Annotated in this window: 56 protein-coding genes (2 of these 56 running past the window's edge); 31 read left to right on the top strand and 25 right to left on the bottom strand. The window is 44.4% G+C overall.

Going from position 1 to position 57,671, the window contains the following annotated elements; genetic code table 11:
- On the top strand, positions 1 to 1,479 hold the 3' portion of the coding sequence (locus tag AC1DU2_RS10010; RefSeq protein WP_477384051.1) for a 2-oxo acid dehydrogenase subunit E2. The gene continues 174 nt to the left of window position 1, outside the view; the window shows 1,479 of its 1,653 coding nt (coding positions 175-1,653); the start codon falls outside the window, past its left edge; its stop codon occupies positions 1,477 to 1,479.
- Positions 1,480 to 1,582: 103 nt separating this feature from the next.
- Here AC1DU2_RS10010 and AC1DU2_RS10005 read toward each other — a convergent pair whose 3' ends face one another.
- From AC1DU2_RS10005 to pepT, 3 genes are all read right to left on the bottom strand, one after another.
- Complete coding sequence (locus AC1DU2_RS10005) at positions 1,583 to 2,134, bottom strand: DinB family protein (protein WP_477384049.1); 552 nt, start codon at positions 2,132 to 2,134, stop codon at positions 1,583 to 1,585.
- A gap of 234 nt (positions 2,135 to 2,368) precedes the next feature.
- The gene (locus tag AC1DU2_RS10000) at positions 2,369 to 2,863 is read right to left on the bottom strand and encodes an N-acetyltransferase family protein (protein ID WP_477356471.1); all 495 of its coding nucleotides are present in this window, start codon (positions 2,861 to 2,863) and stop codon (positions 2,369 to 2,371) included.
- A gap of 70 nt (positions 2,864 to 2,933) precedes the next feature.
- Entirely contained in the window at positions 2,934 to 4,184 is a 1,251-nt protein-coding gene (gene pepT / locus AC1DU2_RS09995) for a peptidase T (protein WP_477384047.1), read from the bottom strand.
- Positions 4,185 to 4,258: 74 nt separating this feature from the next.
- Between pepT and AC1DU2_RS09990 the strand changes: the two genes are divergently transcribed.
- The 4 genes from AC1DU2_RS09990 to AC1DU2_RS09975 all read left to right on the top strand — a co-directional run bounded on the left by AC1DU2_RS09990 (position 4,259) and on the right by AC1DU2_RS09975 (position 7,827).
- Entirely contained in the window at positions 4,259 to 5,017 is a 759-nt protein-coding gene (locus tag AC1DU2_RS09990; protein WP_477356475.1) for a hypothetical protein, read from the top strand.
- The gene (locus AC1DU2_RS09985; RefSeq protein WP_477384045.1) at positions 5,014 to 5,370 is read left to right on the top strand and encodes an MmcQ/YjbR family DNA-binding protein; all 357 of its coding nucleotides are present in this window, start codon (positions 5,014 to 5,016) and stop codon (positions 5,368 to 5,370) included. The genes AC1DU2_RS09990 and AC1DU2_RS09985 overlap by 4 nt, the downstream gene beginning before the upstream one ends.
- 81 nt (positions 5,371 to 5,451) lie before the next feature.
- The gene (locus AC1DU2_RS09980) at positions 5,452 to 7,197 is read left to right on the top strand and encodes a M14 family zinc carboxypeptidase (protein WP_477384043.1); all 1,746 of its coding nucleotides are present in this window, start codon (positions 5,452 to 5,454) and stop codon (positions 7,195 to 7,197) included.
- Positions 7,198 to 7,827, top strand: a complete 630-nt coding sequence (locus AC1DU2_RS09975; protein WP_477384041.1) for a rhomboid family intramembrane serine protease — start codon at positions 7,198 to 7,200, stop codon at positions 7,825 to 7,827. It begins immediately after the preceding gene.
- On the opposite strand, the gene AC1DU2_RS09970 is transcribed toward AC1DU2_RS09975, so the two are convergent.
- Positions 7,796 to 8,812 carry a hypothetical protein gene (locus AC1DU2_RS09970; RefSeq protein WP_477384039.1) on the bottom strand — a complete coding sequence of 339 codons (1,017 nt, stop codon included), beginning with the start codon at positions 8,810 to 8,812 and terminating at the stop codon, positions 7,796 to 7,798. The genes AC1DU2_RS09975 and AC1DU2_RS09970 overlap by 32 nt on opposite strands.
- 27 nt (positions 8,813 to 8,839) lie before the next feature.
- On the opposite strand from AC1DU2_RS09970, the gene AC1DU2_RS09965 reads away from it, so the two are divergent.
- From AC1DU2_RS09965 to AC1DU2_RS09950, 4 genes are all read left to right on the top strand, one after another.
- Positions 8,840 to 9,853, top strand: a complete 1,014-nt coding sequence (locus AC1DU2_RS09965; protein WP_477384037.1) for a dipeptide epimerase — start codon at positions 8,840 to 8,842, stop codon at positions 9,851 to 9,853.
- On the top strand, positions 9,846 to 11,333 hold the full coding sequence (gene crtD / locus AC1DU2_RS09960; RefSeq protein ID WP_477384035.1) for a 1-hydroxycarotenoid 3,4-desaturase CrtD: 1,488 nt from the start codon (positions 9,846 to 9,848) through the stop codon (positions 11,331 to 11,333). Before AC1DU2_RS09965 ends, crtD begins: the two co-directional genes overlap by 8 nt.
- Before the next feature lie 196 nt (positions 11,334 to 11,529).
- Entirely contained in the window at positions 11,530 to 12,933 is a 1,404-nt protein-coding gene (locus AC1DU2_RS09955; RefSeq protein ID WP_477384033.1) for an aminopeptidase P family protein, read from the top strand.
- A 435-nt stretch (positions 12,934 to 13,368) separates the two neighbouring features.
- Positions 13,369 to 13,767, top strand: coding sequence for a DoxX family protein (locus tag AC1DU2_RS09950; RefSeq protein ID WP_477356491.1), 399 nt, complete (start codon positions 13,369 to 13,371; stop codon positions 13,765 to 13,767).
- A 395-nt stretch (positions 13,768 to 14,162) separates the two neighbouring features.
- On the opposite strand, the gene AC1DU2_RS09945 is transcribed toward AC1DU2_RS09950, so the two are convergent.
- Entirely contained in the window at positions 14,163 to 15,311 is a 1,149-nt protein-coding gene (locus AC1DU2_RS09945; protein WP_477384031.1) for an AI-2E family transporter, read from the bottom strand.
- A gap of 349 nt (positions 15,312 to 15,660) precedes the next feature.
- A complete protein-coding gene (locus tag AC1DU2_RS09940; protein WP_477384029.1) occupies positions 15,661 to 17,175 on the bottom strand; it encodes a hypothetical protein in 1,515 nt (504 codons plus the stop codon).
- 133 nt (positions 17,176 to 17,308) lie between these two features.
- On the opposite strand from AC1DU2_RS09940, the gene yiaA reads away from it, so the two are divergent.
- Positions 17,309 to 17,779 carry an inner membrane protein YiaA gene (yiaA, locus tag AC1DU2_RS09935; protein ID WP_477384027.1) on the top strand — a complete coding sequence of 157 codons (471 nt, stop codon included), beginning with the start codon at positions 17,309 to 17,311 and terminating at the stop codon, positions 17,777 to 17,779.
- Between the two features lie 404 nt (positions 17,780 to 18,183).
- On the opposite strand, the gene AC1DU2_RS09930 is transcribed toward yiaA, so the two are convergent.
- The 7 genes from AC1DU2_RS09930 to AC1DU2_RS09900 all read right to left on the bottom strand — a co-directional run bounded on the left by AC1DU2_RS09930 (position 18,184) and on the right by AC1DU2_RS09900 (position 26,099).
- A complete protein-coding gene (locus tag AC1DU2_RS09930) occupies positions 18,184 to 18,591 on the bottom strand; it encodes an EthD family reductase (protein ID WP_477384026.1) in 408 nt (135 codons plus the stop codon).
- A gap of 560 nt (positions 18,592 to 19,151) precedes the next feature.
- Positions 19,152 to 19,367 (bottom strand): hypothetical protein, encoded by a 216-nt coding sequence (locus AC1DU2_RS09925; protein WP_477384024.1) that lies wholly within the window; start codon positions 19,365 to 19,367, stop codon positions 19,152 to 19,154.
- Positions 19,368 to 19,563: 196 nt separating this feature from the next.
- Complete coding sequence (locus tag AC1DU2_RS09920; protein WP_477384022.1) at positions 19,564 to 20,295, bottom strand: lipopolysaccharide core heptose(II) kinase RfaY; 732 nt, start codon at positions 20,293 to 20,295, stop codon at positions 19,564 to 19,566.
- Positions 20,292 to 21,356 carry an HNH endonuclease family protein gene (locus AC1DU2_RS09915; protein WP_477384021.1) on the bottom strand — a complete coding sequence of 355 codons (1,065 nt, stop codon included), beginning with the start codon at positions 21,354 to 21,356 and terminating at the stop codon, positions 20,292 to 20,294. Before AC1DU2_RS09915 ends, AC1DU2_RS09920 begins: the two co-directional genes overlap by 4 nt.
- Positions 21,337 to 23,016: an AAA family ATPase gene (locus AC1DU2_RS09910; RefSeq protein ID WP_477384019.1), complete on the bottom strand. Its 1,680-nt coding sequence runs from the start codon at positions 23,014 to 23,016 to the stop codon at positions 21,337 to 21,339. Before AC1DU2_RS09910 ends, AC1DU2_RS09915 begins: the two co-directional genes overlap by 20 nt.
- A 324-nt stretch (positions 23,017 to 23,340) precedes the next feature.
- Positions 23,341 to 25,359 carry a M13 family metallopeptidase gene (locus AC1DU2_RS09905; protein WP_477384017.1) on the bottom strand — a complete coding sequence of 673 codons (2,019 nt, stop codon included), beginning with the start codon at positions 25,357 to 25,359 and terminating at the stop codon, positions 23,341 to 23,343.
- Positions 25,360 to 25,667: 308 nt separating this feature from the next.
- Positions 25,668 to 26,099: an acyl-CoA thioesterase gene (locus AC1DU2_RS09900; protein ID WP_477384015.1), complete on the bottom strand. Its 432-nt coding sequence runs from the start codon at positions 26,097 to 26,099 to the stop codon at positions 25,668 to 25,670.
- A gap of 260 nt (positions 26,100 to 26,359) precedes the next feature.
- Here AC1DU2_RS09900 and AC1DU2_RS09895 point away from each other — a divergent pair, with 260 nt between their 5' ends.
- The 10 genes from AC1DU2_RS09895 (at position 26,360) to AC1DU2_RS09850 (ending at position 38,236) form a co-directional block, all read left to right on the top strand.
- Complete coding sequence (locus AC1DU2_RS09895; protein ID WP_477384013.1) at positions 26,360 to 27,406, top strand: hypothetical protein; 1,047 nt, start codon at positions 26,360 to 26,362, stop codon at positions 27,404 to 27,406.
- An 83-nt stretch (positions 27,407 to 27,489) separates the two neighbouring features.
- Complete coding sequence (locus AC1DU2_RS09890) at positions 27,490 to 28,083, top strand: SUKH-4 family immunity protein (RefSeq protein ID WP_477384011.1); 594 nt, start codon at positions 27,490 to 27,492, stop codon at positions 28,081 to 28,083.
- A gap of 241 nt (positions 28,084 to 28,324) precedes the next feature.
- Positions 28,325 to 29,299, top strand: a complete 975-nt coding sequence (locus AC1DU2_RS09885; protein ID WP_477384009.1) for a YeiH family protein — start codon at positions 28,325 to 28,327, stop codon at positions 29,297 to 29,299.
- A gap of 101 nt (positions 29,300 to 29,400) precedes the next feature.
- The gene (locus AC1DU2_RS09880) at positions 29,401 to 29,973 is read left to right on the top strand and encodes a cupin domain-containing protein (RefSeq protein WP_477356521.1); all 573 of its coding nucleotides are present in this window, start codon (positions 29,401 to 29,403) and stop codon (positions 29,971 to 29,973) included.
- A gap of 310 nt (positions 29,974 to 30,283) precedes the next feature.
- Complete coding sequence (locus tag AC1DU2_RS09875; protein WP_477384007.1) at positions 30,284 to 30,742, top strand: GNAT family N-acetyltransferase; 459 nt, start codon at positions 30,284 to 30,286, stop codon at positions 30,740 to 30,742.
- 150 nt (positions 30,743 to 30,892) lie between these two features.
- Entirely contained in the window at positions 30,893 to 31,498 is a 606-nt protein-coding gene (locus tag AC1DU2_RS09870) for a hypothetical protein (RefSeq protein ID WP_477356525.1), read from the top strand.
- On the top strand, positions 31,495 to 31,797 hold the full coding sequence (locus tag AC1DU2_RS09865; RefSeq protein ID WP_090641804.1) for a winged helix-turn-helix domain-containing protein: 303 nt from the start codon (positions 31,495 to 31,497) through the stop codon (positions 31,795 to 31,797). Before AC1DU2_RS09870 ends, AC1DU2_RS09865 begins: the two co-directional genes overlap by 4 nt.
- Positions 31,798 to 31,848: 51 nt before the next feature.
- The gene (locus AC1DU2_RS09860) at positions 31,849 to 34,347 is read left to right on the top strand and encodes an XrtN system VIT domain-containing protein (RefSeq protein WP_477384005.1); all 2,499 of its coding nucleotides are present in this window, start codon (positions 31,849 to 31,851) and stop codon (positions 34,345 to 34,347) included.
- Entirely contained in the window at positions 34,328 to 35,677 is a 1,350-nt protein-coding gene (gene xrtN, locus AC1DU2_RS09855; RefSeq protein ID WP_477384003.1) for an exosortase N, read from the top strand. Before AC1DU2_RS09860 ends, xrtN begins: the two co-directional genes overlap by 20 nt.
- 102 nt (positions 35,678 to 35,779) lie before the next feature.
- Positions 35,780 to 38,236: a PIG-L family deacetylase gene (locus AC1DU2_RS09850; RefSeq protein WP_477384001.1), complete on the top strand. Its 2,457-nt coding sequence runs from the start codon at positions 35,780 to 35,782 to the stop codon at positions 38,234 to 38,236.
- Between the two features lie 170 nt (positions 38,237 to 38,406).
- On the opposite strand, the gene AC1DU2_RS09845 is transcribed toward AC1DU2_RS09850, so the two are convergent.
- Together AC1DU2_RS09845 and AC1DU2_RS09840 are read right to left on the bottom strand one after the other, a co-directional pair.
- Entirely contained in the window at positions 38,407 to 38,961 is a 555-nt protein-coding gene (locus tag AC1DU2_RS09845; protein ID WP_477383999.1) for a DUF922 domain-containing protein, read from the bottom strand.
- Between the two features lie 21 nt (positions 38,962 to 38,982).
- A complete protein-coding gene (locus tag AC1DU2_RS09840; protein WP_477383997.1) occupies positions 38,983 to 39,921 on the bottom strand; it encodes an SPFH domain-containing protein in 939 nt (312 codons plus the stop codon).
- A 91-nt stretch (positions 39,922 to 40,012) separates the two neighbouring features.
- On the opposite strand from AC1DU2_RS09840, the gene AC1DU2_RS09835 reads away from it, so the two are divergent.
- A complete protein-coding gene (locus AC1DU2_RS09835) occupies positions 40,013 to 40,198 on the top strand; it encodes a hypothetical protein (protein WP_477356539.1) in 186 nt (61 codons plus the stop codon).
- A gap of 109 nt (positions 40,199 to 40,307) precedes the next feature.
- On the opposite strand, the gene AC1DU2_RS09830 is transcribed toward AC1DU2_RS09835, so the two are convergent.
- The 5 genes from AC1DU2_RS09830 to AC1DU2_RS09810 form a co-directional block, all read right to left on the bottom strand.
- Positions 40,308 to 41,141 carry a maleylpyruvate isomerase N-terminal domain-containing protein gene (locus tag AC1DU2_RS09830; protein WP_477383995.1) on the bottom strand — a complete coding sequence of 278 codons (834 nt, stop codon included), beginning with the start codon at positions 41,139 to 41,141 and terminating at the stop codon, positions 40,308 to 40,310.
- Between the two features lie 206 nt (positions 41,142 to 41,347).
- Complete coding sequence (locus AC1DU2_RS09825) at positions 41,348 to 41,860, bottom strand: shikimate kinase (protein ID WP_477383993.1); 513 nt, start codon at positions 41,858 to 41,860, stop codon at positions 41,348 to 41,350.
- Positions 41,861 to 42,010: 150 nt separating this feature from the next.
- Positions 42,011 to 43,069, bottom strand: a complete 1,059-nt coding sequence (locus tag AC1DU2_RS09820; protein ID WP_477356546.1) for an ABC transporter permease — start codon at positions 43,067 to 43,069, stop codon at positions 42,011 to 42,013.
- A gap of 2 nt (positions 43,070 to 43,071) precedes the next feature.
- On the bottom strand, positions 43,072 to 44,223 hold the full coding sequence (locus AC1DU2_RS09815) for a BT_3928 family protein (RefSeq protein WP_477383991.1): 1,152 nt from the start codon (positions 44,221 to 44,223) through the stop codon (positions 43,072 to 43,074).
- Positions 44,220 to 44,702 (bottom strand): DUF1599 domain-containing protein, encoded by a 483-nt coding sequence (locus AC1DU2_RS09810; protein ID WP_147053663.1) that lies wholly within the window; start codon positions 44,700 to 44,702, stop codon positions 44,220 to 44,222. The genes AC1DU2_RS09815 and AC1DU2_RS09810 overlap by 4 nt, the downstream gene beginning before the upstream one ends.
- Positions 44,703 to 44,867: 165 nt before the next feature.
- Here AC1DU2_RS09810 and folP point away from each other — a divergent pair, with 165 nt between their 5' ends.
- The 3 genes from folP (at position 44,868) to AC1DU2_RS09795 (ending at position 46,944) form a co-directional block, all read left to right on the top strand.
- Positions 44,868 to 45,719, top strand: a complete 852-nt coding sequence (folP, locus tag AC1DU2_RS09805) for a dihydropteroate synthase (RefSeq protein ID WP_477383989.1) — start codon at positions 44,868 to 44,870, stop codon at positions 45,717 to 45,719.
- A gap of 9 nt (positions 45,720 to 45,728) precedes the next feature.
- Positions 45,729 to 46,223: an N-acetyltransferase family protein gene (locus AC1DU2_RS09800; RefSeq protein ID WP_477383987.1), complete on the top strand. Its 495-nt coding sequence runs from the start codon at positions 45,729 to 45,731 to the stop codon at positions 46,221 to 46,223.
- A 217-nt stretch (positions 46,224 to 46,440) separates the two neighbouring features.
- Positions 46,441 to 46,944 carry a GtrA family protein gene (locus AC1DU2_RS09795; protein ID WP_477356554.1) on the top strand — a complete coding sequence of 168 codons (504 nt, stop codon included), beginning with the start codon at positions 46,441 to 46,443 and terminating at the stop codon, positions 46,942 to 46,944.
- Between the two features lie 11 nt (positions 46,945 to 46,955).
- Here AC1DU2_RS09795 and AC1DU2_RS09790 read toward each other — a convergent pair whose 3' ends face one another.
- The 5 genes from AC1DU2_RS09790 to AC1DU2_RS09770 form a co-directional block, all read right to left on the bottom strand.
- Positions 46,956 to 47,630 (bottom strand): carotenoid biosynthesis protein, encoded by a 675-nt coding sequence (locus AC1DU2_RS09790; RefSeq protein WP_477383985.1) that lies wholly within the window; start codon positions 47,628 to 47,630, stop codon positions 46,956 to 46,958.
- A complete protein-coding gene (locus AC1DU2_RS09785; protein WP_477356558.1) occupies positions 47,609 to 48,697 on the bottom strand; it encodes a glycosyltransferase family 2 protein in 1,089 nt (362 codons plus the stop codon). Before AC1DU2_RS09785 ends, AC1DU2_RS09790 begins: the two co-directional genes overlap by 22 nt.
- Before the next feature lies 1 nt (position 48,698).
- Entirely contained in the window at positions 48,699 to 49,319 is a 621-nt protein-coding gene (locus tag AC1DU2_RS09780) for a 1-acyl-sn-glycerol-3-phosphate acyltransferase (protein ID WP_477356560.1), read from the bottom strand.
- A 102-nt stretch (positions 49,320 to 49,421) separates the two neighbouring features.
- Complete coding sequence (locus tag AC1DU2_RS09775; RefSeq protein ID WP_477356562.1) at positions 49,422 to 50,045, bottom strand: 1-acyl-sn-glycerol-3-phosphate acyltransferase; 624 nt, start codon at positions 50,043 to 50,045, stop codon at positions 49,422 to 49,424.
- Positions 50,042 to 50,860, bottom strand: a complete 819-nt coding sequence (locus tag AC1DU2_RS09770; protein ID WP_477356564.1) for an alpha/beta fold hydrolase — start codon at positions 50,858 to 50,860, stop codon at positions 50,042 to 50,044. The genes AC1DU2_RS09775 and AC1DU2_RS09770 overlap by 4 nt, the downstream gene beginning before the upstream one ends.
- A gap of 288 nt (positions 50,861 to 51,148) precedes the next feature.
- On the opposite strand from AC1DU2_RS09770, the gene AC1DU2_RS09765 reads away from it, so the two are divergent.
- The 7 genes from AC1DU2_RS09765 to AC1DU2_RS09735 all read left to right on the top strand — a co-directional run.
- Entirely contained in the window at positions 51,149 to 51,694 is a 546-nt protein-coding gene (locus tag AC1DU2_RS09765; protein ID WP_477356566.1) for a YciE/YciF ferroxidase family protein, read from the top strand.
- Between the two features lie 397 nt (positions 51,695 to 52,091).
- Positions 52,092 to 53,147 (top strand): AAA family ATPase, encoded by a 1,056-nt coding sequence (locus AC1DU2_RS09760; RefSeq protein ID WP_147053654.1) that lies wholly within the window; start codon positions 52,092 to 52,094, stop codon positions 53,145 to 53,147.
- Positions 53,148 to 53,446: 299 nt separating this feature from the next.
- A complete protein-coding gene (locus AC1DU2_RS09755) occupies positions 53,447 to 54,322 on the top strand; it encodes a DUF58 domain-containing protein (protein ID WP_090641767.1) in 876 nt (291 codons plus the stop codon).
- A complete protein-coding gene (locus tag AC1DU2_RS09750; protein WP_477383982.1) occupies positions 54,319 to 55,275 on the top strand; it encodes a hypothetical protein in 957 nt (318 codons plus the stop codon). The genes AC1DU2_RS09755 and AC1DU2_RS09750 overlap by 4 nt, the downstream gene beginning before the upstream one ends.
- Positions 55,272 to 56,273 carry a vWA domain-containing protein gene (locus AC1DU2_RS09745; RefSeq protein ID WP_477383980.1) on the top strand — a complete coding sequence of 334 codons (1,002 nt, stop codon included), beginning with the start codon at positions 55,272 to 55,274 and terminating at the stop codon, positions 56,271 to 56,273. The genes AC1DU2_RS09750 and AC1DU2_RS09745 overlap by 4 nt, the downstream gene beginning before the upstream one ends.
- 3 nt (positions 56,274 to 56,276) lie before the next feature.
- Positions 56,277 to 57,323, top strand: coding sequence for a vWA domain-containing protein (locus tag AC1DU2_RS09740; RefSeq protein WP_147053651.1), 1,047 nt, complete (start codon positions 56,277 to 56,279; stop codon positions 57,321 to 57,323).
- Positions 57,320 to 57,671, top strand: partial view of a tetratricopeptide repeat protein gene (locus AC1DU2_RS09735; RefSeq protein ID WP_477383978.1) — the start only. Its footprint extends 416 nt past the window's final position; the window shows 352 of its 768 coding nt (coding positions 1-352); it begins with the start codon at positions 57,320 to 57,322; the stop codon falls past the right edge of the window. The genes AC1DU2_RS09740 and AC1DU2_RS09735 overlap by 4 nt, the downstream gene beginning before the upstream one ends.

Below are 57,671 nucleotides of genomic sequence, written 5' to 3'. Positions count from 1 at the left end.
ATAGGTGTTGAAGAAGGTGCAGCCGTTCCGGTTGATGCGGTTATTGCCGTAATTGGTAAGGAAGGCGAAGATTACAAAACCGCGCTGGCTGATAGTGGTAGCGAGCCTGCCGCGAAGAAAGAAGAGAAGGCCGCCGAGCCGGCACCTGTTGCCGATAAAAAACCAGCAGCCACCGCGGCGCCAAAGGTTGATTTATCAAGCATACCGGCTGCGGTTATACGCATGCCGCTTTTAAGCGATACCATGACGGAAGGTACCATTGAAAAATGGAACTTTAAAGTTGGTGATAAAGTAAAAGCAGACGATTCATTGGCTGATGTGGCAACCGACAAGGCTACTATGGAAGTTGTTGGTTATGAAGCCGGCACTTTATTGTACATTGGTGTAAAAGAAGGTGAAGCAGTTGCTGTTAATGGCATTATTGCCATTGTGGGTAAGGAGGGAACCGATATTACGCCTTTATTACAGGCTGGCAATGATGCACCTGCACCTGCTGCTGAAGCTGCTCCTGAAGCCAAAACCGAAACTGCTGATGCCGCTCCTGTAGCATCGTCAACATCTGCTGATGACAGCCGCGTAAAGGCATCACCACTTGCACGTAAAATTGCTAAAGATAAAGGCATCAACCTTAATGATGTAAAAGGCAGCGCAGAAGGCGGCCGCATTATTAAAAAAGATGTTGAAGAATATACACCGGCTGCCAAACCGGCTGCTGAGCCAACACCGGCTGCTGCTCCGGCATCGGCACCTGCCGCACCGGCAAAAGCGCCTATAGTATTGCCAACTTATACCGGCGAAGAGAAATTTACCGAAAGGGCAGTTACACAAATGCGTAAAGCCATTAGCCGCCGCTTAAGCGAAAGCTTATTTACTGCTCCGCATTTCTACGTAACCATGAGCATTGATATGGATCAGGCTATTGCAGCCCGTACCCGCATTAATGATGTTGCCCCGGTTAAAATATCGTTTAATGATTTTGTATTGAAAGCCTGTGCCGTTGCCTTAAAACAACATCCTGCTATTAATTCATCATTCCTGGGCGATAAAATACGCACTAACGAGCATATCCACATTGGTGTTGCCGTTGCTGTTGATGAAGGCCTTTTGGTACCGGTTATTAAATTTGCCGATGGCAAATCATTAAGCCACATATCTGTTGAGGTGAAAGACTTTGCCGGAAAAGCAAAATCTAAAAAATTACAACCTGCCGAAATGGAAGGCTCAACCTTCACCATATCAAACCTTGGTATGTTTGGTGTTGATGAGTTTACCGCTATTATTAACACACCAAACGCTTGTATTCTTGCTGTAAGCGGCATCCAGGCAGTTCCGGTTGTTAAAAACGGCGCTGTGGTGCCAGGTAACGTAATGAAGGTTACCCTGAGTGCAGATCACCGCGTAGTTGATGGCGCTACTGCCGCAGCATTCCTGCAAACGTTAAAATCGTTACTGGAAGAACCGGTTAGATTGCTGATATAATTTCGATTTCGGATTTAAATTTAAATAGCGATGGGGTAATACTTCATCGCTATTTTTTTATATCCGCGTACCGTCCCGCTCCTGCGGGATGGTAACCCTGGTGTCAGCTTCCAGCTGACGCGAAGCCTTGTGCAAGGGTATTCAACTTATGCACATGCCTGTAAGTATGATAAATAGCCACAGTGGCCCATTCCAGGCGTGTCAGTAAGCCTATTCCGGTAAATTCGGGTGCAAGGCAGGTGCCTGTCAGATCTTGATTTTGGACAATCTGTTTAAGCTTGTCAGAAACCAAAGAAAGCTCATCCGCCAGCGGGGCTTTGTCATAATCCTTATCATCGGGTATTAATGTAGGTGCTGCAGGGTATTTGGCATCAAAATCTAAAAATATACCTTTTATGACATCTGCATATTGATCGGGGCTGCGTAGCGTAACTTTTACCGGGCCGTTTAAAGTTGAAACTGCGCCCTGCAACGAAAGCCGAAGATGCTCCAGGTGCTGCGCCGGTGTCCATGATCCCTGCTGTGGTAAACGGTTGAAATCGGCAGGTTTAAATGATGCTATAACTTGCATCAATTCATTAATAGTCGAATCGAGCGAAATAGCTAAGGGCTTTGGTAAATTGTTGCCGGGTGCGTTTATTGTCTGCTTCTCCATAATGCTGTGTTGATTGATAATCAAATATCGGCAGGGACAATGTTATCTGGCCGGGGTAATATGGACATTTTAAGGGCTATTTGCGACATGTATTCGTTTCCTATTTCATTGAGTTGAGAGGTCTTTCTCGCAAAGACGCAGAAGCGCAAAGTGATTTGTTTATTTTTCTCGGCGTCTTGCCTATCTGGCCATCCCGATAGAGAAAGGGCAGAGGCTCAATCGGGGGCGCTATAACTATAACTCCTTTCGCATTACATAATCATTCATCCAGTAAGGGCCAATGGCGATATCTTCTTCGTAAGCAACTGTAAATCCCATTTTTTCATAAAATGATTTGGCCTGGTTATACCGGTTTACGTTGAGCTCGAGAATTTCTTTTCCTGCCTCCCTGGTTTTTTCCGCCACTTCGTTTATCAATATTTTGCCGTAGCCTTTACCCTGCGTTTGGGGCAGGCAATATAATTTATGCAGCTTATAGATGTCGGAGTTTTCATCGCGCGGCGAGTAACCAGCAAAAGCAACGGGTATGCCTTCTTCTTCCAGTAGCAGGTAGGTTTGCAGGTTATCGGCTACTTGTTTTTCTATTTTTTCTGCCGAGTAAATTTCTGCCAGCATAAATTCAATTTGCTCGCGGTCCAATATAGCCGAGTAGGTTGCCCACCAGGTGGTATCGGCTATTTGCAGTATAGTATCAACATCGTTAACTGTTGCGGTCCTTATAGTATACATTTTATATATTTCTGTTAATCTCAAATACGTTGATTGGCTTTGGGCTTTCTGCTTTACGCCTTAAGCTTTATTAAGCTTTTTCTTCCCATATCATGCAAAGGTGTAAAATGGTTTCTACAGCCTTTTGCATATCCTGCACCGATACCCATTCCTGCTTGCTGTGAAACGCGTGTTCACCGGCAAAAATATTGGGACAAGGCAGGCCCATGAATGATAATCTTGAGCCATCCGTACCTCCCCTTATGCTGCATAATTTTGCTGTTAAGCCTGTTCTGTTTATGGCTTCCATAGCGTTGGCAACAATTTCGGGGTGCTGCTCCAGTACATTTTTCATATTGCGGTACTGCTGGCTGATAGTGAAGGTATAGGCAGAATTCGGGTACTTTTTTAAAACCTTGTCGGCTGTTTCACGGATCACATCTGCATGGCTTTTCAGGTTATCCTCATCAAAATCGCGGATAATGAAATCAATGCCGGCCGTTTCTACATGGCCATCTATACTCACCGGGTGTACAAAGCCCTGCATTCCTTCTGTGTGCTCAGGCGATAGTTCGTCCGGCAAAGCGGCTACAATTTCACCTGCTATTTTTATGGCGCTTTCCATTTTGCCCTTCGCAAAGCCGGGGTGGGCACTTACACCTTGTATTATCAGCCGGGCGCCATCGGCACTAAAGGTTTCATTTTCCATATTGCCGGCACTTTCGCCATCAATGGTATAGGCGGCGTAAGCGCCAAGTTTGGCAATATCAACATGGTCTACCCCGTGCCCAACTTCTTCATCAGGCGTAAATAATATCCTGATATCGCCGTGCTTTATTTCGGGATGGTTGATCAGCTGGTAACAGGCGTCCATAATTTCGGCAACACCGGCTTTGTTATCGGCGCCTAATAAGGTTGTGCCGCTGGCGGTTATTATATCATGGCCAAATTGGTTTTTCAGATCGGGATGCTCGGCCAGTTTAATAACCTGCGTAAGGTCGTCAGGTAATATAATATCCTGTCCCTGGTAATTTTTATGTACTATTGGTTTTACATCAGTTCCACTGCAATCAGGCGCAGTATCTACGTGCGAGCAAAAGCAAATTACAGGCACCTGCTTATTTGTATTGGATGGAATGGTGGCATACACATAGCCAAATTCGTCAAGATGGGCGTCATGAACACCCATGGCCAGCAGTTCGTCAACCAGTAAGCGGCTTAAATTTTTTTGCTTTTCTGTTGATGGGAATGTAACCGAAGTGGGGTCTGATTGCGTATCAATGGTAACATATCGCAAAAAACGATCGGTGACAGTAAAACTTAGCGGGGAATTAAAACTCATAAGCTATATTAGTAAAATTTTAAAGCCGTTTGTAAACCAGTATGTGCTTTTGTAAATATTGATAAAAATTAACATTGAAAAAATATATTCTTTTTTTTGTTTTCGGCTTTACGTTTGTAACGGTTAAAGCGCAAAGTGGGTTTAACTATTATGAATTTGGTGCTGGTATTAGCGCAAGTTATGGCAAAGCCGAAGCAGATTTAAAAAAGCAGGATTACCATCCGGCAGTTAGTTTGAATTTTGTTTACAATTATAGCCCGTTTTTGCCCATTACTGCCGAGTTGCAAAAGGGCACTTTCTCTGGTGGCGGTGCTTTAAAAAGCCAGGATTTTTCGGGCCGGTATTTTACCAATTCGTATTTATCTTTCAATGTTCATGGCGATTTACAGGCCGGCGAAATACTTGATTATAGTGATAGCTGGGTTTTAGACCGGATTAAAGGGTTATACATTGGCACCGGTATTGGTTTTATATACAACAACATGACGCGCATTGAGCGTTTTAACAGGTTCCCTGAAAACGGAGTAGTGTACCCCGATCCCAATTCGGCTGAAGGTTTCCAGGGAAAAAATAACAGCATGAACGTTATTTTTCCTCTCAGGCTTGGCTATGAGTTTAAACTTTTTGATGACTATGACCAGCCCAGGTACGGTATAGATATTAGTGTTCAACACTATTTTGCCCCAGGTGAAGGTCTTGATGGCTATAACGATCCCACATCAAAATATAAAAACAACGCCATGGACCAATATACCTTTGTAACCATTGGGTTTAAATATAACTTTGGTAATACTACCTCGTACGTTAAACTCATCAGAAAATTTCAGTATTGAACGTAGAGGAATTGCGCGATTATTGCCTGCAAAAACCAGGTACCACCGAAGGCCTGCCCTTTGGCGAAGAAACGCTTGTGTTTAAAGTTGCCGAAAAGATATTCCTGTTGATTGGCCTTACAGAAGGCAACCGGTTTAATGTAAAATGCGACCCTGAACTTGCTGTTGAACTTCGCGAGCGGTACCCGGAGGTAATTCCAGGCTACCATATGAATAAAAAATTGTGGAATACCGTTTATATGGATGGCTCGCTAACCCGTAAGCAGCTTTGCGAAATGATTGACCACTCCTACCTGCAGGTAGTAAAAAGCCTGCCAAAAAAGGTTCAGGCAGAACTGGCCGGTCTGGGTTAGGAATACTTTTTTGTAGCTGTCCTGATTGTTAACTCTTGATTCTTGACTCTTCTAACCTATCTTTGAGCCAAACACAATTCCATGAGATCATTTTTATTAGCCATAGTTCTCTTCTTCGCCTGTATAGGTGCCAATGCCCAGCTAACCCCATTTGAATTAAGCAAGGATAAAAACTATACGGCCACCTATGCCGAAGTTATCAGCTACTATCAAAAGGTAAATAAGCTGTACCCGCAGCAAATGAAAATGATTAATTATGGCACTACCGATGTAGGTAAGCCATTAACATTGATTGTGCTGTCAAAAAACGGTGTTTTTGATCCCGCGCTGATAAAAAAGCAGGATAAACGGGTATTGCTTATCAATAACGGTATCCACCCTGGCGAGCCGGAGGGGATTGATGCCAGCATGATGCTGGTGCGCGATATGCTTAAAAAGAACCAGTTGCCAAAGGATGTGGTGATTTGCCTGGTAGCATTATACAATATTGATGGCAACCTTAACCGCGGTCAAAGCCGTGTAAGCCAAAACGGCCCTGTGGCCTACGGTTTCAGGGGGAATTACCGCAATCTTGATTTGAACCGGGATTTTATAAAAGCGGATAGCCGTAACGCGCTTGCTTTTACGCAGATATTAACCACCTGGAAACCCGAAGTGTTTTTAGACAACCACACCAGTGATGGGGCAGACTATCAATATGTGATGACACTGATAGAAACCCAGAAAGATAAGCAAAACCCTATACTGGCCGATTATACCTCGAAAACACTGACGCCATACCTTTATAGCCACATGAAAAAAAGCGGCTACGAGATGATTCCTTATGGCGCGGGTGAAGAAGGCCTGCCAGATTCGGGCATCGTGAGCTTTTTAGAAACTCCCCGTTTTGCAACCGGCTTTACTGCCCAGCATAACATCATCAGTTATATTACCGAAACCCACATGTTAAAAACCTTTGATAAACGGGTTTATGCCACTTATGATTTTATGCAGCATTTGATTGATATAAACCAGCGTGATGCTAAACTGATAGGCGAACTGAAGGAAAAAGCCGATGCGGCCGTTATCAGCCAAAAAACATTTCCCTTAAAATGGGAGGTGGATATGAAAGCCGTGGATACCATCACCTTTAAAGGATACGAGGCCGGCTACAAAACCAGCGATGTAAGCGGGCTAAAACGCTTGTATTACGATAGGAATAAGCCTTATACCAAAGTGATCAAATTTTACAACACCTATAAAACAATGGTAACTGCCGATAAGCCGCTGGCCTATATAATACCACAGGCATGGGGCAAGGTGATAGATCTGTTTAAGCTGAACGGTGTAAAAATGCAGCAACTGGCGCACGATACCACGTTAAACCTGCAGATGTATTACTTCGGCGATATTAAAACACCAACACGCCCGTTTGAAGGCCACTACCTGCATAGCAGCGTACAATTAAACCCGGTTGATATGGCCGTAAAATTTTATGCCGGCGATTACGTTGTATATACCAACCAGGCCATTAACCGGTATATTGTAGAAACATTGGAACCACAGGGTGTAGATTCTTTTTTTGCCTGGAACTTTTTTGATTCGATGCTGGGTGAAAAGGAATACTTTTCGGACTATGTTTTTGAAGATAAAGCTGCCGACCTCTTGAAAAAAGATCCTGCCCTGAAACAAAAGCTGGATGACGCCAAAGCAAAAGACCCGCAACTGGCCAACAGTGCGCAGGCGCAGCTGTTTTTTGTATACAAAAACTCGCCGTACTTTGAAAAAACATACATGCGCTACCCGGTGGGCCGCATTTTAAACGATACTAAACTCGACCTTAAATAAATGGAAAACCTTATACTGGCTCCTGTAGCCTCGGTAATATTTGCACTAACTATTCTTGTTTCTTTAATCGCCTTCTCCAACCAAAACCTGTATGGCAAGCTCATGCTGCATCCGTACAATGTATCGCGCGGGCATTATGTTTATACCATAATTACCAGCGGGTTTATTCATAAAGATTGGATGCACCTGTTTTTTAACATGATGTCGTTTTATTTCTTTGCCTTCCAACTGGAACCGGTTTTAGGACATTTTCAATTTGGGGTACTATATATGATAAGCCTTATCCTGAGCGATATGCCATCGGTAATAAAACACCGGGAAAATTATAGTTATTACAGTCTCGGCGCTTCCGGTGCGGTAAGCGCCGTGGTTTTTAGCGCTATATTATACAACCCATTGGGTAAAATGATGATTTTGCCTATACCGATAGAAATTCCGGCTGTTATTTTTGGTGTGTTATACCTTGTATATTGCAGCTATGCAACCAAATATGCTCGCGACAATGTAAATCACGACGCTCACTTTTATGGGGCGTTAAGCGGCTTATTAATCACGATTTTATTTCACCCAGGTGTAGTTCCTTTCTTTATTCAGCAAATTACCGAGAAAGTTCAATCGTTGCTGCATTAACAAAATCGCCATTGGCATTAAACAGGAAGCTCATGGGGGCGTTGGGGTTTTTGATGATCTCTAATAGCAGGAAGCCCCAGTTTTTCCAAAAGTTTTCCAGCACCTGGCCGTAAATTTTGTTCATCCAGTCATCAAACAGGGGCTTGCTGCTGGTGCCGCGTAAAGGGGCGGCTTCTATGTAAATGGTATCGCCAACGGGCATCACCTCATATTCTGGCAGGCGGTTAAACAGGTAGGCCGAGTAAAAGAACCGTGCGTTAACCTCCTCAAACTGGATGGGGTGCAACGGTTGATCGGCAATTTTATCCAGCATTTCCTGGTGATAGCGCCCGTTCGAGCCATTATCTTGCAGACAAATCACCAGGCCAAAGTCTTTTATCCGCAGCGAGAAGGTAAGCGTATTGATCTCATCGCGATAGCCAAAAACGCTGTCGGCATTGTCAACCTTAAACAAAGCAATGCTGTAGGGTTTAAAGCCATCCAGTTCAATAGGCAGGTTAAGCGTTTGAAGCATCAGGTGCAGGTTGCTAAACCGGTGAATAATAGCCTGTGATATATTAAACTCTTCGCCCTGTGCATGCTGCTGGCGGATGCCTGCCTGTATCTCGTTAAAAATTATCCCGTATAATAATTTGCCGGCCCATTGAAAAAGTTTGAATTCATCAAGTTCTTTTACAGCTTCATGGCCAGTTTCAAACGCGGCGGCTATTTCGGCTTCCAGCGGTTCCAAATATTGCTCGTTTATGGCGGCGCTGCAAGGGAGTTTCAGGTCCTTGTACGTGGCCATACTTTCGTCAAGCAATTTAAAGGGCTGGTCTTCCAGGTTATAACGGCTCATAAGCCATTGCGGAAAAACCTGTATCTTTTCTTCTTCAGAATTTAAAGCCTCGCCCGTAAGGAAACATTTGCTGTTACTGAAATTAAAACGCTGAAACGGTGAATAAATTTGTGCCGGCATGGCCGCAAAGATAAGCACGAAATTCATTCTAAACTTTTAGCTTTGGTTTTTAACATGGAACTGACATATCAACCCTTCGAATTACAACTTAAACACGCTTTTACCATAGCCAAGTTTTCGCGCACAACCACGCCGGTTATGCTGGTGCAGGCAAAACATGAGGGCGTTACCGGTTACGGGGAGGCATCAATGGTGCCTTACATGGGCGAAAGCCATCAAAGCGCTACAGAGTTTTTAAGTAAAGTTGATATTGGCCGGTTTAGTTATCCTTTTGATTTTGGCGCAATCATTAGTTATTTAGATGGCATTGCACCCGGCAACCCAGCCATAAAAGCAGCCATTGATATAGCCCTGCATGATCTGGATGGCAAAATTAAAGGCCAGCCCTGCTGGGAGCTTTTGGGCAGTAACCCCAGCCTGATGCCTGTAACCAGCTTTACCATCGGTATTGATACGCCCGAGATGATTATCAAAAAAGTAAAAGAAGCCGAAGGATTTAAAGTGATTAAGGTAAAACTTGGCCGCGATACGGATAAAGAACTCATAGGCACCATTCGTTCGGTTACGGACGTGCCATTATATGTAGATGCCAACCAGGGCTGGACAGATTTACAGCAAAGCCTGGATATGACTTACTGGCTGCAGGAGCAAGGGGTGCAACTAATAGAACAACCCATGCTGAAAACCGACCCCGACAGCAATGCATGGCTCACCGAGCGCAGCCCCATTCCCATTATTGGTGATGAGGCCGTACAGCGTTTTGAGGATGTAGAGAAAGCCAAAGACGTATATACGGGCATCAATATCAAACTCATGAAATCGGCCGGGATGTACGAGGCCAAACGAATGATAACCAAAGCGCGCGAACTAGGCCTGCAAATCATGATAGGTTGCATGACTGAAACCAGCTGCGCGGCATTGGCCGGTTTAGCCCTTGCCCCCCAATGCGATTGGGTTGACCTGGACGGCCCCTTCCTGGTAAGCAACAACCCATACCAGATGCCCGGTTTTGCCAATGGTAAATATATTTTAAATAACGATCCCGGATTGGGACTACGCAATGGCTAAGGCACTAATCATCGGCTCGGGCATTGCAGGCATCGCGACAGCGATAAGGCTTGCGGTGCAGGGCTATCATGTTGAGGTTTTTGAGGCTAACAGCTATCCCGGCGGTAAACTATCTGAATTTGAGCAAAGTGGTTTTCGCTTTGATGCCGGGCCGAGCCTGTTTACCATGCCGCAGTATGTGGATGAGCTTTTTACCCTTGCCGGTAAAGCCCCCAAAGATTTTTTTAACTACAAGAAGCTGGATAAAGTTTGCCGGTACTTTTATGAAGACGGCACCCAATTAAACGCTTACGCCGATACAGCTCAATTTGCCGCCGAGGTAAATAATGTTACCGGCGAACCTGTTGCATCAGTAAAAAAGTACCTGGCCAACAGCGCAACCATCTACCATATAACAAACCACGTTTTCCTGGAACAATCGCTGCACAGGCTTAAAACATTTTTGAGCCGGGATACGGCAAGGTCGGTTTTGGGTTTGCCGGGGATAGACGCCTTCCGGACAATGCACAAGGCCAACGAGGGTTATTTTAAAGACGACCGCCTGGTGCAGTTTTATGACAGGTATGCCACCTACAACGGATCAAACCCATATGCTGCCCCGGCAACGCTGAACGTGATACCGCATTTAGAGCAGCACTACGGCGCTTATTTCCCCGTTGGGGGTATGTGTAGTATTACGGGTAGTTTAGTTAAACTGGCGGAATCTTTGGGGGTTATATTCCACTACAATTCAAAAGTGGATGAGATAGTTTTAGATGCCCGCAAAGCCACCGGCCTACGGGTGGGGGGTAACACCATCAACGGCGACGTGATCATATCCAACATGGATGTTTGGTTCACCTATCAAAGGTTGCTCAAATCGCATCCGGGCTTGTTCCCCAACAAAATCCTGGGCCAGGAGCGCAGCAGTTCGGCGCTGATATTTTACTGGGGTATTAGCAGGCGGTTCCCGGAGCTTGATTTGCATAACATTTTTTTCAGTACCGATTACAAAGCCGAGTTTGACCACATCTGGAAGGATAAAGATATCTTTCACGATCCTACTATCTATCTTAATATCAGCTGTAAATATAAGCCGGACGATGCCCCCGCCGGCTGCGAAAACTGGTTTACCATGATCAACGTGCCGGCCAACGTAGGGCAGGAATGGGATACCCTGGTTGCCATCGCCCGCGAAAACATCCTCAAGAAACTCACCCGCATTTTGGGCGACGATATCGAAAACCTCATCCTTTCCCAAACCATCCTCGATCCGCGGCAGATTGAGAGCAAAACCTCATCCTACCAGGGTTCATTGTATGGCACCAGCAGCAACAGCCGGTTCGCGGCATTTTTGCGGCATGCCAATAAATCGGCCAAAACTAAAAACCTGTATTTTTGCGGGGGGAGTGTCCATCCGGGCGGGGGGATTCCGCTTTGTTTACTGTCTGCAAAAATTGTAAGCAGCTGGATTGCCGATGATTTCCCTCAAACTTCTTAAAGTACGTTTTTTACACAAAAAAAGCTCATTTTTATAGCTAAAAACAGCAAGAAGCACATGCAAACCCGCTATTATTTCGATAAAAAAACCACAAAAATTAACACTTTTTATCACTTTAAAAAGTACTCCTACTTTTGTTAAAAATTTTCCGATCAAAGTTCCTCCTTCAGGGGGTTAGGGGGCTTATATTTGCGGCATGGATCTTCAATTATTCGATAAGCAGGTTTACGCCGATAGGCGGCAAGTGTTAACGCAAAGCATGGCGAACGATGGTCTTATTGTGTTGCTGGGTAACGAGGAAAGCAGCATGAACTATAAGGACAACCATTTTAGCTACCGCCAGGATAGCAGTTTTCTGTATTACTTCGGGCTGGATGTTGCAGGACTGGCCGCGGTGATTGATACCGACACCGGCGAGGCCCTGATCTTCGGCAACGAGCTGAGCATCGACGACATTATTTGGACCGGCGTATTGCCTACCGTGAGCGAAATGGCCGCCCTGGTTGGCGTTAGCCAAACCCGCCCGTACAACGATATTACCCACTACATTCACAAAGCGCAAACCGCCGGGCGCAAGGTGCACATACTACCGCCTTACCGCCCCGAAAATAAAATTAAACTTGCTGCCTGGCTCAATGTGAGCCTGCAGGATGTGGCCGATCATGTATCGGTAAAACTCATCAAAGCCGTAATTGCCCAGCGGGTGATTAAAACCCCGTTGGAGATTGCCGAAATGGAAAAAGCCGTATCCATTAGCGTGGATATGCAGCTGGCCGTTATCAAAAACACGCGCCCAGGCATTAAGGGATACGAACTGGTAGCCAAAGCCAACGAGGTAGCCATTGCGGCCAACTCCCGCCTGGGTTACCCGGCCATTATTACGCCCCGCGGCGAAACCCTGCACACCCATTACTACGGCCATACCCTGCAGGACGGCCAGATGCTGCTATGCGACATCGGCGCCGAAAACGCCATGCACTACGGTGGCGACCTTACCCGCACCGTCCCCGTGGGCCAACAGTTTACCACCCGCCAGGCCGAATTATACGAGGTGGTGCTCAACTCCATGGACCACGCCATCAGCATGCTGAAACCGGACGTGCATTATAAAGACATTCACCTGGCCGCCTGCCAGAAACTGGTAGAAGGCCTGAGCCAGGCCGGCATCATGAAAGGCGATGCAGCCGAAGCCGTTGCCGCCGGCGCGCATACCATGTTTTTTCAATGCGGACTGGGCCATATGCTGGGCATGGATACCCACGATATGGAAGACCTTGGCGAACCCTACGTAGGCTACACCGATACCCTTAAAAAGGAAACCACCGTTTTCGGCCTCAAATCCCTGCGCCTGGGGCGCGAGCTGGAAGCCGGCTACGTACTCACCATCGAGCCCGGCATCTACATCATCCCCGAACTCATCGACCGCTGGCAGGCCGAAAACAAATACACCGACTTTATCAACTACGATGTACTGAACACCTACCGCGATTTCGGCGGCATCCGTGTTGAGGATAACTTTTTGATAACCGATACCGGCAGCCATTTGCTGGGTAAGTACTTGCCTAAGAGTTTGAAGGAGATAGAGGCGCTGAAGGGGTAGAAATTATCCAGGTTACACATAGTATTGTGCTTTTACATTCTGAGCCTGTCGAAGGGTTGCGCGGAGGGGCCTTTGCCCGCGATGCTTCGACGGGGCTACCCATGACATGTTTTATTTTCGATGGGGTAGGTCTGTCACCCTGGGCCTGTCGAAAGACGCGCGGAGAGGCCTTTGCCCGCTATGGTTCGACGGGGCTCAGCATGACAGCCCTTTTCACGATGGCATCATCTCCTCAAAATCCACGGGGTTTTACCACTCGGTGCAACACCGCTCTTTCACATCGCGGCCCCGCGATAATCCCAACTCTCGTGCCGGTCCATGCCTCAAAATGCCTACGCCATCATCAATAATGCCCAATTGGCTATAAAACCACTGTGGGTTTTAAGGCAGATGCCTCATTTTTGACTCAAATCAAACTAAAAACACACAGAAATCATGACAACAAAAACAGCAAAAACAATTTTTTGGATCGGTACAGCATTAACCTCATTATGGTTTGGCACCAGCGGCATTTGCGAACTTACCACCAATAAAATAGTATGGGATATCACCCTCAAATTGGGCTACCCGGCCTACTTTATTTATGTACTGGGCGTAGCCAAGCTATCGGGCATTACCGTTCTGTTAATCCCCAACAAACTGCTCCGGTTAAAAGAGTGGGTATTTGCAGGCGTATTTTTCGATATCATTTTTGCCTTCTTCTCCAAGCTTATCGTCATCGGCCCATCCGCCACTATCGATGCCCTGGTGGCCTTCAGCATCGTAACCATAACTTACATCATGTTCAGGAAAGTGTACCCGGCAAGTTATACCAGTGCCGTGGCCGGTGCTTAAAATCAAAGGGTGACACCGCTCAGATTGACGAAAGCCCTGCTGTACCGTCAGGGTCTCCCGACTATAGTTAAACGAATCTACTAAACTACCGTCATTGCGAGTGCCCTCCAGCCTATGCTTGAAAAAAAAGTAATGACATAATTGTAAACGGGGCTTTTGTAGAGACGCAACATTTTGCGTCTCCCGCATGCAAATCACACATGCAAATTGAGCCTGTAAATTTTGAATATCCTGGGGGAGACGCAAAGTATTGCGTCTCTACATTAAAAAAATAACTCTGATAATCAACAGCTTAAAATCCATGTCATTAACTGGTCATGAAAGGCATCTGTAAAAAGGGAGCCGTTGCAATTTTATCCACCATCTTTTTTAAAGTCCTCCCTACCGCGGAGGACTTAGGTGGGGCCCACCGATGGTTCCACATCTTCAATAACGACCTTCTTCTTTTTTAGCCTGAGACCTTTGGCCAGTTGATTTTGGTCTTTTTCTTCATCGCCCATGATAATGCCCCAGGGTTGCAGGCTTTCTACCCGGTCGAAAATAATTTTTAGCACCGCTATGCTGGGGATGGATAGGAACATGCCCGGTATGCCCCATATCATTTCGCCCACCACAACGCCAAGCACGGTAATCAAAGCGTTAATCCTTACTTTGGAGCCAACAACAATCGGCAGCAGTACATTGCTGTCAATTAAATGGGTAACAACCAGTGTAACCATTACCCAGATAACTTTGGTACTATCCGGCGATGTACCCAGCGTAACCACTGCGCTAACTACCAGGGCGCTGAAAATACCCACGTAGGGGATAATATTAAACACCCCTGTAATCAAGCCCAATAAAATGGCATACTGTACCCCCATAAAACTAAATGCCACGCTTACGCCCGTTGCTATAATGCCCATTTCAATAAGCAAACCAATAATATACTTGCGGATAATGCGCTGCACCTGCTCAATCACCTCATGCACCGTGGTCTTATTTTCGGGCAAAAAAACCGATACCAGGAATTTCATGATCAGCCGGCGGTACAGCAAAAAGAAAAACGTATAAATAAAGGTAAACACCAAAAACAGCAGAATAGACGATAACGATAGCACCGTTGCGCCAACCACTTCAGGATCGGGCGACATCACCTTACTGGCTGCCGAGTTGACCACCCTGAGCTGCTTGCCACGCGTTACGTGGAAGGTATCCTGCACCCAGCCCCTGAATTCCCACATAGATTGACTTATCTGCGCCTGGAACCGTGGCCAATCCTTCGTCAGGTCGGCAATTTGCGAGGCGATGACATAAATGAGTGAGCCTATCAGCAATAGCAGCAGTATTACGGCCATCATAGAGGCGGCACTTCGGGGCAAACGCAGCCACTTCTCTAAAAAGGCCGCCACCGGTAGCAATAAAATCGAAAACAGGCACGAAAATATCAACGGCGAGAGGATCTCTTTGCCAATGATCACCAGGTAACCAATGGCAAACAGGCTGAACAATACGCAGGCCAGTTTAATATAAAACGGAAGTTTAGTAAGGGTTTTCAGGTCCATGGTTAAGGCAGGCACATGTGGTGCATTGGCGTAAAGTTATGAAATAACATGCATCTCCGCGGCCCTTATTCTCCAAAAGGGCAATGCCTGCGGCCCGGAAGACTTTTTAAGTCCCTCCCCACGGGCTACTGTGTGTACACATCTTTTGGAAACGTACTAATAATAAAAAAATGTCATTTCGAACGAACTGGGAGAGCTTTGAGTGTTGGGGAGAGGAGAAATCTTAAACGTCCTGCAATTCGATAGGCTTTTGGGGATGCAAGGCGTTAAAGATTTCTCCTCGTACCTCGTTCGAAATGACATTTTCTTTTGTTAAAAGATGTGTACACACAGTAGCCCCACGGCTGTCTTAATTCTTGATTCTAATTTCTTGACTCTTCTCCCGTACCAACCCCAGCACCACTTCATAAGCTGTTTTTTTCTCCCGGCGGGCTATTAGCCAGGCTATAAAGCTTAAGGTAAAAATGTCGTTATTCTCTGCCTTGCCGGCCAGGGTTAAAACCTGGTCACGGTACGTGGGTTCAAAAACCACATCGGGCTTTTGCAGGTATTTTTCAACCAGCTTCAGAAATAATAGTACCCGCTCTTCCGAAGTTTTTAACAGGTACTTTTTATAGCGCCGCCTAAAACTGGTTAGCCGCGACATGGCAACATCAATGTTGGAGAACTGCGCATGCACCAGAATTTCCATCAGGTTTTTGCGGATGGTCCATAGCATGCCCATCTTTTTTTCGTACCAGGCATCGGTTCGGGTAAGTAACATGAGCTGTTTTAAACTTTGCTGGTTATTGCACAGGGCCAAAAACATGGCCAGGCATATGCGTACATCTTCTATGTCTTCCGGTTTGCTCCTGTTGTTGGTTTTGGCAAGCGATTCCTGCAATATCATTATGGCATCGTTGGCAAAACCTGTAAAAAACAAGTTAAGGCCACGTAGTAACTGGTAACGTAAATAAAACACCGCATAATAACGGCTATCCGTCGCCATTAAATCCATCATTTCCTTTAAATAGGATGCACTCCTGGCAAAATCCTTTTGCCGCAGATGAAAGTTGGCCAAAAAGTACAGGATAGAGATATGGTAAAAAAGGTACGACTGCTTTTTACCCTCCTGGCCCTGCATAAACTGATCCGTGCGTTTAACATAACGCTCTATCAATCCATAATTTTGCTGTATCGCCGCGTATTCGTTCGCAATGAAAAGGATCTGGTAGATAGATTTATAGGTCATCAGGTCCTGTGCCGAGATCTTGTATTTCCTAATGGTGGTAATCACCAGGCTGGTCAAATTCACTATTTTCCCTTGCAGGTGTATCGCCTGTAGTTCCTGCCGTAAAAAAGCATATGCCATATTTAGCTTAGCCTCGCGCTGCATGTGCAACTGGTTCTGCAGGTAACGTGCGGTGAGGGCATCCAGGTCTTCGGCTCCCTCCAGGTGGGCATATTGCAGCTTCAGCAGCAAAAGCTCATTCAATAAATTAAACTGTTCCAGATGGTTGGCCAGCCTTTCGGCTTTATCCAGGCATTTGAAGGCTACCTTATACACATCATTCTCTAACAAAAAACGCCCTACCACCACCAGGCGCAATGCATCGTAGGTTTCGGCATGGCTGCTCTCAAAGGTTTTTTGCGATAAAAATAGCAGCAAATTATCCTGCAGCCTTTTGCGTAATGCATGATAGGCATCCTTATTTTTTTCGGGCTTGTATAGTTTGTTTATGCCAGCTATATCGTCAGTTTCTATCAAATCAAGTAAAGCCAGGTTTTTTACATCTTCCCTTTTGTTTTTACGCTGTAAAAACTGCCTGAATAGTGCTTTATCAGCATTATTGAGCAGGTTAACCAACTCCGATAGTGAGTCCATATCAATGTATTAATGCCAGTAAAGGTAAGTTAAATTGAAAATTATATCGTCAGTAATTTACATAATTTGATTTTAGCAGGCCGGTTTTACATCGCACATTTGCTTCCATATTAACAACCAAAACAACACAAACATGGAACCGCTACAAAACAACACAGACCAAAATTCAGCCATCGGAAAATATGGCGACAAGATTAAAAGAAACCCATTAAAACCCACCGCCGCCTTTATAGGGGCCTCGTGGTTTGCCTTATTGGTGGGCGTAATAGGCTACTGCGTTGGCTTGTGGATTGCCACTATCCAGCTGAACGAAAAAGGCTATTATTTCACCATTTTATTATTTGGTTTATTCGCCGTTATCTCGGTACAAAAAAGCGTAAGGGACAGGGCCGAAGGGCTGGCCGTTACCGACCTGTACTACGGCCTCAGCTGGTTTGCCACCATCGCGGCCATGGTTTTATTAACCATCGGCCTGTGGAATACCGACCTGGCCCGAAGCGAAAAAGGCTTTTACGCCATGGCATTTTGCCTCAGCATGTTCTCGGCCATTGCCGTACAAAAAAACACCCGCGACGCCAAACTGATAGACGATAAAGAACTGTAACGTAGCGGTTACCACCCCGCAGCGCCCTTGTTTTAACAAGGCCTGCGGGGTTTTTAAATGAATTTAATATCGAACACCGAACACCGAATATCCAATCTCCAATAATGAACCGAAAAATTTCGGCCTTGGATATTCTATGTTCGATATTGTTTTTACTTCTGTTTTCCCTTCAAAATCTTACTACTTGATACTTACTACTTGCTACTAAAAAGTGCGAAGAAAAATATTTGCGTATTAAAAATCTTACTACTTGATACTTGCTACTTGATACTAAAAGTGGCAATACCTGCGGTCCGGGCTATGCGTTCATACGCCTGCAGGCATTACGCGCAGGGCCGGTACCCACTTCTATCCCTATTGCGGAGTAGGGGGGCAAGCTGGTACCGTTTTGTAAAATGTTATGTTTACTTTATCACCTCACTTACCAAAATAACAGGAGTGATATTGGTATAATTTGAAAAATCAGCACGAATGGCATCTCTGTTTGGCGCGATAGCAGCTTGATAGTCGCTTAGGCTTTTTATATAAAATGTGCCAATAGCCATAAAGGGCAGCGGTTGGTTTGGGATACCACTGGCAATCCCTTTTTCGATGGTGTATTTAACCAAATTTGATCCTAAAAACCGCGCTACCATTGGCATGTGCTTCAATTCATAGTATTCCATATTAAAGGTTTTACCTTCGGCATAAGGGTACATCACAGATACTTTAATTAAGCCTTTTTCAACAATAGTTACGTTCTGCTTTTCCTGACTAAACCCAGTAACAGAAATGGTTAAAAGCAGAAATGATAAAATTAGCCTTAATTTCATAATTGGTTTATTTAACTGAAGGTGTTCAATTTAATATACAAATATTAACATATTGTATTTATTCACAAGACGTTATGTTGGTTAAAATTTAAGGGGGTTACACCATCGTTCTCCCCAAGCCGTTGTTGGAGTTGTCTCCAACAACTTCGTTCCCGGCGGCACACTCGTTAAAACGTAAGCAGTATGCCAATTCCTTTAGATAACGACCTGCCGATTGATAACGATAACACCGGGGACAGATGGCTTTGGCTATTACGACATATTAACGGTCCACGAGTTTGTTGGAGACAACTCCAACAAAGTGCGGTGGGGAACACCAACAAGGGCAGATTTGTCGCCAAAATACCTTCTGTTAAACTTGTAGCAGAATTCATCCAAATAATTTTGCACAAAACTGTCGTTGATGCCACCCTTTTTAGCGCAGGTCTTGCGCTGGGGCAGGTGCGGTAGCTGACCTGTCCTTGCGATTTAAATGGCTTACAAAAGTCACGAGTGATCCTCCCACATGCAGCCGCACAACACTGCGCCAAGGGAGTGGGGACCGCATTGACCTATCAAATTTATTTAATCGCTTTTTTGATAATATATAAATCTTCAAATTTAATCCATTTATTTACTCTATCTATTGCCTTATCGGGATCTTCAAAGAAATTTATTTTGACTAATCTCCTAACATAGTCTACTTCTTTTACTGCTGAAGTAGCTCTATTTGTCTTTATCTTAAAATCAACACTGTCGCCAATTTCAACTTCGTCTATATTAAACTCCTCTTCCATTTTAATAATTTATTTATATAACAAATGCTTCAACAAAGCTAACCTATTAAACAATTTATCATTCAAAAAATTGAAAGCCAATATTTTAATATTTAGAGCACCGATTACAAAGTCACAAGTGAGCCTCCCGCATACAGCCGCACAACACTTGCGCCAAGGGGGGGGGAAGAGCTTGCGGGAGCAGGGAGAAAGAATACTAAATTAATTGCCTCGAATAGTTTTCTTCAAAAATAACAGTGAGGTCATCAGCATAGCCCAGATTTTTACTGAATTCCGAAATTTCAAACTTGAATCCTTTACCGAATCTTTTGGAGGGATTTATCAGATCTTCATTCAGCCGTTTTTCAGGATTAGGGGTAAAACAATTAAAATGCTTGCAGTAATGGAAATTCTTATGATGAATCTGGCAGTAATCAATTAAATAAACCTTAAAATCCTGGACATCCGAGATATCTATTATGGAGTTGTCCAGGTGCGGGTCGCCATGTGCGAAGCCATTGCTGTGCCATTCGGAAAGTGTTCGGGCCAGCGCTGCAACGGCGGCCGATAAAACTGCCTTATCAGCCGTGTTGTTTTTAATAAAATCTGTTAATGTAACGCCTTCAATGTATTGAAGGATGATTACCCATTTTCCATTAAACTTGATTCTCTCCACATGATCTATAATAAATCCGTACGATTTACTGGCTTTCCTTATTTCTTCAAAAACCAGGCGGCTGCCATCCCGTCTGCGCCCGTAATGATTATACTTTGCGTAAGCCACATATGGCATAGGTGGCTGGTTGTAAAAATATTTTGCAACAAACTTTTGCCCGTTTTCATCCTCGCATAAGTATACATGCGCGTTTGGCCGGTTCTTCGTGGCTATTTCTTTAATAACCGTATAACGTTTATGGTGTCCGGACCTGATAACGTCTGTAACCTTCATACTTTATTGTTTTTCCTTTGGTAAAACTCCATGTAGATATCTCTTTTAAGTTTACCGATGGAAAACTCTGCAATTTCGTGGCGTTCAAAAGGTATAGATGAACTTCTCAGGATCAGCCTTTTAACCTTCTTGTCCTGTTCATCGGTGAAGACTTGGTCAAAATTTTCAAAAATCCCCATATGCAAAAGCTGAAGCATATCACCTAGTGCTTTTTTCTCACCGTTATACCGCGAAATCAATCTGAAATCTTTTATGCTATTATCCGGAAATGGTACTTTGTTCTTGTAAATAATTTTCAGCGCATGATGTGACTGGCCATCTATATAGGGCTCTAACAGTGAAAATGTGAAGATGTCCTCGAAATCTCTGACATAAGGATGTACATGTGTGTCAAGGGCAAACTCTTTTGTGCTTTTGAAATTTGAATTACAATTATGACAGGAAGGAACCAAGTTATAAAGTGATATGGCAAGGAACGGGTAACGTGATTTTGGGAAAAAATGATCAAGATCCAATAAAGCCTGCTCATAGTTATTATTGACATTTTCGCGATCAGCTTCATCATAGTTATAGTCGCCGCCGTTCACTGAGGTCAGATAGATTTTATCATAATTGCAGTATGGGCACGGCTGTGCTTCGCGGATGCCTAGCGCCGCCAGGAAATTTAAGCATAACCCGGATTGGCGGTACCGGGTATAGTTAAAAATTTCTAAAACCGACTTCCCTAACGGATTAAAGTTAATATGGCCTTCTGAATCTTTCGCACTGAATACCATTCCGGGGAATTTTTTATTAAATGAATCGACGATCATTTTCAGTAATAATGGTTTACCGCATAGTATGGCGCGTAACCGGGTGCCACATGCTCCCCACAGCCAGTTGAAAAACTCTTTTTCAATCCCCGAATGGCTGTTAATTGCCTTATGTAATTTGGTAATTGGCGAAGCTATCGCATAAAGCCCCCGCCGGTCCCCATTTTCAATGATTTTATTTAACTCATTGAAATGTGAATTTTCGAGTTCTTCAAATGTAATCGGCGGGTTACAGGCGAGTTTGAGCATCAGATAACATTAAATCCAGTTTAAAATGAACCGCGTAATCGCCTACTGCAGAGACGATATCCCGGGCCTCGTTAAAATCAACCCTTGAAATAGCCGGCTGCGTAAGTATAGCAATGGCCCGGTTAATTTTTACCAGCGCAAATTCGCTGATGGTACTTTGATCCAGTACGAAAGGCCCCCGGAAAAGTTCGTAAATATTTGCGCCGAAGGTCTGCCGTAACTTTATCTGGTCAGTTGCAATTTCGCAATCACCGGTGTTGCCGGATTTCAGTAAGATTAAATTCTCTTTAGGGAGGTCAGATATCAGAAAAGGACTGTGCGTAGTTAAAATAAATTGCAATTTTTTATTGAGCATTTCCGGCACGAAACTGATTATGCGGTTTAAAAACTGTCGCTGCCATTCCGGATGGAGATAGAGATCACCTTCGTCAATGCAAATTAACACGTGTTCTTGTTTTTCTACCCGTTTTAAGGTGGAATGCAGCTGTGCAAAAACATTTAAAAACGCTTTATGGCCTGAACTCATACCAGCCCATTCAATATCTATAATTTCCGGAAAATCAAAAATTGCGCTGTTCCCTCTGAAAATATTCTGGTTATGCCTGTCAAAAAAGGCCTTGAAATAGGTTTTCTTCGAAATCTTTTCCTCTGCTACTGTTAAATTCAGATCGGCTATCCTGCGGTCAAAATCAAGAAATATGTATAAATCCGCCGCTCTCATTTCTCCGAACTGGGCAAACCTATTCATCATATCTCTCAGCACCAGTTCCAGGCGTTCATGAACAGAAGAAATATTTGGAAGATCCGGTTCTGGAAATCTGTTTTGAAAAATCTCATTGAATGCAGTGATAAACGTATTTTCCGCACCGGACACTCCAATTTCTGAGTTATCAAGAAACAGGGAAAATACGTGGTTCAGACTGTAGATAAACAAGGTATATCTCAGTAGATACCGGAATTGCTCCGAAGGCTCGTACCGCTTGATTCCTGAAGAATACCGTTTGATTAAAGCATCAAACTTCGGATTGTGCGCCAAATAAGCCTGTAAAGGTTTTTTTAAAGATAAGTCTGATCTTGTGGTTAGCAAAACAGAATTCGGGGCCGACAGTTCAAAGCGTTCAAAACCTTCTGACAATAAAAACCGGAGCTGGTTAAATACATCGCTGCGCTTCCGGATATGCCGGGATGTTGAGTTTTGCGAAATATCGATTACATCCCTGGCAAATCTGTGCTCTCTGCCGTCATTTACGTTAGAGAAAAATATAGTCCCGATATTAGGAATTGACTTACCTGTTTCTACAATATTTAGCCGGGGGTCATGAACAAGTCCTTCTATATTTGTTTTACAAACATATTGCGGATCCATTCCTGTCCTGTTGTGCTCATATATGATTATGAATTTATAAAATTGTTTGGCGGAACCTTTTGTCAGGTAACAGACCAAATCTAAAAGATTACTTTTTCCGGTGCCGTTTTTACCAATAACTGCAGTAACATTTGTAATCTTCCTGCCGAAAAATCCATGTCTCCTAGCGAGATGTGGTTCTATAATCAATTCATTTGAATGATTTCGGTATTCAAATTTTACATGAGTGGAAAAATTAAAGCCGATATTTTTAAGGTTTCTGAAATCCTGAATCCAGATGTATAATAACTCCATTAATTATGATAAGGGGTTAAATATAAGAATAAGATGCTTTAAAATATCAATGGGAATCAGCGCCGGCTGAAAAATAGTTTCCTTATAATCCCACACAGTTTCCAAAGCCAATATATTTAGCTTATAAAGGGGGCCCAAATCCAATTCTGAAGCTTAAAGCAGGTTGCCCCTAGCTACCGCAAGCGCTTCTGAACGCTACCGCCCCGATCCATCGGGGTGGTCCGCATGCCAAGTATTAATATAAAAATGCTGGATGTTTAATTGCATCCAGCATTTTATATTTTTAAACGGGTTAACGGGTAATGCGAATTTATTGAGTTATCCCTACCAAATCTTAACCCGCTGCTCTTCCGCCTTATAATTTTTATCGCCCGGTTGTACGTTAAACGCTTTGTAAAACGGGGCGAAATTCATTAATGGGCCATTTACACGCCACATGGCGGGCGAGTGGGGGTTGGTGTTTACGTAGGTGCGCAGGAACTCGTCCCTGGTTTTTACCCTCCAGATGCGGGCTATGGACAGGAAGAAGCGCTGGTCGGGAGTAAAGCCGTCAATTTTAACGTTGCCTTTGCCCTGTTCGGTCATTTTAAAGGCGTCGTAGGCAATGGCAATGCCGCCATTGTCGGCGGTGTTTTCGCCCAGGGTGAGCGCGCCTTTTATGTGTACGGTATCTAAAACGGTAAAGGAGCCATATAAATTGGCCAGCTGTTTTGTTTTCTCCCTAAACTTTTGGTAATCTTCCTTTGTCCACCAGTTTTTTACGTTGCCGTCCTTGTCAAACTGCGCGCCCTGGTCGTCAAAGGCGTGGGTCATTTCGTGGCCAATTACCATGCCGATGCCGCCGTAGTTGATAGCATCGTCTGCCGAAAAATCGAAATACGGAAATTGCAGGATGCCCGCCGGGAAAACAACCTCGTTAAACGAGGGATTGTAATAAGCGGTAACCGTAGATGGCGTGGTGCCCCATTCGGTTTTATCAACCGGCTTGTTCAGCTTGGCTAACTGGGTTTGGTAGTCGTTTTGTTTCAACCACAGGATGTTTTCAAAGTATTTGGTGCGGTTGATTTGTACCTTATCGTAATTGCGCCATTTATCCGGGTAGCCTAACTTTTTGGTGATGGCATATAGTTTTTCTTTGGCTTTTTGTTTGGTGCTGTCGCTCATCCAATCCAGGTGATTGATCCTGTTCTCGAATGATTTTTGCAGGTTGTTTACCAGTACAAGCACGCGTTTTTTGGCGTCCTCGTTAAAATACCGTTTTACATACAATTGCCCCAAAGCCTGCCCCAGATAACTGTCGACGTTTTGCGTCATGATTTGCCTGCGGGTTTTTTGTACGGCCTGGCCGTTCAATACTTTGTTAAATTCAAACGAGGCATCTACAAATGGTTTGCTTAGTATTTCGGCGTAGTTTTGGAGGGTGGCGGCTTTTAAATAAATTTTCCAGTCGGTTATGGGTACAGATTTCAACAGTCCGTTCAACTTATCGTAATAAGCAGGCTGGCCCATATCAACCGAGTCGGTTGTGGCACCCAGTTCGGCAAGCAATGTTGGCCAGCCTATATTAGCCTGTGTTTTGCTGATGGCGGCCACCGCTACCTTATGATAATTGGCATTAACATCCCTTAATTGGATATTGGTTTTATGCGATGCCGCGTTTTGCTGCTCGATGCCGTAAGCGATAGCCGCGTTTTTTGTGGCGGCGGCAGGACTGCTCCCGGTTAATTGAAACAGGGTGCTTATATATTTTTTGTAGGCCTGCTGAACGCCAAGCGTAGATGAATCTGTTTTAAAATAATAATCCCTTTCTGGTAAACCAATACCGGTTTGCGAAGCGTGGGCAATATTGATGCTGCTGTTTTTGTTATCGGGGTAAATATCGAAGCCAATAATGAGTCCGTTCCCGGCTTTTAGCTGCGCTGCTACAAATTTGATGAGTGATGGCACGTTGGCAATGGCATCAATTTGTGCCAATACCGGTTTAATGGGCTGGTATCCGCGTTGGTTAATGGTTGCGGTATCCATACCTGAGGCGTAAAAGTCGCCTACCTTTTGGTCGATGCTGCCCATTGGGTTCCTGGCTTTTGAAACACTATCCAGGATGTTTTGCAGCAGCAGTTTTTGCGGAATGTTCATGAAGCTGTACGAACCCACGCCCGATTGATCGGCAGCAATTTTAGCGGTATCGTACCAGCGCCCGTTAACAAAGCGAAAAAAATTATCGCCGGGTTTTGTCAGGGAGTCGATCCCGGCAACATCAACAAAACCTTTTTTATGATCGTCCTGGTATTTCCAGGCACCCAAAACAACTAACGCTACACACAGGTAAAATACTTTATTCATAAACAGTCAATTTGTTTAAAGGTAATAATTTAGGAATATGTTGTGGAATGAAATTTTTAAATGGTGGAGCATCATCCTATCCGGCCCTAAAAAGCTACCGTGTGTTATACTCATCTTTAAAAAAAGGAAAATGTACGCGCGGTAGCCCGGCAGGGAGCGCTTAATAAAAAGGGCGAATAAAGTTGTCCTGAACTCATGTTAGGTTAAGAAAAACAGAAGGGCGAAATAATATCGAACACTGAATGTCCAACACCGAAGTTTTTCATTCATTATTCGATTTCCGATATTCAACCGGTCTTAACCCTTAACTAATTCCCAATCTGCCTATCTTCCAATACAGGCGCATCTTTAATTTTTTCCAATACCGATGCGGGCAGGTAGGGGCGGCCGCCGGTTGCGGGTACGCAGGTGCCGGTGAATACGGCTTTGGTCATTACCTTATTATTAAAAATGATGGATTGTTTAAAGTGCAGTTTGGGCAGGCCAGCCTTATCGGTATATAAAGTGCAGGTAACGGTAAATTCATCGCCCTTTTTTAACGACCGTAAAAAACTGATGCTGTAGTTGGATAACACCATGTAAACACCGTTTTTGGCCTCGGTTTCAAAATCAAAACCCAGCACTTCCCTGATATAATCATGGCGGCAGTATTCCATATAAAACGGGTAGTATAAGCCATCCATAATTTGCTGTACATCTATGTGCTCGTCTTTGGCAACGTAAGTTTTTGAGTATTCCATGGTAGTGTTATGTTAATCGTTTAGTCTTTAGCCGGAGGTCTCAAGTTCTAAGTTAAAAATGAAAAATTCAGCTTTTAACTCATCACTTAGTACTCATGACTTAACCGGTAGCCCGCAAATATATGGCAATCTGTTATATGGTATCCGCCCAAATTGTAGAATATTATCGGGTGAAAATTTTTATTAGGCCTCGATTTTCGCCGTGTAAATTTGATTATATTTAAATCCTATTTCACGGCCTTTTACCGGGAATAGTAAACATGAAACCTTTATCCGGGCTTTTGCTCATCACCCTGTTGCTTTGTACAATTGTGCCTAAAAGCGCCATCGCTCAAAATCATTATTTTACTGTTAAACCTGTTAAATATGAAGGGTTTGCGCGCGAACTTCATTTGCCGGTGTTTTACAGCGATTCGGCACACGCGTTACCTACTGCAAAAATAAACCAGCTACTCCAGCTATCCGAACTGGAAATGCTGAAAGGGTATCAAACCAAAACCATATTCGAGCGCGTTAACTATGACAACGGTACAATCTACGGCGGCAAAACGGACATGACCTATACCGTGTATACCAATAACAGCAAGGTACTGAGCTTTGGTTTTGATGAAGCAAGCAGCGGAATGACTACTGCCTATTGGGTACGTTATTATAACTTTAATCCTGGCAATGGCGACTTGGTGCAACTGCCAGACCTGTTTACCCCAGCCGGATTTAAACATTTTAAAAGCCAGGCTATTAAGAAAAGTGTAAGCGCGTTTAAAAAACAAATTCATGACGCCGGCGTGCAGGACAGCGTATGGCAAGAAGTCATCGACGATTTGAACAACGATATTGCCGACGATTTTTATATCAAAGGCAACTCCATTATTTTAGACGGCGAAAACCGCCTGTCGAAAAATCAGAAAGGCTGGGATATGGTGATTCAGTTTAATTTGCCCTCATTCAGCAAGTACCTGAGCGATTATGGGAAATGCGTGTTCGGGCTAAAAAGCGGCCCGGTAGCCCAATACAAATCAAAATCGCTGCACCAGCTTTTTACAGGTAAAATTGACAAATCCGCCATATTATTTGTGCTGTGGCCAGATGAAAAGACATGCGAAGGCATTTATTGCTACCAAAAATATGGCCGGGGAATTACTGTGCGAGGTGATTTTGTAAACGGGCAAATAGATGTAGAGGAAGAAAACAGCGGCCTTAAAACCAAGCCGCGCATTACGGGCAGGGTAACCGCCGATTCGATAATTGCAAAGTGGACAAAAACTAAAAGCAGCCAGCCGTTGCCGTTTGTTGTTTACAGGAAGTGATGGGGTGATGGATACCCATTCAGTTTTGTCACTTGCATTTATGAAATATTACGTATAATTACCAACTACCTGATAATAACAACATGACCCCTCAGGCATTTAAAAATAGCTGGACAAATACAGACGAACCGCTTTCGCCTTTGAGCAAATCAAGGCTTGACAGGTTTAATTTACAGAAGTCGACTTCTGATTTTTTTCGCGTAGCGGGCCTGCCAGGTTATTGCGAACCACACTTGTCTTTTGCCAACGATACCGACGATATTTACTACGGCATAAGTAAACTGACCGAACAATATGATTTTGAGGAAGACGAACCGCAGTTTGCTAAATACATTGTAATTGGCTCGTGCCGAGATGGAGATGTTATTGCTATTGATACAGATGATAATGACAAAATTGTTCAGCTTGACCACGAGGATTCATTCGCGTCAATGTATTTTAACAGTTCGGTAGAAACGTTGGCCGACTTTTTAATTCTTTACCGGGACTTTGAAAAAGAGGTACTACAAGGGAAAGACCCCAACGACAATTTTCAGTGTTATAATTTCACAGACGAACAGTTTGAACGGCTTAAAAGTAAAATGTATTTGGTAGATAGCGGGGCAGTAACAGAAAGGGGTTTTTGGAATGAAGAACTGGAACTGATGCTTATTTTTAGACAAGAGAATTTTTTGTAAGGCTGCCCCCATTCCTCCTTGATTAAGGGCGCGAAATAGCGCTAAGATTGCCCCCAACAGCAGTTTATTCCTTATTGTTATTGAATCCAATTCGCAGATTTTCCTGCTTCCGTGTTTGCACGCTACTGAATTTGGCATAGGCATACTCTGCCTTCGATAACTTTTAGTTATCGAACATTGCATAATGTGATGAAAAACCGGGTATTTGATTATGGAGTTTTGCGCTGTCAAAAAACGAATAATGAATACAACTTCACCATCAATTGCGCCTGCCGGACTAATAATAAACACCAATGAAAATATCCGTAAAGCCATTTTTATAACCTGTATTCTCCTTTGTATTACACCCTATATAAGCCCTGCTGTGGCTTTGATCATGGGCCTGGTTATCGCCCAATTTACCGGGCATCCTTATTTGCACCTCAATCACAAAGCCACGCACCTGCTCCTGCAAATTTCTGTAGTAGGTTTAGGGTTTGGCATGAATGTGCATAGTGCCTTACAGGCCGGAAGGGAGGGTGTATTATTCACCATAGCATCTATCACCTGCACATTTATATTCGGGCATTTTATAGGGAAATGGTTAAACATTGAAAAGAAAACATCCTACCTGATATCCTCGGGCACCGCCATATGCGGCGGAAGCGCTATTGCGGCTATATCGCCGGTGATTAAGGCGGGGGAGAAAGAAATATCCGTTGCATTGGGCTGCGTATTCATCCTCAATTCGATTGCTCTGTTTGTGTTCCCGGTAATAGGGCATCACTTTAACCTTTCCCAAACGCAGTTCGGCCTATGGTGCGCTATCGCGATACATGACACCAGCTCGGTGGTTGGGGCTGCCGGTAAATATGGCTATCATGCGCTGGAAGTGGCCACCATGGTGAAACTGGCCAGGGCCTTATGGATTATTCCGGTAGCTTTTATATCAACCTTTATTTTTAAAAACCAATCGAAAAAAATCAAGATCCCTTATTTCATTGCCTTGTTTGTGCTGGCAATGGTTGCCAATACCTATATTCCGGCTACAAAGCTGGTTGGCCCGCATATGGTTATCATTGCCAAAGCCGGGTTAACACTCACGCTATTCCTGATCGGTGCCGGGTTATCCCGAAAGGTGCTTGCTTCCGTTGGCTACGGGCCGCTGCTTCAGGGCGTTGCCCTATGGGTTATTATTTCAGTAGCTGCTTTGTATGCGGTTATGCACCTGGCTTAATTTAACGAAGTGCTTTTGTAGTTTTAATTAGTTAGGTTGATGATGGATCGGTTTGTTTTTATAACTAACTTTATATCAGCCTATAAATTAAAAACCTACTTATGAAAAGGAATAAATTCATTGCGGCAGTATTAACATTTGCCGCCGTTCCGTTTGCACCGTTTGCGGCCATAGCCCAAAAGAAAAGTATAACCCGCGCAAGCAAGGGTTTTAAAATACAGGCCGGTGAAGGCCGCATACATGGACATATTAAGTTGAAAGGCGTAAACGCCAATATTTTAGACGTGAAAATATCCGGGAAAGATACCGACGGCGACCTGGCTATTTTTGAGCAAACCAGCCTGTCGCCGGGTAGGGGAACGCCATTGCATATCCACCCTACACAGGATGAAATATTTTATGTATTGGAAGGATCGTATTTTTTTAAAGTTGGCGAGGATAAATTTCATTTAACTACCGGCGAAAGCATCTTTTTACCCAGGAATGTGCCGCATGCCTGGACCCAGGTAAGCGACAAGGGACGAATGACCGTAACTTTTCAGCCTGCCGGTAAACTCGAAGAGTTTTTTGTAGCTATGCAATCGCTTGATCACGAACCATCGACTACTGAACTTGCCAAAATTTTCGCCGATCATGAAATGCAGCTGGTAGGCCCTCCGCTTAAAGTTGAATAGCCCTGCCTACAAGTTAAAGAGCAATAAAACTGACAGAGACTATCTTCCCAAAAATGCTTTTTTTTCCAAAAAGCGGAAAAAGACCGTGTTAAAAACCTCTTTTCCCGCTGTTTTAGGAGGCCTTTACCTATTGGCACAGCAAATGAATTGTTATTAATGTTCTTTCATAGTTGAAGAATTTTTTTATAAAGTTTAGGTTAGGCCGTACAGATGGCGAGGGTGTGTACGGCCTGTTTTATTTTATCGAAAATACCTTGAGCGCTGCCTCAAAGTCAGCCAAACAATTAACTTTGTGCTATCCATATTCCCCATGAACTTAACTCATCAAATAAAGCTTTTCGGTCAACTCAGCGTTAATGAATTATACGATTTGCTCCGTATGCGCAGCGAAGTATTTGTTGTAGAACAAAACTGCGTGTTTTTGGACCAGGACAATAAAGACCAGCAATGCTATCATCTGTTATTGTACGCCGATGACAAACTTGCGGCTTATAGCCGGCTGGTACCTGCAGGTATATCGTACCCGGAAATTTCGATAGGGCGGGTAGTTACGTCGCCTGCTTCCCGGGGTACCGGCCTGGGGCGCAAGATTATGGAACTTGCCATTCAAAGCTGCCATGAGTTGTTTGGCCCGGTGCCCATCCGCATTGGGGCGCAAACTTATGCGCTCTCGTTTTACCAGTCGCTCGGTTTTGTTTCGGAAGGCGAGGTGTATGACGAAGATGGCATTGAGCATATTGAGATGGTGTTGGACGCAAAACCTAGGTAACCATTTTTTTTAGAGCTGTTGTCAATGACTGGCTCAGAAAAAGCATCCGCATAAGTTTAAAAAAAAATCTCCCTTTTTCTTCAAAAAAACATTCCCCACCACTTGCATTTTTGATTTTAATATGTAGCTTTGAAAAACAAAGTGCTTTTAATGAAAGATCAAGACATTCATGCAGAATTAAGCTCTATCCGGGACCTGATGGAGCGGTCGGCCAAATTTATTTCGCTGAGCGGCCTGTCGGGCGTAATGGCGGGGATTTATGCGCTCATCGGCGCATTTTTAGGTTGGGAAATATTAACGCATGAAAGCCAGGGGCTTTTACGCAATGATACAGAAGTAATCATTCAGTTGATTGTGGTGGCTTTCGCGGTATTGGTGCTGTCAATTGGAACAGGCATCTGGCTCTCCATTCGCAAAGCTAAAAAGAACGGACAACCCTTTTGGAATACAGGTAGCAAGCGCTTGCTTATCAATATGGCCATACCGCTGGTTGCGGGTGGTTTATTTACATTTATACTCATATATCGCGGTTATTACGGTGTTGTTGCCCCGGCTACCCTGATATTTTACGGCCTGGCGCTGGTTGCAGGAAGTCATTACACCTATTCGGGCGTAAAAAGCCTTGGAATAATTGAGATTTTATTAGGTTTGCTGTGCGCATTGATGCCTGGCTATGGCTTGCGATGCTGGGCAATAGGTTTTGGTTTGCTCCACATTATTTACGGTACGGTAATGCATTTTAAATACGATAAGTGAAGATCTCGTTAGAACAATTTGATAAAGCTTTTGAAAACCGGATACGCCTGCAAATTATGAGCGTACTGGTTGCCAATGAAAGTTATGATTTTAATGCACTTAAGGAGTTGCTTAACCTTACGGATGGCAACCTGGCATCGCACCTGAAAGCGCTGGAAAAGGAAGAGTACATCCAGGTGCAAAAAAGTTTTATTGGCCGCAAGCCCAATACCAAATACCTTGCATCCGAGAAAGGCCGCGCAGCATTCAGGCTGCACCTGCTTGCCCTCGAAAATTTAATAAAACAGCAAAAGCTGTAATTTTTTTATCTATATACTTTGTATTTCAAAGTTCTTTTAAAATAACAAAAAATGAAAATCCTTAAAGCAATTTTATCCGAAGATAGGGTGATTAAAACCGGGCTGGTGCTGATACTGGCGTCGGCTGCCTTGTTTGGTATAACCGAAACCAGCTTGTTTGAACTGAATGATGGAGGCGCTTTTGGCGTGTTTTTTATCAACTATTTATTTTCTGTAACCTATTTTTTTGTTGTAGTATTTGAACGGCCAAAGCGGCTGGCTTACTGGGTACTGCTTTTTATGCTTTGGTTTATCAGCGCGTTTGCTTTAAACCGCAGCCTTAATGTGTTTGATATTTCGGTGCCCTGGCTTTGTGTGGTTATTTGCCTATCGTGCATAGCGTTAATGCTGTCCTTGTTTATGGACCAATTGACTAACGCGGGTAAACACGTGGTAATGTTTTTGTTGGGGGCGGCTTTTTTGCTGTTTGTTTATTACAGCCTTTACCTTACCTCCATGTATATTATTGGCCTTATAGCCGCCATAGCCATCGGCATCTCGCTGCATGTTTTTGCGCCGGTAGCATTGGCTGTAGTTACTTTTATTTTAATTAAGCGGAACGTGGCAGGCAGCCGGTCGTTAAAAATGGCGCTTGCTGCGGGTGTGCTTGTTCCGGTTGTAGTTTGTGCCCTGTTTATATGGCAATGGCACAGCATCAACAAACAGGTTAACCTGGCCGTTAACCACAATACTTTGGCCGAAGGTAAATTGCCGTCGTGGGTGGTTATCAGTCAAAATATTCCTAAAAACAGCATAGCCGAGCGCATTATTAAAGCCAACCTGGTTTACAAAACCGTAAACCTGCAGGAAAACTGGTTATGGAACACTGATTTTCATAAAGCATCTTTCGATGAGCCTTTAAAGCACGATCCACTTGTGGTATTGGCCAGCCTATTTTGCGGCCAGACCAATTTAGAGGAGCACGAGCGCATTAAAATACTGGAGGCCATGTACGATTCCCGGCACAAGGCGCAGGACAGGTTATGGAGCGGCGATAAATTGAAAACCACATCGGTAGTAACAAACGTTAAAATATCCCCCGAATACCGGCTGGCATATACCGAAAAAACCTTGTTTATAAAAAGCAGTGAAGCCCACGCCTGGTGGCCCAGCAAAGAGGCCATTTATACCTTTCACCTGCCCGAAGGCTCGGTTGTGAGTTCGTTATCATTATGGATAGATGGCAAGGAGGCAAAATCGAGGTTAACTACTAAGGCTAAAGCCGATTCGGCTTATAAAACTGTTGTTGGGGTAGAGCGGCACGATCCATCGGTAATTCATTGGCAGGAGGGTAATACCGTGAGCGTACGGGTTTTTCCGGTTACCCCAACCGAGGCCCGGAAGTTCAGGATAGGCGTTACTAGTCCGCTCGGGCAGCAGGGCACACAGCTGGTTTACGAAAGTATTTATTTTGACGGGCCGCCTACTACCGGCGCCGATGAAACTATCCAGGTCGCCTTTTCAAAAAAGCCACCGCTGCTTAGTATGCCCGGTTTTGAGGAATTGACAGAAGGCGTTTTTACAGCCGACAGAAAATACCGGGCCGACGACGAGATTGTTTTTACAGCACCGCCGCTGGCCAATGCGCCATTTACCTTTGCAGGGGCAGGGTACAAGCTGGAGAATTATAAGCCACAGTATACCGCTTTCGACCCTGCGGCCGTGTACCTTGATTTGAACAGCTCCTGGAATATAACCGACTTTGATAGCGTATGGCAGGCCATCAAAACAAAAAAGGTGTATTACTATGATGGGGAACTAAAAGAAGTGACGGAAAAAAACAAGGCCGAAGTATTTGCCAGGGCGCAGAAACTGAATTTTAGCCTGTTCCCGGTTAACGAGGTTAAAGATGCCGAAAAGGCCTTGCTAATTACCAAATGTCCCGATATATCACCCAATCTTGGCGACCTGGACGACTCGGAATTTCAGCGGCGGCTTACCACGTACCTGGCAACCGCAAAACCATTGCGGATGTTCAATATCGGCACCAAAATAACCCCTTACCTGAAAGCTTTAAAAGAAATGCGGGTGTTTGTTTATGATAGTGGCGAGTTGCCAGTGTTGTTAGATAAACTTAACCAGCACCGGTTTATTCAATCGCAGGAAGATGCCGGGCATGTGGTGCTTGATCAATCGGGCCTTATCATCAGTCAAACTACCGATACCCTGAAAAGTAATGCCCCCGATCATTTGCTGCGTTTGTTTGCCTATAACGATATTATGAAAAAGGTTGGTCCGCATTATTTTGATAAAACCTATGTGCAGCCGGATATCATCCGGGAGGCCGAACAGGCCTATATAGCCTCGCCGGTATCCAGCCTCATTGTGCTGGAAACCCAGGCAGATTATGATCGTTTCGGCATCAATGAAAATAAGGATAGCCTTAAAAATGCCTCTATGAAATCATCAGGCGCAGTACCCGAACCGGGCGAGTGGCTGTTGGTGCTGATAGCGCTTGCTGTAATTAACTTTTTAGTATACCGCGCCAAATATGCTAAGCAGGATATTTAAGCCTCCTTTTGCGGGCTGGGCTTGGGGCAGCAGCCGTTTGCTGATAAACGGCTGCTGCATGGTGTATCTCGTTATCGCCATTAAATTACTTTCCATTTATTTTTTGTGGAATGCCGATCTGTTAATGGGGATAGCGCTTGCCCCTTATATATGCTGTGTAAAGGCAGGGGAATACTCGATGCGGTACTTTTTGCCGGCCTTGATATTTAGTGCTATCGCGCTTATTTTTCCGGTTAAAACCACGCTGTTTGTTGCCTTGTTGTTTGCCGTATTATTGTTTTTTGAGAATTTTAAAGGAAAAGTGAGCCTGGTTTTGTTTTTCCTGCTCTTGCTGGTTTCGCCGCTGTTTATGTATATCAGCAATGCTATCAGCTTCCCCATCAGGATCTGGCTGAGCGAGGTGGTGGCCGGTATTTTAAGCAGCGTTGGAATTGCCACGCATGCATCGGGCAATATTATTGAGCTAAACGGCTCAGAATTTTCTGTAGACCAGGCCTGTGCCGGGTTGCATATGCTAAGCATGTCGTTTATTATATGCCTGTTTATAATAGCCCATTGCCAGCGGCAAACGGTCAATCAGTTTGGTTTTATTAAAATTGCTATGCTGCTGGCGCTTACCTTTTTGCTGAATATTGCAGCCAACCTGTGCCGTATTATGCTGCTGGTTTTGTTTAAAATACCGCCCGCCAGTGTTTTTCATGATGTAACAGGCGTTATTTGCCTGTTGGTATATGTGATACTCCCCTTGTTGTGGCTGGGTATTTTTTACCTAAAAAAATCGCCAAAAGTGGAGAAGCACCCGCGCCAAAAGCAACTTATCCGGCTGGTGCCCGATAAAGTAAGGTATCCTTTTATTCATTTGCTATTTGCCGGGGCACTCATCGTCATCTCGTTCAATTTAAAAAGCATGGATGTACTGAGTAATAAAGAGACCGATGCGGCAATCCTGAGTGGCTACAAAAAGCAAGTGCTGGAAAGCGGCGTTATCAAGTTTGATAAGCCCGGCCAACTGGTGTACCTGAAGCCCACACCCTTTTATGCCCCCGAACATAACCCCATGATTTGCTGGCAGGGTAGTGGATACAATTTTACCAGCATCCGCAAGCAAACCATAGCCGGGCGCTTGGTATATGCGGGCGTCCTTACCAAAGGAGCGGATAAGATATACTCGGCCTGGTGGTTTGATAATGGCAGCCTTAAAACCGTTAGCCAGCTTGAATGGCGATGGGCGGCAGCGCAGGGCAGCAAGCCATTTTACCTGGTGAATGTAAATGCCACAAGTGACGCTGGATTGCTAAAGGCTGTTGCGGGGTTGCCGGGGATAAGATGATAGCAGAGAGGAGGGCTTTGTTTGTTTCACCAAAAGTCGGCCTATTGTTATATTATTGATACAGAAAATTGTAAATAGGTATCTTTCAATATATTTGTTTTCATGAAGCGTACCGCCCTTTTTGTAGCCTTATTATTTTTTTATACCTGTGTAATTGCCCAAACGTCGCCGCCTACCGATATCGGCACTATTCAGCAAAACCTTAAAAAGCTTAACACCCTCGGCAGCGTATTGTACGTAGCCGCTCATCCCGACGATGAAAATACTCGCCTGCTGGCCTACCTGGCACAGGAAAAACATTACCGCACGGGCTATTTATCGCTCACCCGTGGTGATGGGGGGCAAAATTTAATAGGCAACGAGCAAAGCGAATTGCTGGGGCTTATCCGTACGCAGGAGTTGCTGGCCGCCCGCAGGGTTGATGGCGCCGAGCAGTTTTTTACCCGTGCCAACGACTTTGGTTTCTCCAAAGGGCCCGAAGAAACTTTAAAAATTTGGGATAAAGAAAAAGTTTTGGGCGATGTAGTTTGGGTTATCCGCAAGTTTAGGCCGGATGTGATCATTTGCCGTTTCCCTACTACAGGCGAGGGCGGCCACGGGCATCACACCTCGTCGGCGATATTGGCCCAGGAGGCTTTTAGCGCCGCTGCCGACCCAGCCAGGTATCCCGAACAATTAAAATATGTAAAACCATGGCAGGCCAAACGCCTCATGTGGAACACTTTTAACTTCGGCAGCACCAATACCACCGCTGCCGATCAGTTTAAGATTGATGTAGGCGTATACAACACCACCCTTGGCAAAAGCTATGGCGAAATAGCCGCCGAAAGCCGCAGCAACCATAAAACCCAGGGCTTTGGCTCGGCTAAGCAAAGGGGCGAATCGTTTGAATATTTTAAAACTATTTTGGGCGATGCCCCGCAAACCGACCTGATGGATGGCGTAGAAACCGGTTGGAAGCGTGTTAAAGACGGCGCGGATATTGGCGAATCGATAAAAGTGATCAGGCGGAATTTTGATGCGGAAGCGCCCGAAAAATCGGTAACCCCTTTAGTGGCATTACTGGGTAAGGTTGAAAAGGTATCAGACGTATACTGGCACACACAGAAGACAAAAGAACTGGGCGATTTAATAGCAGCCTGTGCAGGCTTGTGGTTTGAGGCTTATGCCGCCGAGGCTACTTATGCGGTAGGGGACAAGATCCAGGTCCGGTCGGTAGTGGTGAACAGGTATAATGATAAAGTGAAGATTAATAAAATAGGCGTTGGTAGCGATGTGTTGGACCTGGGGTCGAAAGTTATCCCTGCCAACCAGCAGCAGAGCTTTGAAGGTTCAACTATAGCCGATAAAATAACGCAGCCTTACTGGTTAGCATCAGATCATAAGATAGGCACCTACAATATCCCTGATGATGCAGTGGCCGGCAATCCTGAAAATCCGGATCTGCTTACCGCCAGCTTTCAGTTTATTATTGAAGGAAAGCCGGTAAACTTTGAACGCCGCCTGGTTTATAAATATGTTGACCCGGTACGCGGCGAAGTTTATCAACCATTGGAAATTACCCCGCCGGTTACCGCTAATATCGACGGGAAAGACTACATTTTTAACAGCCAGAAACCGCAAAGCATCCAGGTTAAACTTAAAAGCTTTACTGTGGCCAGCGGTAACGTCAGCATAAAACCTGTAGATGGCTGGAAAATAAGCCCGGAAAAAATTGAGTTCAGCGATAAAAATAAAAACGATGAGTGGACGGTTTCTTTTACAGTAGCACCGGCCGATAATAAGCCAAAAACCGCCGACTTGCAGGTTATTGTGATGGCAAACGGCAAGCCGTATTCACTATCGTTACGCAGGATAAGGTATGATCATGTGCCTGCCATTACCCTGTTCCCTGCGGCCGAAGCTAAACTGGTAAACCTCGACCTGAAAACCGGGGGAAAAAAATTAGGCTACATTGCCGGTGCCGGCGATTTGATGCCCGAGGCGTTGCGCCAGGTAGGTTATGATGTGCACATGCTATCAGAAAACGAGATCACGAACGGCGATTTATCAACTTATGATGCCATTATTACCGGGGTGCGTGCCTACAACGTAAACGAGCGGCTTGCTTTTGAGCAGCCTAAGCTAATGGATTACGTAAAAAATGGCGGGAACCTGGTAGTACAATACAACAATAACTCGGGCCTGGTTACCAAACAAATTGGCCCATATCCATTTACCGTAGTTAACAGGAGGGTTACAGATGAGGACGCGGTAGTAACCGTTTTAGATCAGCCAAACCCGGTACTCAACTATCCTAACAAAATTACCCAGGATGATTTTAAAGGCTGGATACAGGAACGCGGCCTATACTTTGTAAGCGATGCAGACCCCAAATACAAATCCATTTTCCAGATGAATGATAAAGGAGAATCGCCCCTTAACGGATCGCTCATAGTTGGCGATTATGGCAAAGGCAGGTTTGTTTATACCTCGCTGGCCTTTTTCAGGGAATTACCCGCAGGTGTGCCAGGCGCGTATCGTTTGTTTGTGAATTTACTGAGTAAGCCGGGAATTTGAGTTTTAAGTTCTGAGTTCTGAGTTCTGAGTTCTGAGTTCTGAGTTCTGAGTTCTGAGTTCTGAGTTGGCATTATGTTAAATGGTTAAAACAATCATACGTCAAGGGAACTTTCCGTAATGACCAATGACCAATGACCAATGACCAATGACCAATGACCAATGACCAATGACTACTCCTCCTCCGGTTCATACTCCAGTCGTTTTTGGAAGTATAAATCCCAGCTGTGTTGTTGCTGGCGGTTGGTCATGTGCTGGGTGTCTTCGTCGTAATTGGAGTTAAGCTCCTTGTATTTGGCATCTATGCGGTTAAAAAGCGCCATGGCCTCAGTGCGGTAATTGTAGCTAAAACGGGTTTTGTTTATCTGCCTTAGTATTTCCTGCTGCTCCAGGTAGGCAATCAGGTAATGGCCCTGTTCGTGCTTCAGTATTTCAGAAAGCATCGCCTGCGATGTTACCCGGCTCCTGTCGAGCCATGATTTGTAGTTATTGAGCAGCAGGTTTACGGTTGCCGTAAGGATATAGGACCCGCTGCGGTTGCTGGCCTCGTATTTAAAATCGATGGTACAGTTGGTATAGGCTACAACCCCACCGGCATTTGCCCGTGGGGTGCCCAAAAAGTCATTTACAGTTAGGGGATGATAACGCTGATACTGCTGCGCGCTGGCGGTTATCGTCATTAAACATATGGCGGCTGTGCCAATCAACTTCACTAATCGTACTTCCATTAAGTGCAGGGGTTAAAACTTTCACTTTTTGACGTCGTCGGTATGTAAAAGGTTTAAGGCCATCATTTCTTTTAATGTATGCTGCATGGCATCGGTTGATCCATCCAGGAAAATCACGTTCCCTTTTGAGTTTTCAGAGAAGTGTTTGATAGATTCTGTCCACATGGTAAATAATATTACCGAGGTATCCATGTTGGCGCCGGCCATTTCTTTGGCGGCAACCGTCATACCACGGGCTACTTCCTCGCGGAATAAGGCTATACCCTGGCCGCGCAGCTGTGCAGCCTCGCGCTCGGCCTGGGCCGAAATCTTGATGGCATTACCCTCTGCCTCCGCAGCTTTGGTTTTGGTGATCAGCAGGGCCTGGCCTTCGTTTTCGGCTGCTGCTTTCAGGTTGTTTGATGCCACAACCTGGCTCATCGATTTCATGATCACATCATCAAAAGTGATGTCGTTTAGCTGCAAATCCTGCAGGTGGTAGCCCCAGCCTTCCAGTATTACGTCCAATTGTTCCTTTACATGCTCCACAATATCGCGGCGCAGTATCAGCACCTCGCTCTGGCGTTTGGTAGCCACAAAGGCACGGATTGAACCTTCAACGGTGCGGATAAGGGCCTGCATCAGGTTACGTTCGTCAACAAATTTAAAAGCTACGTTTTTGATGGTCTCTTCCTGCTGGTCCAGAACCGAGTACAAGAGCATTGCCTTAAAGTAAACATTGGCCTGGTCAAAAGTTACCGCCTGGAATTCCAGTTCCACCGAGCGGTTCTGGATAGAGATTTTGGAGTAGATGTTTTCGATAAATGGCAGCTTAAAATTAAGCCCCGGCGTAAGTATGCGGCGATACTTGCCAAATACGGTAATTACCACTATTGTGCCCTGTTTTACAGACACAAAGGATGATAGTATGATTACCAAAAAGATAAATACAATAATTAATGTGATGATTGAACCTGTCATAAGGGCTTATTATTAATTAAATAAATATAGGTAAATTATTGGTGTGCTATTTGTTTTTATAAAAAAGCTTATTTAAACAGCATACACTATCATGAACTTAAAACGTACTTTCGGCGCCATACTTACCGTACTCGGTATCATAGGCTTAATTTATGCAGGCATTGGTATTATAAACCATAGTAGCCAGGTTACCACACTAATTGTGGTTGGTATAATAGCTATTTTATTTTTCTTTACGGGCATCAGCCTGGTGCGCAATACTAAAGACGAGGCCTGATAATAGTCTTAAGTTCAAAGCCGGGAGTCTTTAGTCAAAAAATAATAGCATTACTTCAAACTTCCGGCTAAAGGCTATAGACTTTGGACTTCGAACTTTGGATTTTCCGCTAAGCCATCACTGATACCATTTGAAGCACCTGCCCGGCAAGTGTCGCGTTCCCGGTTATTTCAACCCGCGTTTTTACATCGTCCGGGCGGATGCTTTTAGAAAACAACTTCCAGGCTATGTCAGGCGGAATTTTCACGGTAGCTGTAAAGCTTTCGGTATCGGCATCTTTTAATAAATGCCATCCGTCTTTTATTTTCTTAAGGTACCAGTTACCGCCAATGCCGGATGTGATGGTGATTTTTATGAGGGTATTTACCGGGGCTCCAGTATTTTTAAAAGTATGGGGTAATCCTTTGAAAAAAGTATCTATAAAGGGATAAAAAAACTCTCGCGTCATGATATCATCGCGGCCGGTTGCTTCCCTTATTTGCTGCTGGTGATGCCATTTTTCGGTGTATTCACGGGCAAGGTGCATCCAGTTAAGGCTTTCCTGTTCGCCCGCCCAGCCCACAGAAAATATGGCGGTGTCATTAGGGTTCAATGATTCATAGTAAGCAGATGCCAACCGCCCGGTTGTTTTATGCAGCAGGAGCAATATATCGGGGCTTATTCTTTTGGTAGCGCTCACCCAATCGGCATTGAGTTTATTCAGCCAGTCAACCAGGTCGTAATAGTTGTTGTTGGCAGGTGCCAGGTCGCCAAAATATTTATCGCGCTGAATGGATAAGGCGCGGATGTTACCATCCAGCAGGTGCGATACCACATCTTTTACTTTCCAGGCTTTGGCCACCGTTTGCTTGTTCCAATCTGCCGGGGTTAATGACTCCAGCAGTTCCATCAGTTTTCCATCCAATGGTTTAAAAAGATGCCTTACTTCAACGCGGTTTTCCATGGTGATAAATATTTGTTTCCAATAAGAATAACTCCGTTGTCATTTCGAACGAGGTACGAGGAGAAATCTTTTGCGATATACTATTACAACATGCTTCGTGAATGCAGGATGTCGAAGATTTCTCACCCTTTCCCCGCATTGGCCAACCCTCCAAGGGTTCGAAATGACAATTTCATATATTAAATCTGCAGCAATTTTCGAATCTTCTATACCACTTCGCCCAATCCCAACGCACCTTCCAGTTTTTCAACCGACATGTCGATACCATCTACATGGTGGTGTGCTTTCATATAAAAGCTTTCCCGCTCGGCCAGTTTGCCGGTAATAAATTCAACCAGTTCATCGCCTTTTTTGCCTTGCAGTACCGGGCGAACCGTTTTGCTGTTTTCCAGCCTGTCGGCCAGTGTTTTGGGCGATAGTTTTACGTACAGGGTTTTGCCATTGGCATTCATCCAGTTTATATTATCAAAAAAGCAAGGCAGGCCGCCACCGGTTGATACCACTACGTTTTCGGGATATTCGGTTTGCTTCAGCAAATCTGATTCCATCTGGCGGAAGGCGTCTTCGCCAAAACTCGAAAAATATTCGGCTATGCTCATGCCTACGTTAGCTTCCAGCGCGTGGTCAAGATCAATAAACTCGTAGCCTAATTTGGCAGCCAGCTTACGGCTCCAGGTGGTTTTGCCACATCCCATAAACCCCACTAAAAAGTACTTCATAATATTTTTTCTCCTAAAAAATAGATGTGCAGGTGTGCAGATTAACTTCGTTGAGGGCTTCGCCGTTTCAAATGTGCAGATGCATATGTAAAAATGTACTTACTCATTTGTCTGGAATCTTTCATTCTAAAAAAAGTCCTTGCTATACCTTCAACTCAATTTTACCCGCGGATCTATCCAAACGTAAATTATATCTACCAGGATACTAATCACTACAAATATAAAAGCAATAAAGAGTATTGAACCCATCACAACCGGAAAATCCGACATTTCGAGCGCATCAACCGTAGCTTTGCCCAGGCCGTTGTAGCCAAAAATGTATTCCACAAAAAAAGATCCGGCCAGCAGCGATGCAAACCAGTTGGCTATGGCGGTTATTACCGGGTTTAGCGCGTTTTTTAGCGCGTGTTTATAAACGATGGTATTATTGCTTAATCCCTTGGCTTTGGCCGTGCGGATATAATCCTGCCCCAAAACATCCAGCATGGCATTACGGGTGAGCTGAACAATAATAGCCAGCGGACGCAGGCCGAGGGTGATCATGGGCAACACCAGGTTTTTAAGCGTCATCACCTCGCCCCGGAACGGGTCGTAACTGTACAAACTGCCCGACATGTTGAGGCCGGTGTATTTACTCAGTTCAAAACCAAATATCCAGGCGATGATGATGCCTGCGAAAAAAGCCGGCGCAGAGATGCCCAAAGTGGAAAAGCCTATTGCCAGCTTATCAATCCAGGTATCTTTATGAACGGCACTCAGCACGCCTAAAAATACGCCAATAACAATAGCAAAGATCATGGCCGTAGTGGCCAATACCATGGTGTTAGGAATAACCTCCAGCAGCAAACTTGCCACATCCTTACGGGTTTGGTATGATCGGCGCAGGTAAGGCCATTTTAGCCCAAGCACTTTGGTATTGCTTACCGAAAATAGTTTTACGTAGCGATAGCGTTGCTGTTCTTCGGCAGTATTCAGGTGGATGCCTACGGGCGAAAGATCATTAATGTAATATAGGAATTGTACCGGCTTTGGCTTATCCAGCCCAAATTCCTTGCGTACGGCTTGTAACGATTGCACGTCGGCGCGTTGCCCTTGCGTCATGCGGGCAGGATCAACGGGTAAAATGTTAAACAAAAAGAAAACTACCAGCACTACCCCCAGCATTACGGCCAGCCCGTAAAACAATTTGCGGATGAGGTAGCTGATCATGGTTATTGTTTTTGAAAATACGTTTTCGCCAGGTCATCATACTTAGGCACCGAATGGTAGTGCCATTTATTAACGACGAAGCCATTCTTTAACAGGATTACACCCGGATTGGAACGGATCATGGTTTTAAGCGGTACGCCATCGGCATAAAAAACCTCGCTGATCATCCGGTGTTTTTTTACAAAGGCCTGCGCACTTTGCGGCGAATTTGCGGTAAGCAGCATAGTGCGGATATTAAAGTTTTGGGTGGCGTTGATGGCCAGGGCATTCAATTTGTTTATCGCGTCTTCGTCGGTTTTATCCAGATCATAAGCTACGATGATGATGCTGTAAAAAGGGCTTGCCAGCAATTCTTTGGTGAAATCGTTACGTTGGGCATCCTGGATAGACAGATCGCGGATTGGCGGCTCGTAGCCTTTTGTTACCAGGCGGTTTTCCGGGTCGCCAACAACCTCCCAATTGGCATCCTTCCAGATACCGGTGCTCAGGTATTCCTTATCGGTCATTACCTTGGTTTCCTTAGTCTTCTTGTTTTTTAGTTTATAAGTAAGCACGAAAACATCTTTGGGCGCATTGGGTGGGGTATCCATTTCGGCCGAAATATTGGCTCCTATTTTATAAGGCAAAAAGTCAATTACCGGTAAAAAGTTATAGGTGTACAGGCCAAACCCTACCGATACAAGGGCCGCGCCGATAAGCCATTTATCGCCGGCCTTGGCGCTAAATAAGGGTTTTATTTTAGATCGGTTTACAAATATTACCGCAACCAAAACCAGTAAAACCATATCCTTGCTAAACGATTGCCATGGGGTAAGCGGTATCGCATCGCCAAAGCAGCCGCAGGTTTGTACCACTTTAAAAAAGGCCGAGTAAAAAGTTAAAAAGCCGAAAAAGATAATGAGCAGCAATAGGCCCCAGGCTACTTTTACCGGCCGTACGCCAATAAGCAGGGCAAAACCCAGGATCATTTCCAGCGCGCAAAGCAAAATGGCGATGGTTAACGACAGATCATTCAGGAACGTGATATGGAAAACCTCGAAATACTCAACCAGTTTATAAGAAAAGCCCAACGGGTCGTTGGCTTTTATCAATCCGGAAAATATGAACAGTAAGCCTACCGCTATCCTGCAAAACCAAATTAAAGCGTTCTTCATTTTACTCCAAGTTTTATAAGGGCAAATACCGCGTAATTCAGCATGTCCTGGTAATTGGCTTTTACCCCTTCAGATGCTTCGGTAAGGCCCTGGTTGTCTTCAATTTGTTTAACGCGCAGTAGTTTCATGAGTATCAGATCGGTTAATGAGCTGATGCGCATATCGCGCCAGGCTTCGCCGTAATCGTGGTTTTTGGCAAACATGAGCTCTTTGGTTTCCAGTACCCTGTCGTCAAACATGCGTTCAACATGGTCAACTGCCAACTCCTGCGGGGTTTCGGGCGAGCTATCCAGCTGCATCATGGCTATAACGCAGTAGTTTACAATGCCAATATATTCGCCGGTAATATCGTCGCCCACTTTCGAAATTTTTTTTTCTTCGAGTGTACGGATGCGTTGTGCTTTAATAAAAATCTGGTCGGTGATAGATTGCAAACGAAGGATGCGCCAGGCGGTACCATAGTCGCGGGTCTTTTTCATGAAAAGGCCCTTACAATTGTTTATTACCGCGTCGTATTCTGCTGATGTGTTAGCCAATGGTCTGAATATTTTAAAGTTGGGGCGTTGTAATTACGGGGGATATACTACCGCTATAAAGTTATTAACTTTACCACATTAACCCCTGTCAATATTACAACAAACAAAGTGGCTAAAGATACATTTTTTCGTAAAAAGATAACCCTGAATGCAGGAGGGAAACTTATAAGCCTGGCTACGCCGAAGGTAATGGGGATAATCAATATTACGCCCGATTCTTTTTATGCTACCAGTCGCAAGCCTTCTGTTGATGAAGCTTTGCAGCAGGCCGGAAAGATGCTGGCCGATGGCGCTGCGTTTTTAGATATCGGGGCTTATTCTTCCCGCCCGGGTGCCAAAGATATTACTGTTGAAGAAGAAACCGACAGGCTGTTGCCAGTTGTTGAGGCAATTGTAGCTACTTTCCCCGATGCTGTTTTATCGGTAGATACCTTCCGCGCACAGGTTGCCGAAGCGGCAGTTAAAGCAGGTGCGCATATAATTAATGATATATCGGGCGGCACGTTGGATGCTGATATGTTTGCCACGGTGGCCCGCCTGCAGGTTCCCTATATTTTAATGCATATGAAGGGTACACCGCAAACCATGGTGCAAATGGCCCAATACGATGATGCTTTTAACGAGGTGCTGGATTATTTTGTAAGTAAATATCAGCAGCTAAAACAACTGGGCGTACATGACGTGATCATCGACCCCGGCTTCGGCTTTGCCAAAAACCAGCAGCATAATTATACGCTGATGAAGCGGATGCAGGATTTTGATATTTTGGAACTGCCGTTATTAACCGGCATCTCCCGCAAAAAAATGGTTTACGGTTTATTGGGAGGCGCTGCTGCTGATGCGTTAAATGGCACAACTGTTTTAAATACCATCGCCTTGAGTAAAGGCGCCAATATTTTGAGGGTACATGATGTAAAAGAGGCTGTTGAGGCGGTGAGGATTTGGGAGGCTTGCCAGTAAATATTTTTCATGGAAATCCAGGTAGCTACAACGGCAGATATTGAGGAAATAACCCATGTGGAGATTGAAAGTAAATTACAATCGTTTCCCGAATTGATGGAGCCGCACGATACCGACTTTGAAACAAGGGCTTACCGGTGGAAAACTTATTTTGCAAAGCAATCACCTGCCAGCGCCATGCCGCAAAGGATCATATTGAAGGCTATTGACCAGGATAAAATAATAGGCTATTTGGCGGTACACCTAACAAGCCGCTATGATAAGGGTGCCGAAATTCAATCGTTTTATGTGTTGAAAGAATATCAGCGCAGTGGGATTGGTACAGCACTTTTAAAGGAGGCCATAAGTTGGGCTATGAACCATAATGCCAAAAGCTTGTGTGTGGGCATCGCTCCGGAAAACCCATATCAACAGTTTTACCTGAAATATGGTGGAAGTTTTTTAAACCCGCATTGGATTGTTTGGGAAGATATAAGTGAATTGAAAGTGAAATTATACATATGAGGCCGATTGCCGCGAGGTTCCAGCTCGTGGCTAAACATGGTTTCAGCTTTCAGCTGAACTGAAGCCAACGGCTTCAATCAGTTTTACCCACGAGTTACGCTACGCTAACCTCGCGGGAGAAAAAGAAGGCTGAAGCCGCTATTCATCAGTGGCCGTTTTTAGTAAACAAACCCACTTGCCCAACTTTATTTTAATTATTTACCTTTGCCTATTATCTATGAGAAAGGTACATGATTTTATAAGGCGGGCTATTTTTTACATTATTGATCTGTTTTACAAGCCCTTTAAAAAATGGATGCCCTTACATACCTTCCGTTATGCGGCATGTGGCGGGGGCAATGTAGTATTTGATATAACACTGTTTTCGTTTTGTTATAACTTCATTTTTCAAAAGCGAAACCTGCACATTGGTACGTATACCTTAAGTCCGCACATCGCGTCGCTGGCTTTATCTTTCAGCATATCTTTTTGCACCGGGTTTTACCTGAACAGGTATATTGTTTTTAAAGAATCGGGACTGAGTAAAAGGGGGCAGCTTTTGCGCTTTGTTTTGGTAAACGCCATCTGTATAGTTTTGAACGTTATATTCCTGAAAATTCTTGTTGATTGGCTGGGTATTTATCCAACACCATCAAAAATTATAGCTACAGTATTTATCGCTGGTTTCAGCTATTTTAGTCAAACACATTTTTTCTTTAAAACTAAAAAGACCGCAGCCTAAGTGGTGCCGTATCAATTTAGTAAACCCAAAATCATAAAAAATACAAACTCCATAGCCAGTAAAACAGGGCCCGCTTTACTTTGAGGGGGGAATTTAAATTTCTCGAATATAAAAAGCATCAGTGCGCTTACGGCAAACCAACAGGCGTAATTTTTTATGGGGATGGTATTGCCTGCCCAATGCCAGTAATCAAAATGGATAGCTACGGGTTCAATGAAGATATCAAGTAAAACCAGCACCAATGCTCCGGCAAAAATGCGGACGTAAATATTTTTGATGCGGCTGCGCTGCATGAGCACCCCGGTAGCATATATCAGCAAAAACCAGTTGATACCAATCATCAGCGGAACGCCAAATAATTTTATACCCAGCGTGTCGCCATATGTATAGCTGCCAAATAGCCAGCCGGTATGCACCCCAATAAGCTCGGCAACAAAACCCAATGTAAATAGCAGCAAGGCAAACAACCCGAACCTGCCATTGGGGCGATTGTGACTGTAGATGATAACGGTGGCCATGAGCAATAAATGCCAGGGAACCAGGCCAAGAAACATAGTATCGAAACCCGAAAGGTTAAACCCTATAGTACCTACTGCATGGAAAAGTATGATAATAATGATAGCAATGCGCTCCGTTTTTACACTGCCGGTTGATAGTTGCGTGTTCAAATCCTGCGCCCCTTCCATACCGTGGTTTTGGTGAGATATTTTTGGATAGATATAAAAGCGACGATCATCATGTTGGTCATTTGCAGCGGATGCAATAATACGTTATACAAAGCATTTTGTCCCGATGTAAACGAGATCATTATCCGGGTAAGGATGATGAGGCCCCCCATAAACAGGATGAGCGGCAGGTTCAGCGTCATGAGTAACAGTAATGGAAAAATAATAACCAGCAGCAGGTACATTAAAAAGCCCAGGATGCTATAGTTAAACGCCGCCAGGAAATTTTTACTAAAGCCGGCCAGGGCTTCGGTATAGCTTTTGTACATGCGGCAACTAATCATGCCGTTGGCCAGCAGGGCCTCGCCATTATAGGTTTTGGCCTTTATGAGCCGCATAATTTCTACATCCTCTACCACTTTATCCTTTACCGCTTTGTGCCATTGCTGCTGGTGATAAATAGGGGCATCAAACAGCATAAACTGCCCGCTGGCTGCTGCAACAGACGGGTTTTTTACCAGCGATATTAACCGCACAGGCAGCAGGTTCAATAAAATAAAATGCATCAGTGGTACCACCAGGTTTTCGCCTAAAGTTTGCATTTGCTGGTTGGCAAACAAGCTTAGCAGACCCAGGCTGCCGGTGTGCATGCGGTGTACGGCGCTGTTTATTAAACCCGGTTGCACCTGCTCGTCAGCATCCAAAAAAAGCAGATAATCGCCATCGGCCTGCAAGGCAAGCTGATGACAGGCAAAGTTTTTACCTATCCAGCCGGCCGGTAACTCCGCTCCTTTGATTACTTTAAACTGGGCATGCGCCTGGGCAAATTTTGAACACACCGCATACGTATCATCTGTCGAACCATCGTCAAGCACCAGTACTTCATAGTGATGATAATCCTGCTGATGGATGGATTGCAGCAGGGTTAATATATTGCCGCCCTCGTTGCGGGCTGGGATAAGGATGGATACCTTATCGGTATAGTGTTTAGCTACACGTCGTAATTTAGGGTCGGATATAAAGTTGAACAGGGTTACTGTAAAACGCAGGATGATGAAGAAAAGGGTGATTAATATAATTACGGTCACTTTATATATCAAATTGCGTTTGAAGCAGTTTTGAACTGCTGTAATGTTGCTGATAAGCCTCTTTTAAACCGGCGATGTTTGGATAGTTATTGTTATCTCTTTTCAAATAAACGGTTGCCGTGCTCTTTTTATGTTTAAAGTACTGAATAAATGTTGAAGCGAAGAGTAATTGGTATTTTCCCTGGGCTTTTTGCATAATCCGGAATACGCCTTTGTCAAAACGCACGTCGTCCACATAGTTTGAAAACAACTTTCCCTGCGGGAATATTAGTACAAGATTCTGCGGGTCATCCAGCAGCCGGGCAGCATAATCAAGCGACTCGATGATATCCCTCGATTTTTTGGTGACCGAAAAAGCCCCGGCAAATTTAAGGTAGTGCAGCATGTGCACCGTTTTTTCCTCAACCATTACATGGTATCGCTTTTTTAACAATTTTTCGGTTACACAATATAATATCAAGCCATCCCAAAAACTAAAATGATTGGCTACCAGCAATACCGATTTGCTTTTATCAATCTCCACATCATTAAATAACACTTCATGAAACTGCCGTGCCACTATCCATTTTACATAGTAGTGGATGATACGGTTAATGAAAATATTCTTTTTATTGCGAATCACTTTAGTTGTGAGTTTTGAGTGATGAGTTGCGAGCCGGAAGTCCGCAACCGAAAATTCTAAGTAAGCAAAAGTTGACTTAATACTACAGACTTCCGACTTCAATTAATGTTTCATATTTATTTGGTTTAAAAGTGCCTGCTGGTGATAGTCGTTAACGCGTTGTTTTAACTCGTCAAAAGTAAACTCGCCGGCTACGCCACAATCAAAAAGGTGAACATACGCCCGCGGCTTTAAGCTTTCAAAATAATCAATCAGTGTGCAGTTGTACACCACCTGGCATGGGCCTTTAATTTGCTGTATCAGTTTATAAGTGCCTTTTTGTATCTCGATATGAGTTTCATGATTTGATCGTATCTCGCCCTGCGGACACATCATCACCAGGTTACGGGAGTCGTCCAACAATCCGGCCGCGTAGGTTAATGACGAGTCGCTTTGGCGCGCTCCCCTGATTATTGAAAACATACCTACATAACGCAGGTAAGTATATTTAAGGGCATGATCATGATGCATCATTAAATGCCATCGCCGTTTTATACTTTTAACAGCCACATAATTTGATAAAAACGACTCCCACCAGCTAAAGTGGTTACACAGCATCAACACCGAATGCCCGGGCTTTGCCTCAAAAGGCATGATGTTAATTTCCTTAAAATTGCGGCCCAGCCACCAGCTTATACCCCGCAGGTATAGTGCGCTTAACGAGTCGGATTTTTTGGCTTCGATCATCTGTTTTCACCTGTTAAATATTCGTCCAATGCTTTGGTAACCAGCCAATGCCCCATCTTAACGTCATGGATTTCGACGTTTTCTGCTGTCTCCAAAAAATCTTTAGCTACCGATTTGGGGAAAAGATGGTCGTCTGTTCCAAATATCAGTGTGCATTTAATTTTATACTGGTTAACAAGCGCTGCTATTTTTAGTATATCCGGGTTTAGCAGTTTTATTAAATTTAGGGTATAATAGGTATCAAGCCGCTTTTTGGGGGTATCAATCTCGTTGTAAGCTATCTGGTAAAGGCTTTCATCTATAACCCCAACTGCTTTTACTACCTTCAATAAAAACGGGGCCAGCCAGCTGCTTTTAGTGGCAACGCGAAAAATAGATTTACCAAACACGTTGTGGGTTATAATATGAAAACCGGTACGCTTGGTAAGCCCGTCGGGCGCCATCAGTATTATATCGTCAATTAAATGGGCGTACTCCTCAACCAGGGTAAGCGCAAGGCTTGCACCCAGTGAATAACCCAATACAGAAATTCGCTGCTCGCCATAAATTTTAAACCACTCCTGCAAATAATTGTACATCATTTGTTTGGTCATGCCGGCGCGGATCTGTTTATCGGTCCAGCCATCTAAACGGCTCTCGCCATGAAAAAAATGATCAAAACCGTAAACGTGATACCTGGTTAACAGCGATTTTTCGAGCACGTGGAACTGCTTGCCGGTCATGCCATAACCATGGAAAGCAAGTAACGGTTGTTTCCCGGTGCCATATTCATGAAAATGTACTTTACCCAGGCCGGGCAGCTGTAAAAAACCCATTGCCGCAATAATAACAATTATACAGGAATATATGTGATTCCGGTTTTACAACACCATAAACTACTTGTTAAGGAGTGCCGCTAATAGTCGCGGGTATGGTGCTGAAGGTTCTTTAATTACACAGGGTACTAATTTTAATACACCAGTAGTTTTCAAAACAACCCATATATCGCCTAAAGTAAATGTTTTTATATGGTTTATTTCATAGTAATTAATATTATTTACAAATAACTAAACTTGGCATCGCCTTTGTATTTAGATCAGCACATAACTTAAAAAACATTTACCATGGCAACTACCAAAACAAAGGCTCCTGAGCAAACATTAGATGTACAGGACTCGGCATTGAATGAATTATTTATTGATGAACTGAAAGACATTTACTGGGCCGAAAAACATTTGGCAAAAGCATTGCCAAAAATGGCAAAAGCCGCAACATCTGATGAATTGCGTGCCGCTATTGAAAACCACCTAAGTGAAACCGAAAGACAAATTACCCGCCTGGAAGATGCTTTTGCATCGATAGACGAAAAAGCTGTAGCTGTAAAATGCGAAGCGATGGCCGGTTTACTTAAAGAAGGTGAAGAAATTATCTCCGAAACTGAAAAAGGCAGCATCACCCGCGATGCAGGTATCATTTCGGCAGCTCAAAAAATTGAGCATTATGAAATTGCTTCGTACGGAACGCTCAAAACATTAGCTGCAGTATTAGGCTATAATGAAGCCGCAGAACTTTTGGACTCGACCTTACAGGAAGAAAAAAACTGCGACAGCCTGCTTACCAAAATAGCTGAGGCCGGGATTAACCAAAAATCAAAAACAGAAAAGGCTTAACAACCTCTTGCTACCTGATAGCACAAAACGCCATTGCGATGTAAAGCAATGGCGTTTTGTGCTATAAATTGAAGCCTGTTTTGCGGGCTTTTAAGTGTTACAATACGGCAAATGTGTGCCAGGTCAAAATAACCGGCGTCTTTTGAAGAGTAAGTCCGCCGCTCTACAACCCCAAACCTGGCAACCCCAAACCTGGCAACCCGCAACACGAGCCCCGCAACCCAACCTCCGACCCCAGGCATCAGACCTCCGACCCCCAGATCCCCCAACCCCGATAAAAAACCTATATTTACAGCTAACACTTAAAGATTTAACAAATTTTAACAATTAAACGTGGAATTTTTTTAGCAGAAAAAAGTTTGTGTGTTTAAGTTTGCTCTCGAAATAAAAAAGGTTCATGGAAGAATTTAAAAGTAGTACAGAAAATGTTTCATCGGGCGCTGTTACCGGCAGCACATCGTATTCAACAGATATCAGGGCGCTTAATGAAATGATACAACGCGAAAGCGCATTTATCGATCTGCTTAAGATGGAGATGGATAAAGTGATCGTGGGGCAAAAATATATGGTTGAACGTTTGCTGATCGGTTTATTAGCCGATGGGCATATTTTACTGGAAGGTGTTCCGGGGCTGGCAAAAACTTTGGCTATCAACACACTGGCCAAATGTATCCAGGCCGATTACAGCCGCATCCAGTTTACGCCCGATTTATTACCTGCCGATTTGGTTGGTACCATGATCTACAACCAAAAGAAAGAAGAATTTATTGTTCGTAAAGGGCCATTGTTCTCCAACTTTATTTTGGCCGATGAAATTAACCGTGCACCTGCCAAAGTGCAAAGTGCACTTTTAGAGGCTATGCAAGAGCGCCAGGTAACTATTGGCGATAATACCTTCCCGCTGCCAAACCCGTTTTTGGTACTGGCCACCCAAAACCCAATTGAGCAGGAGGGCACTTACCCGCTGCCCGAAGCACAGGTTGACCGTTTTATGCTGAAAGTGGTAATTACTTACCCCGAGCGTGAAGAAGAAAAAAGGATTATCCGGTCAAGCATATTACCAGGCGGTATGCCAAAACCATCACCTGTTATTAAACCCGAAGAAATTGTACGTGCCCGTAAAATAGTTCGTGAGGTTTACATGGACGAAAAAATTGAGCAGTACATCATCGATATTGTTTTCGCTACCCGTTTCCCCGAGCAGTACAAACTGGCTCACTACAAAAACCTCATCACTTTTGGCGCATCGCCAAGGGCAAGTATCAGTTTAGCGCTGGCAGCAAAAGCTTATGCTTTTATTAAACGCCGGGGCTACGTAATACCCGAGGATGTGCGTGCTATTTGCCACGATGTAATGCGCCACCGTATTGGCTTAAGCTACGAGGCCGAAGCAGAAAACATCACCAGCGAAAATATTATTACCGGAATATTGAACGCGATAGAGGTACCGTAAGGAGCCTCACCCCGCCCCTCTCCAAAGGAGAGGGAGGAAAAGGTACCACCGCACATCTTCGCCATTGTCATTTCGATAGAGCGGAGGGGGATGAGGGGGGAGAGCGAAAGAGAAATCTTGTAAGACTATGCACGCATGCAATTCGTATAGCAAAGTTTGCGAACAGGGCGTATAAGGCAAAGTCCGCAAGCAGGGCGTATAAGATTTCTCACTATCGTTCGAAATGACATTAGTTTAAATTAAAAAATATACTTTTCAAAAGTCTCCCCCTTCAGGGGGAGATTTAGAGGGGGCCTCTTATGGAAACCAAGGATCTTTTAAAAAAAGTACGGAAGATTGAGATAAAAACGAGGGGTTTAAGTAACCACTTATTCTCGGGCGAATATCATTCGGCTTTCAAGGGGCGGGGTATGGCCTTTAGCGAGGTGCGCGAGTACCAGCTTGGCGACGAGATACGTACTATCGACTGGAACGTTACCGCGCGTTTTAACCACCCTTACGTAAAGGTGTTTGATGAGGAGCGCGAGCTTACCGTAATGCTGCTGATGGATGTGAGCGGATCTGAAAACTTTGGCACCCAGGGGCAGCAAAAGCAGGACCTGGCTACCGAGCTTTGCGCCGTGCTTGCATTTTCGGCCATCCAGAACAACGATAAAGTTGGGGTGATATTTTTTAGCGATAAGATAGAAAAATTCATCCCGCCAAAAAAAGGGCGGTCGCACATATTGATGATCATCAGGGAGCTGATTGATTTTAAGCCCGAAAATAAAGGCACCAACGTTGGCGTGGCGTTAAAGTACTTTACCAGCGTTATTAAAAAGAAATGCACCGCCTTTATCCTGTCGGATTTTATAAGCCCGGCATTTGAAAACGAGCTGAAAATAGCCAACAAAAAACACGATATCATTGCTGTGAGGCTGTTTGATAAACATGAAGAAGTATTCCCTAACCTGGGCCTCATCCCGATGAAGGACGAGGAAACCGGCGAAGTAGTATGGATAAATACGGCTGACGAGGAGGTGCGCTATGCATTCAGCCTCGAGGCCCGCAACCGCACCATTGCCATGGGCGATACTTTTAAAAAATGCGGTGTTGATTTTACCAGCATCGGCACACACGAATCATACGTAAAACCATTAATGACACTATTTAAAAAACGGGAAGGCAGGAGATGATCAAGTGTTTTAAATATTTCCTGGTATTGCTGCTTACAGGTACTTTTTATACCGCTTTTGCCCAGGCCCCGCAGGCCGAGGCAAAACTGGATAAGGCCACCATTTTAATTGGCCAGCAAACCAAGCTTAACCTAAGCATCAGGCATAGCATAAAGGATAAAATAGAGTTCCCGGCGCTGGTTGATTCCATTGCCGGCAAAATTCAGATTGTAAGCAGTAAGGCCGATACTGTTTTTGACAAGCAGGATCAAAGTATCGAAACCATTCATCGTGCCTACAACATTACAGCGTTTGATAGTGGGGCGTATGTAATTCCTTCCTATGCGTTTAAAACCACAACAGGCCCGGTTTATACGCAGCCATTAACACTAACCGTGCAAACCGTTGCTGTTGATACCACCAAGGGATTTTATGATATTAAGCAGCCGCTTGTAGTTAGTTATTCGTTTTTTGATTGGCTGCGTGATAATTGGCAATGGGTTACCATTGGCTTTTTGGTACTGCTTATTATTGCGGGCATTATTTACTATTTTGTAAGCAGGCCTAAAAAGATAGTGGTAGTTGAGCCGCCAAAACCAAAAGTGCCGCCGCACATCATCGCCCTGCAAAAACTACAGGAGCTGCGCGGTAAGAAAGCTTACGAGCAGGATGTTAAATTATACCATATTGAGCTGAGCGAAATACTGCGCGAATATTTAGAGAAGCGCTATGGCATAAAAACCCATGAGCAAACATCCGACGAGATTTTTGCAAGCCTGCGCACGCTGGATATTACCGACGATAACAAAAACCTGCTGCACCAGGTATTGATACTTGCCGATTTGGTGAAATTTGCCAAGGAAAAACCGCTGCATTTTGAAAACGAACAAAGTATGGATAATGCCATCAGCTTTGTAAACAAAACCCAGCAGGCATACCAGCCACTGGCCGATAAACAAGAGGAGGGTAAATGAGCTGGTTTAAAGGAATAGAATTTGCCCACCCGGGATTTTTTTGGCTGTTCATCAGCTTACCCCTTATGGTTGGCTGGTATATATGGAAACAACGCCAACTGCAGGGCAACCTGAATGTGCCTACCCTGCGGGGCTTTACCCTAAAAAAAAGCACGCTGCCAAAATTCAGGCATAGTAGTATCGTGTTACGGTCGTTGGCCTTATCGGCTATGATTGTTGCGCTGGCCAGGCCTCAATCGTCATTAAGCTGGCAAAACAGTACTACCGAGGGTATTGATATCATCATTGCTTCAGATATTTCGGGCAGTATGCTTGCCGAAGATTTTAAGCCCAACCGCCTGGAAGCCGGTAAACAAATTGCCATCGATTTTATAAAAGGCCGCCCGGACGACCGCATAGGCCTGGTGATATTTAGCGGCGAGAGCTTTACACAATGCCCGTTAACAATTGACCATAGCGTATTGATAAACCTTTTTGCCGATGTACGTAACGGCATGATAACCGACGGTACCGCCATTGGTATGGGGTTGGCAACCGCGGTAAACCGCCTGCGAACCAGCCAGGCAAAAAGTAAGGTAATTATATTGCTCACAGACGGATCAAACAACGCGGGTTCGATACCGCCGATAACCGCCGCCGAAATTGCCCGCCAGTTTGGCGTACGGGTGTATACAGTGGGGCTGGGTACCAATGGTTTTGCACCCTACCCGGTACAAACACCGGCGGGGATACAATATCAAAAAATGCCTGTGGTAATTGACGAGGGCACGTTATCAAAAATTGCCAGCCTAACCGGTGGTAAATATTTCAGAGCTACCAATAACGAAACACTTAAAAATATTTACGAGCAGATTGACAAGCTGGAAAAAGCCAAAATTGACGTTACCCAGTATCACAAAAAAACAGAACTGTTTTTACCCTGGGCAATTATAGCGTTGGCTTTCCTGTCGTTGGAATTTATATTAAAAAACACCCTGTTTAAAGGGGCTTTAACCTAACAGATGCTACGTTTTGCACATATAGAATATTTATGGGGGCTGGTAATCATCCCGGTGTTTATCATCGCGTTTTTGGCGGTAAGCATCTGGAAAAAGAAAGCCATCTCGTCATTAGGAGATAAAAAAGTGGTGATGATGATGATGCCGCAGGTATCATTATCAAGGCCGTGGCTTAAGTTCATTTTCTTTTTGCTGGCCTACGCCATGCTCATCATCGGCATAGCCGACCCGCAAATTGGTTCAAGAACCGAGGAAGTAAAACGCAAAGGTGCCGATTTAATGATACTGCTTGATGTATCAAACAGTATGCTGGCCCAGGATTTGGCCCCAAGCCGCCTGGAAAATGCCAAACGCGCCATTGCCCAGCTGATTGACCGTATGCATGACGACCGTATTGGTATCATTGTATTTGCCGGCCAGGCCTATGTACAGTTGCCTATAACCACCGACTACTCGGCAGCCAAGCTTTTCCTGAGTACCATTAATACCGAAATGGTGCCAACGCAGGGTACAGCCATTGGCGCGGCTATTGACCTGGGAATGCAATCGTTCGATTTTAAAAATGGTACCGGCAAGGCCATGATTGTTATTACTGATGGTGAAAACCACGAGGATAACGCTGTTGAAGCCGCGGCGGCAGCCAAATCAAAAGATGTATCTGTAAATGTGGTTGGTGTAGGATCGGAAAGCGGCGCGCCTATACCGGTGTATGACGAGCAGGGACACCAAACAGGTTTCCATATGGACCATGAAACCGGCCAGCAAGTGGTAAGTAAACTGAGCGAGGATATGTGTAAAGAGATTTCGGCCGCAGGCGGTGGCGTTTACGTGCGCGCCAATAACTCCAACAGCGGCCTGGGCATTGTAATGGACCAGATTAATAAATTGCAGCGCAAAACGGTTGATAGCCGGTCGTTCAAGGATTTTGAAGATCGTTTTCAGTTCTTTTTGGCCATTGCCTTTGTGTTGCTGCTGGTTGAGTTCTTTATATCAAACCGTAAAAACATGCGTTTAAGCGGGATTAAATTATTTGAAGTTAAAAAGCCATGAAGCAATTAATTATAGTTGTATTATTAGTACTGCAGGCTTCATTCCTTTTTGCCCAGCAGGAAAAAAGGGACATCAGGAAAGGTAACCAGCTTTACCAGGCTAAAAATTATAAACAGGCCGAGGATAACTACCGTAAAGCGCTGGCTAAATCCAACAACAAAACGGTTGAAGGTAATTTTAACCTGGGCGATGCCTTATACAAACAAAAAAAGTTTGAGGATGCACAACAGCAGTTTACCAAAATAGCAGCAACATCAAAAGACAAGCAGGTATTGGCAAATGCTTACCATAACATAGGCAACTCCTTATTGGAAAACAAAAAACTGGACGAGAGTATTGCCGCCTATA

The organism is Mucilaginibacter sp. P4_C11 (assembly GCF_056402115.1).
This window is presented reverse-complemented; position numbering and strand designations above follow the sequence as displayed.

What these genes read in the sequence shown, in the direction of transcription:
- AC1DU2_RS09770 (WP_477356564.1), bottom strand. Translation starts at nt 50,860, where the DNA reads ATGGGTTTTTTACAGCTGCCCGGCCTGGGTAAAGTACATTTTCATGAA.
- AC1DU2_RS09845 (WP_477383999.1), bottom strand. Translation starts at nt 38,961, where the DNA reads ATGGAAGTACGATTAGTGAAGTTGATTGGCACAGCCGCCATATGTTTA.
- AC1DU2_RS09870 (WP_477356525.1), top strand. Translation starts at nt 30,893, where the DNA reads ATGAAAGATCAAGACATTCATGCAGAATTAAGCTCTATCCGGGACCTG.
- AC1DU2_RS09940 (WP_477384029.1), bottom strand. Translation starts at nt 17,175, where the DNA reads ATGGACTCACTATCGGAGTTGGTTAACCTGCTCAATAATGCTGATAAA.
- AC1DU2_RS09795 (WP_477356554.1), top strand. Translation starts at nt 46,441, where the DNA reads ATGAGAAAGGTACATGATTTTATAAGGCGGGCTATTTTTTACATTATT.
- AC1DU2_RS09790 (WP_477383985.1), bottom strand. Translation starts at nt 47,630, where the DNA reads ATGGAAGGGGCGCAGGATTTGAACACGCAACTATCAACCGGCAGTGTA.
- AC1DU2_RS09910 (WP_477384019.1), bottom strand. Translation starts at nt 23,016, where the DNA reads ATGGAGTTATTATACATCTGGATTCAGGATTTCAGAAACCTTAAAAAT.
- AC1DU2_RS09760 (WP_147053654.1), top strand. Translation starts at nt 52,092, where the DNA reads ATGGAAGAATTTAAAAGTAGTACAGAAAATGTTTCATCGGGCGCTGTT.
- AC1DU2_RS09890 (WP_477384011.1), top strand. Translation starts at nt 27,490, where the DNA reads ATGACCCCTCAGGCATTTAAAAATAGCTGGACAAATACAGACGAACCG.
- AC1DU2_RS09820 (WP_477356546.1), bottom strand. Translation starts at nt 43,069, where the DNA reads ATGATCAGCTACCTCATCCGCAAATTGTTTTACGGGCTGGCCGTAATG.
- pepT (WP_477384047.1), bottom strand. Translation starts at nt 4,184, where the DNA reads ATGAGTTTTAATTCCCCGCTAAGTTTTACTGTCACCGATCGTTTTTTG.
- AC1DU2_RS09800 (WP_477383987.1), top strand. Translation starts at nt 45,729, where the DNA reads ATGGAAATCCAGGTAGCTACAACGGCAGATATTGAGGAAATAACCCAT.
- AC1DU2_RS09950 (WP_477356491.1), top strand. Translation starts at nt 13,369, where the DNA reads ATGACAACAAAAACAGCAAAAACAATTTTTTGGATCGGTACAGCATTA.
- AC1DU2_RS09970 (WP_477384039.1), bottom strand. Translation starts at nt 8,812, where the DNA reads ATGAATTTCGTGCTTATCTTTGCGGCCATGCCGGCACAAATTTATTCA.
- AC1DU2_RS09825 (WP_477383993.1), bottom strand. Translation starts at nt 41,860, where the DNA reads ATGAAGTACTTTTTAGTGGGGTTTATGGGATGTGGCAAAACCACCTGG.
- AC1DU2_RS09965 (WP_477384037.1), top strand. Translation starts at nt 8,840, where the DNA reads ATGGAACTGACATATCAACCCTTCGAATTACAACTTAAACACGCTTTT.
- crtD (WP_477384035.1), top strand. Translation starts at nt 9,846, where the DNA reads ATGGCTAAGGCACTAATCATCGGCTCGGGCATTGCAGGCATCGCGACA.
- AC1DU2_RS09775 (WP_477356562.1), bottom strand. Translation starts at nt 50,045, where the DNA reads ATGATCGAAGCCAAAAAATCCGACTCGTTAAGCGCACTATACCTGCGG.
- AC1DU2_RS09835 (WP_477356539.1), top strand. Translation starts at nt 40,013, where the DNA reads ATGAACTTAAAACGTACTTTCGGCGCCATACTTACCGTACTCGGTATC.
- AC1DU2_RS09810 (WP_147053663.1), bottom strand. Translation starts at nt 44,702, where the DNA reads ATGAAAAAGACCCGCGACTATGGTACCGCCTGGCGCATCCTTCGTTTG.
- AC1DU2_RS10005 (WP_477384049.1), bottom strand. Translation starts at nt 2,134, where the DNA reads ATGGAGAAGCAGACAATAAACGCACCCGGCAACAATTTACCAAAGCCC.
- AC1DU2_RS09755 (WP_090641767.1), top strand. Translation starts at nt 53,447, where the DNA reads ATGGAAACCAAGGATCTTTTAAAAAAAGTACGGAAGATTGAGATAAAA.
- AC1DU2_RS09745 (WP_477383980.1), top strand. Translation starts at nt 55,272, where the DNA reads ATGAGCTGGTTTAAAGGAATAGAATTTGCCCACCCGGGATTTTTTTGG.
- AC1DU2_RS09955 (WP_477384033.1), top strand. Translation starts at nt 11,530, where the DNA reads ATGGATCTTCAATTATTCGATAAGCAGGTTTACGCCGATAGGCGGCAA.
- AC1DU2_RS09885 (WP_477384009.1), top strand. Translation starts at nt 28,325, where the DNA reads ATGAATACAACTTCACCATCAATTGCGCCTGCCGGACTAATAATAAAC.
- AC1DU2_RS09975 (WP_477384041.1), top strand. Translation starts at nt 7,198, where the DNA reads ATGGAAAACCTTATACTGGCTCCTGTAGCCTCGGTAATATTTGCACTA.
- AC1DU2_RS09740 (WP_147053651.1), top strand. Translation starts at nt 56,277, where the DNA reads ATGCTACGTTTTGCACATATAGAATATTTATGGGGGCTGGTAATCATC.
- AC1DU2_RS09875 (WP_477384007.1), top strand. Translation starts at nt 30,284, where the DNA reads ATGAACTTAACTCATCAAATAAAGCTTTTCGGTCAACTCAGCGTTAAT.
- AC1DU2_RS09880 (WP_477356521.1), top strand. Translation starts at nt 29,401, where the DNA reads ATGAAAAGGAATAAATTCATTGCGGCAGTATTAACATTTGCCGCCGTT.
- AC1DU2_RS09840 (WP_477383997.1), bottom strand. Translation starts at nt 39,921, where the DNA reads ATGACAGGTTCAATCATCACATTAATTATTGTATTTATCTTTTTGGTA.
- AC1DU2_RS09900 (WP_477384015.1), bottom strand. Translation starts at nt 26,099, where the DNA reads ATGGAATACTCAAAAACTTACGTTGCCAAAGACGAGCACATAGATGTA.
- AC1DU2_RS09945 (WP_477384031.1), bottom strand. Translation starts at nt 15,311, where the DNA reads ATGGACCTGAAAACCCTTACTAAACTTCCGTTTTATATTAAACTGGCC.
- AC1DU2_RS09895 (WP_477384013.1), top strand. Translation starts at nt 26,360, where the DNA reads ATGAAACCTTTATCCGGGCTTTTGCTCATCACCCTGTTGCTTTGTACA.
- AC1DU2_RS09750 (WP_477383982.1), top strand. Translation starts at nt 54,319, where the DNA reads ATGATCAAGTGTTTTAAATATTTCCTGGTATTGCTGCTTACAGGTACT.
- AC1DU2_RS09765 (WP_477356566.1), top strand. Translation starts at nt 51,149, where the DNA reads ATGGCAACTACCAAAACAAAGGCTCCTGAGCAAACATTAGATGTACAG.
- AC1DU2_RS09815 (WP_477383991.1), bottom strand. Translation starts at nt 44,223, where the DNA reads ATGAAGAACGCTTTAATTTGGTTTTGCAGGATAGCGGTAGGCTTACTG.
- AC1DU2_RS09830 (WP_477383995.1), bottom strand. Translation starts at nt 41,141, where the DNA reads ATGGAAAACCGCGTTGAAGTAAGGCATCTTTTTAAACCATTGGATGGA.
- AC1DU2_RS09980 (WP_477384043.1), top strand. Translation starts at nt 5,452, where the DNA reads ATGAGATCATTTTTATTAGCCATAGTTCTCTTCTTCGCCTGTATAGGT.
- xrtN (WP_477384003.1), top strand. Translation starts at nt 34,328, where the DNA reads ATGCTAAGCAGGATATTTAAGCCTCCTTTTGCGGGCTGGGCTTGGGGC.
- yiaA (WP_477384027.1), top strand. Translation starts at nt 17,309, where the DNA reads ATGGAACCGCTACAAAACAACACAGACCAAAATTCAGCCATCGGAAAA.
- AC1DU2_RS10000 (WP_477356471.1), bottom strand. Translation starts at nt 2,863, where the DNA reads ATGTATACTATAAGGACCGCAACAGTTAACGATGTTGATACTATACTG.
- AC1DU2_RS09930 (WP_477384026.1), bottom strand. Translation starts at nt 18,591, where the DNA reads ATGAAATTAAGGCTAATTTTATCATTTCTGCTTTTAACCATTTCTGTT.
- AC1DU2_RS09925 (WP_477384024.1), bottom strand. Translation starts at nt 19,367, where the DNA reads ATGGAAGAGGAGTTTAATATAGACGAAGTTGAAATTGGCGACAGTGTT.
- AC1DU2_RS09860 (WP_477384005.1), top strand. Translation starts at nt 31,849, where the DNA reads ATGAAAATCCTTAAAGCAATTTTATCCGAAGATAGGGTGATTAAAACC.
- AC1DU2_RS09915 (WP_477384021.1), bottom strand. Translation starts at nt 21,356, where the DNA reads ATGCTCAAACTCGCCTGTAACCCGCCGATTACATTTGAAGAACTCGAA.
- AC1DU2_RS09905 (WP_477384017.1), bottom strand. Translation starts at nt 25,359, where the DNA reads ATGAATAAAGTATTTTACCTGTGTGTAGCGTTAGTTGTTTTGGGTGCC.
- AC1DU2_RS09850 (WP_477384001.1), top strand. Translation starts at nt 35,780, where the DNA reads ATGAAGCGTACCGCCCTTTTTGTAGCCTTATTATTTTTTTATACCTGT.
- AC1DU2_RS09920 (WP_477384022.1), bottom strand. Translation starts at nt 20,295, where the DNA reads ATGAAGGTTACAGACGTTATCAGGTCCGGACACCATAAACGTTATACG.